The 56002-nt window shown below is 73.0% G+C and carries 53 protein-coding genes and 1 riboswitch (2 of these 54 cut by a window edge); of the genes, 23 read left to right on the forward strand and 30 right to left on the reverse strand.

The window, feature by feature from the left end:
- Window positions 1–462: the final stretch of a catalase/peroxidase HPI gene (katG, locus tag ACFC1T_RS05150; protein WP_375883742.1), read on the forward strand. It extends 1755 nt beyond the left edge of the window; 462 of the gene's 2217 nt are visible here — the last part of the coding sequence; its start codon lies off the left edge, out of view; its stop codon occupies window positions 460–462.
- Between the two features lie 103 nt (window positions 463–565).
- Here the strand turns inward: katG and ACFC1T_RS05155 are convergent, their stop codons facing one another.
- The 3 genes from ACFC1T_RS05155 to ACFC1T_RS05165 form a co-directional block, all read right to left on the reverse strand.
- Window positions 566–1267 (reverse strand): response regulator, encoded by a 702-nt coding sequence (locus ACFC1T_RS05155; protein ID WP_375883744.1) that lies wholly within the window; start codon window positions 1265–1267, stop codon window positions 566–568.
- A gap of 3 nt (window positions 1268–1270) precedes the next feature.
- The gene (locus ACFC1T_RS05160; protein WP_375883746.1) at window positions 1271–2521 is read right to left on the reverse strand and encodes a sensor histidine kinase; all 1251 of its coding nucleotides are present in this window, start codon (window positions 2519–2521) and stop codon (window positions 1271–1273) included.
- A gap of 178 nt (window positions 2522–2699) precedes the next feature.
- Window positions 2700–3245 carry a histidine kinase gene (locus tag ACFC1T_RS05165; RefSeq protein ID WP_375883747.1) on the reverse strand — a complete coding sequence of 182 codons (546 nt, stop codon included), beginning with the start codon at window positions 3243–3245 and terminating at the stop codon, window positions 2700–2702.
- A gap of 415 nt (window positions 3246–3660) precedes the next feature.
- Here ACFC1T_RS05165 and ACFC1T_RS05170 point away from each other — a divergent pair, with 415 nt between their 5' ends.
- Window positions 3661–5643, forward strand: a complete 1983-nt coding sequence (locus tag ACFC1T_RS05170; RefSeq protein ID WP_375883750.1) for an ATP-binding cassette domain-containing protein — start codon at window positions 3661–3663, stop codon at window positions 5641–5643.
- A 118-nt stretch (window positions 5644–5761) separates the two neighbouring features.
- Window positions 5762–6250 (forward strand): hypothetical protein, encoded by a 489-nt coding sequence (locus ACFC1T_RS05175; RefSeq protein WP_375883752.1) that lies wholly within the window; start codon window positions 5762–5764, stop codon window positions 6248–6250.
- Between the two features lie 39 nt (window positions 6251–6289).
- Here the strand turns inward: ACFC1T_RS05175 and ACFC1T_RS05180 are convergent, their stop codons facing one another.
- From ACFC1T_RS05180 to tsaD, 5 genes are all read right to left on the reverse strand, one after another.
- Complete coding sequence (locus ACFC1T_RS05180; protein ID WP_375883754.1) at window positions 6290–7279, reverse strand: JmjC domain-containing protein; 990 nt, start codon at window positions 7277–7279, stop codon at window positions 6290–6292.
- Between the two features lie 34 nt (window positions 7280–7313).
- A complete protein-coding gene (locus ACFC1T_RS05185) occupies window positions 7314–8396 on the reverse strand; it encodes a cytochrome P450 (RefSeq protein ID WP_375883757.1) in 1083 nt (360 codons plus the stop codon).
- A 94-nt stretch (window positions 8397–8490) separates the two neighbouring features.
- Window positions 8491–8670: a hypothetical protein gene (locus tag ACFC1T_RS05190; protein ID WP_375883760.1), complete on the reverse strand. Its 180-nt coding sequence runs from the start codon at window positions 8668–8670 to the stop codon at window positions 8491–8493.
- A gap of 147 nt (window positions 8671–8817) precedes the next feature.
- Complete coding sequence (locus ACFC1T_RS05195; protein WP_375883762.1) at window positions 8818–11109, reverse strand: M9 family metallopeptidase; 2292 nt, start codon at window positions 11107–11109, stop codon at window positions 8818–8820.
- A gap of 179 nt (window positions 11110–11288) precedes the next feature.
- Window positions 11289–12362: a tRNA (adenosine(37)-N6)-threonylcarbamoyltransferase complex transferase subunit TsaD gene (gene tsaD, locus ACFC1T_RS05200; RefSeq protein WP_375883765.1), complete on the reverse strand. Its 1074-nt coding sequence runs from the start codon at window positions 12360–12362 to the stop codon at window positions 11289–11291.
- A gap of 157 nt (window positions 12363–12519) precedes the next feature.
- Between tsaD and ACFC1T_RS05205 the strand changes: the two genes are divergently transcribed.
- Together ACFC1T_RS05205 and ACFC1T_RS05210 are read left to right on the forward strand one after the other, a co-directional pair.
- Window positions 12520–13122 carry a superoxide dismutase gene (locus ACFC1T_RS05205; protein WP_375883767.1) on the forward strand — a complete coding sequence of 201 codons (603 nt, stop codon included), beginning with the start codon at window positions 12520–12522 and terminating at the stop codon, window positions 13120–13122.
- Window positions 13123–13391: 269 nt separating this feature from the next.
- Window positions 13392–14435, forward strand: coding sequence for a glycosyltransferase family 2 protein (locus tag ACFC1T_RS05210; RefSeq protein WP_375883770.1), 1044 nt, complete (start codon window positions 13392–13394; stop codon window positions 14433–14435).
- Between the two features lie 26 nt (window positions 14436–14461).
- Here ACFC1T_RS05210 and ACFC1T_RS05215 read toward each other — a convergent pair whose 3' ends face one another.
- Window positions 14462–15058 carry a TetR family transcriptional regulator gene (locus ACFC1T_RS05215; RefSeq protein ID WP_375883773.1) on the reverse strand — a complete coding sequence of 199 codons (597 nt, stop codon included), beginning with the start codon at window positions 15056–15058 and terminating at the stop codon, window positions 14462–14464.
- 122 nt (window positions 15059–15180) lie between these two features.
- Between ACFC1T_RS05215 and ACFC1T_RS05220 the strand changes: the two genes are divergently transcribed.
- Both ACFC1T_RS05220 and ACFC1T_RS05225 read left to right on the forward strand, forming a co-directional pair.
- A complete protein-coding gene (locus tag ACFC1T_RS05220) occupies window positions 15181–15483 on the forward strand; it encodes a hypothetical protein (RefSeq protein ID WP_375883776.1) in 303 nt (100 codons plus the stop codon).
- Window positions 15484–15696: 213 nt separating this feature from the next.
- Entirely contained in the window at window positions 15697–16194 is a 498-nt protein-coding gene (locus ACFC1T_RS05225; protein ID WP_375883777.1) for a ricin-type beta-trefoil lectin domain protein, read from the forward strand.
- A 94-nt stretch (window positions 16195–16288) separates the two neighbouring features.
- Here the strand turns inward: ACFC1T_RS05225 and ACFC1T_RS05230 are convergent, their stop codons facing one another.
- The 4 genes from ACFC1T_RS05230 to ACFC1T_RS05245 form a co-directional block, all read right to left on the reverse strand.
- The gene (locus ACFC1T_RS05230; RefSeq protein WP_375883779.1) at window positions 16289–17149 is read right to left on the reverse strand and encodes a biotin-dependent carboxyltransferase family protein; all 861 of its coding nucleotides are present in this window, start codon (window positions 17147–17149) and stop codon (window positions 16289–16291) included.
- 68 nt (window positions 17150–17217) lie between these two features.
- Window positions 17218–17841, reverse strand: coding sequence for an allophanate hydrolase subunit 1 (locus ACFC1T_RS05235; RefSeq protein ID WP_375884021.1), 624 nt, complete (start codon window positions 17839–17841; stop codon window positions 17218–17220).
- A 5-nt stretch (window positions 17842–17846) separates the two neighbouring features.
- On the reverse strand, window positions 17847–18695 hold the full coding sequence (locus tag ACFC1T_RS05240; RefSeq protein WP_375883782.1) for a LamB/YcsF family protein: 849 nt from the start codon (window positions 18693–18695) through the stop codon (window positions 17847–17849).
- Window positions 18692–19381: a GntR family transcriptional regulator gene (locus ACFC1T_RS05245; RefSeq protein WP_375883785.1), complete on the reverse strand. Its 690-nt coding sequence runs from the start codon at window positions 19379–19381 to the stop codon at window positions 18692–18694. The genes ACFC1T_RS05240 and ACFC1T_RS05245 overlap by 4 nt, the downstream gene beginning before the upstream one ends.
- A 157-nt stretch (window positions 19382–19538) precedes the next feature.
- On the opposite strand from ACFC1T_RS05245, the gene ACFC1T_RS05250 reads away from it, so the two are divergent.
- From ACFC1T_RS05250 to pcp, 3 genes are read left to right on the forward strand one after another with little or no spacing between them, the layout of a single operon-like run.
- A complete protein-coding gene (locus ACFC1T_RS05250; protein WP_375883787.1) occupies window positions 19539–20300 on the forward strand; it encodes a DUF969 domain-containing protein in 762 nt (253 codons plus the stop codon).
- A complete protein-coding gene (locus ACFC1T_RS05255) occupies window positions 20297–21265 on the forward strand; it encodes a DUF979 domain-containing protein (protein WP_375883790.1) in 969 nt (322 codons plus the stop codon). The genes ACFC1T_RS05250 and ACFC1T_RS05255 overlap by 4 nt, the downstream gene beginning before the upstream one ends.
- Before the next feature lie 23 nt (window positions 21266–21288).
- Entirely contained in the window at window positions 21289–21933 is a 645-nt protein-coding gene (pcp, locus tag ACFC1T_RS05260) for a pyroglutamyl-peptidase I (protein WP_375883792.1), read from the forward strand.
- Between the two features lie 65 nt (window positions 21934–21998).
- Here the strand turns inward: pcp and ACFC1T_RS05265 are convergent, their stop codons facing one another.
- The 5 genes from ACFC1T_RS05265 to ACFC1T_RS05285 form a co-directional block, all read right to left on the reverse strand.
- Window positions 21999–22496 carry a phosphoribosyltransferase gene (locus ACFC1T_RS05265; RefSeq protein ID WP_360238628.1) on the reverse strand — a complete coding sequence of 166 codons (498 nt, stop codon included), beginning with the start codon at window positions 22494–22496 and terminating at the stop codon, window positions 21999–22001.
- Between the two features lie 96 nt (window positions 22497–22592).
- The gene (locus tag ACFC1T_RS05270; protein ID WP_375883794.1) at window positions 22593–23720 is read right to left on the reverse strand and encodes a transcriptional regulator; all 1128 of its coding nucleotides are present in this window, start codon (window positions 23718–23720) and stop codon (window positions 22593–22595) included.
- A gap of 29 nt (window positions 23721–23749) precedes the next feature.
- Window positions 23750–24940, reverse strand: a complete 1191-nt coding sequence (locus ACFC1T_RS05275) for a methyltransferase domain-containing protein (RefSeq protein WP_375883796.1) — start codon at window positions 24938–24940, stop codon at window positions 23750–23752.
- Window positions 24941–24980: 40 nt separating this feature from the next.
- A complete protein-coding gene (locus ACFC1T_RS05280) occupies window positions 24981–25454 on the reverse strand; it encodes a hypothetical protein (protein ID WP_375883797.1) in 474 nt (157 codons plus the stop codon).
- Window positions 25455–25463: 9 nt separating this feature from the next.
- Window positions 25464–26720 carry a helix-turn-helix domain-containing protein gene (locus tag ACFC1T_RS05285; RefSeq protein ID WP_375883799.1) on the reverse strand — a complete coding sequence of 419 codons (1257 nt, stop codon included), beginning with the start codon at window positions 26718–26720 and terminating at the stop codon, window positions 25464–25466.
- A gap of 254 nt (window positions 26721–26974) precedes the next feature.
- Here ACFC1T_RS05285 and ACFC1T_RS05290 point away from each other — a divergent pair, with 254 nt between their 5' ends.
- From ACFC1T_RS05290 to ACFC1T_RS05310, 5 genes are all read left to right on the forward strand, one after another.
- Complete coding sequence (locus ACFC1T_RS05290) at window positions 26975–27379, forward strand: ATP-binding protein (protein ID WP_375884023.1); 405 nt, start codon at window positions 26975–26977, stop codon at window positions 27377–27379.
- A 190-nt stretch (window positions 27380–27569) separates the two neighbouring features.
- A complete protein-coding gene (locus tag ACFC1T_RS05295) occupies window positions 27570–28886 on the forward strand; it encodes a transcriptional regulator (RefSeq protein ID WP_375883801.1) in 1317 nt (438 codons plus the stop codon).
- 87 nt (window positions 28887–28973) lie between these two features.
- Window positions 28974–29201, forward strand: coding sequence for a hypothetical protein (locus tag ACFC1T_RS05300; RefSeq protein WP_375883804.1), 228 nt, complete (start codon window positions 28974–28976; stop codon window positions 29199–29201).
- 3 nt (window positions 29202–29204) lie between these two features.
- Entirely contained in the window at window positions 29205–30179 is a 975-nt protein-coding gene (tgmB, locus tag ACFC1T_RS05305) for an ATP-grasp ribosomal peptide maturase (RefSeq protein WP_375883805.1), read from the forward strand.
- Window positions 30176–31267: a methyltransferase domain-containing protein gene (locus tag ACFC1T_RS05310; RefSeq protein ID WP_375883807.1), complete on the forward strand. Its 1092-nt coding sequence runs from the start codon at window positions 30176–30178 to the stop codon at window positions 31265–31267. The genes tgmB and ACFC1T_RS05310 overlap by 4 nt, the downstream gene beginning before the upstream one ends.
- Before the next feature lie 13 nt (window positions 31268–31280).
- Here the strand turns inward: ACFC1T_RS05310 and ACFC1T_RS05315 are convergent, their stop codons facing one another.
- From ACFC1T_RS05315 to ACFC1T_RS05330, 4 genes are read right to left on the reverse strand one after another with little or no spacing between them, the layout of a single operon-like run.
- Complete coding sequence (locus ACFC1T_RS05315) at window positions 31281–31694, reverse strand: SRPBCC family protein (protein ID WP_375883810.1); 414 nt, start codon at window positions 31692–31694, stop codon at window positions 31281–31283.
- Between the two features lie 5 nt (window positions 31695–31699).
- Window positions 31700–32692 carry a methylmalonyl Co-A mutase-associated GTPase MeaB gene (meaB, locus tag ACFC1T_RS05320; RefSeq protein ID WP_375883813.1) on the reverse strand — a complete coding sequence of 331 codons (993 nt, stop codon included), beginning with the start codon at window positions 32690–32692 and terminating at the stop codon, window positions 31700–31702.
- Window positions 32693–32705: 13 nt separating this feature from the next.
- A complete protein-coding gene (gene scpA, locus ACFC1T_RS05325) occupies window positions 32706–34958 on the reverse strand; it encodes a methylmalonyl-CoA mutase (protein ID WP_375883815.1) in 2253 nt (750 codons plus the stop codon).
- Window positions 34955–36823 carry a methylmalonyl-CoA mutase family protein gene (locus ACFC1T_RS05330; RefSeq protein ID WP_375883818.1) on the reverse strand — a complete coding sequence of 623 codons (1869 nt, stop codon included), beginning with the start codon at window positions 36821–36823 and terminating at the stop codon, window positions 34955–34957. Before ACFC1T_RS05330 ends, scpA begins: the two co-directional genes overlap by 4 nt.
- A gap of 425 nt (window positions 36824–37248) precedes the next feature.
- On the opposite strand from ACFC1T_RS05330, the gene ACFC1T_RS05335 reads away from it, so the two are divergent.
- Complete coding sequence (locus ACFC1T_RS05335) at window positions 37249–38328, forward strand: NlpC/P60 family protein (protein ID WP_375883821.1); 1080 nt, start codon at window positions 37249–37251, stop codon at window positions 38326–38328.
- Window positions 38329–38435: 107 nt separating this feature from the next.
- Here ACFC1T_RS05335 and ACFC1T_RS05340 read toward each other — a convergent pair whose 3' ends face one another.
- On the reverse strand, window positions 38436–39527 hold the full coding sequence (locus tag ACFC1T_RS05340; protein WP_375883824.1) for a hypothetical protein: 1092 nt from the start codon (window positions 39525–39527) through the stop codon (window positions 38436–38438).
- Window positions 39528–39682: 155 nt separating this feature from the next.
- Between ACFC1T_RS05340 and ACFC1T_RS05345 the strand changes: the two genes are divergently transcribed.
- Window positions 39683–40705, forward strand: coding sequence for an acetamidase/formamidase family protein (locus ACFC1T_RS05345; protein ID WP_375883826.1), 1023 nt, complete (start codon window positions 39683–39685; stop codon window positions 40703–40705).
- A gap of 21 nt (window positions 40706–40726) precedes the next feature.
- On the opposite strand, the gene ACFC1T_RS05350 is transcribed toward ACFC1T_RS05345, so the two are convergent.
- The 4 genes from ACFC1T_RS05350 to ACFC1T_RS05365 form a co-directional block, all read right to left on the reverse strand.
- A complete protein-coding gene (locus ACFC1T_RS05350) occupies window positions 40727–41632 on the reverse strand; it encodes a M56 family metallopeptidase (RefSeq protein WP_375883828.1) in 906 nt (301 codons plus the stop codon).
- Window positions 41629–41964, reverse strand: a complete 336-nt coding sequence (locus tag ACFC1T_RS05355; protein ID WP_375884025.1) for a BlaI/MecI/CopY family transcriptional regulator — start codon at window positions 41962–41964, stop codon at window positions 41629–41631. Before ACFC1T_RS05355 ends, ACFC1T_RS05350 begins: the two co-directional genes overlap by 4 nt.
- Before the next feature lie 243 nt (window positions 41965–42207).
- Window positions 42208–44949: an FtsX-like permease family protein gene (locus ACFC1T_RS05360; protein WP_375883830.1), complete on the reverse strand. Its 2742-nt coding sequence runs from the start codon at window positions 44947–44949 to the stop codon at window positions 42208–42210.
- A complete protein-coding gene (locus ACFC1T_RS05365; protein WP_375883836.1) occupies window positions 44946–45740 on the reverse strand; it encodes an ABC transporter ATP-binding protein in 795 nt (264 codons plus the stop codon). Before ACFC1T_RS05365 ends, ACFC1T_RS05360 begins: the two co-directional genes overlap by 4 nt.
- Before the next feature lie 168 nt (window positions 45741–45908).
- A riboswitch (M-box (ykoK) riboswitch) is annotated at window positions 45909–46085 on the forward strand.
- Between the two features lie 365 nt (window positions 46086–46450).
- Between ACFC1T_RS05365 and ACFC1T_RS05370 the strand changes: the two genes are divergently transcribed.
- The 3 genes from ACFC1T_RS05370 (at window position 46451) to ACFC1T_RS05380 (ending at window position 49817) form a co-directional block, all read left to right on the forward strand.
- On the forward strand, window positions 46451–48136 hold the full coding sequence (locus tag ACFC1T_RS05370; protein ID WP_375883839.1) for an NRAMP family divalent metal transporter: 1686 nt from the start codon (window positions 46451–46453) through the stop codon (window positions 48134–48136).
- Window positions 48137–48307: 171 nt separating this feature from the next.
- A complete protein-coding gene (locus tag ACFC1T_RS05375; RefSeq protein WP_375883840.1) occupies window positions 48308–49042 on the forward strand; it encodes an MgtC/SapB family protein in 735 nt (244 codons plus the stop codon).
- Window positions 49043–49139: 97 nt separating this feature from the next.
- Window positions 49140–49817: a YoaK family protein gene (locus ACFC1T_RS05380; protein ID WP_375883842.1), complete on the forward strand. Its 678-nt coding sequence runs from the start codon at window positions 49140–49142 to the stop codon at window positions 49815–49817.
- Window positions 49818–49969: 152 nt separating this feature from the next.
- On the opposite strand, the gene ACFC1T_RS05385 is transcribed toward ACFC1T_RS05380, so the two are convergent.
- Window positions 49970–50626, reverse strand: coding sequence for a hypothetical protein (locus ACFC1T_RS05385; protein ID WP_375883845.1), 657 nt, complete (start codon window positions 50624–50626; stop codon window positions 49970–49972).
- 390 nt (window positions 50627–51016) lie between these two features.
- On the opposite strand from ACFC1T_RS05385, the gene ACFC1T_RS05390 reads away from it, so the two are divergent.
- The 3 genes from ACFC1T_RS05390 to ACFC1T_RS05400 are packed head-to-tail and all read left to right on the forward strand — an operon-like array spanning window position 51017 to window position 54455.
- On the forward strand, window positions 51017–51541 hold the full coding sequence (locus ACFC1T_RS05390) for a helix-turn-helix transcriptional regulator (RefSeq protein ID WP_375883847.1): 525 nt from the start codon (window positions 51017–51019) through the stop codon (window positions 51539–51541).
- Window positions 51538–52224, forward strand: a complete 687-nt coding sequence (locus tag ACFC1T_RS05395; RefSeq protein ID WP_375883850.1) for an ABC transporter ATP-binding protein — start codon at window positions 51538–51540, stop codon at window positions 52222–52224. Before ACFC1T_RS05390 ends, ACFC1T_RS05395 begins: the two co-directional genes overlap by 4 nt.
- Window positions 52221–54455 carry an FtsX-like permease family protein gene (locus ACFC1T_RS05400; protein ID WP_375883853.1) on the forward strand — a complete coding sequence of 745 codons (2235 nt, stop codon included), beginning with the start codon at window positions 52221–52223 and terminating at the stop codon, window positions 54453–54455. The genes ACFC1T_RS05395 and ACFC1T_RS05400 overlap by 4 nt, the downstream gene beginning before the upstream one ends.
- A 66-nt stretch (window positions 54456–54521) precedes the next feature.
- On the opposite strand, the gene ACFC1T_RS05405 is transcribed toward ACFC1T_RS05400, so the two are convergent.
- Both ACFC1T_RS05405 and ACFC1T_RS05410 read right to left on the reverse strand, forming a co-directional pair.
- Window positions 54522–55010, reverse strand: coding sequence for an NUDIX hydrolase (locus ACFC1T_RS05405; RefSeq protein WP_375883855.1), 489 nt, complete (start codon window positions 55008–55010; stop codon window positions 54522–54524).
- 82 nt (window positions 55011–55092) lie between these two features.
- On the reverse strand, window positions 55093–56002 hold the 3' portion of the coding sequence (locus tag ACFC1T_RS05410; protein WP_375884028.1) for an SDR family NAD(P)-dependent oxidoreductase. The gene runs 575 nt beyond the window's last position; the window shows 910 of its 1485 coding nt (coding positions 576–1485); its start codon lies beyond the right edge, outside the window; its stop codon occupies window positions 55093–55095.

Below are 56002 nucleotides of genomic sequence, written 5' to 3' on the forward strand. Positions count from 1 at the left end.
GAGCCCAAGGCGGACGGCTTCCGCAACTGGGTCGGCAAGGGCAACCGGCTGCCGGCCGAGTTCCTGCTGCTGGACAAGGCGAACCTGCTGGGCCTGAGCGCGCCCGAACTGACCGTGCTGGTCGGCGGTCTGCGCGTGCTGGGCGCCAACCACCAGCAGTCCGCGCACGGTGTGCTGACCGAGACCCCGGGCGTGCTGACGAACGACTTCTTCGTCAACCTGCTGGACCTGGGCACCAGTTGGTCCTCCGCCTCGGGGGACGCCCACACCTTCGAGGGCCGGGACGCCTCCGGTGCGGTCAAGTGGACCGGCACCCGCGCCGACCTGGTGTTCGGCTCGAACTCCGAACTGCGCGCCGTCGCCGAGGTGTACGCGGCCGACGACGCCAAGGAGAAGTTCGTGGAGGACTTCGTCGCGGCCTGGGTCAAGGTCATGAACGCGGACCGCTTCGACCTGGTGTGACGCGGTAGCCGATGACGGCGGGAGCCCGGGGGTTGTCAACCAACCCCCGGGCTCCCGTACGTCGTTGCGGCGCGTTCCCCTCCGCCCTTCCGCCCTTCCGGCCTTACGGCGCGCCCGCGCTGACCAGCCCGGTCTCGTACGCCGCGACCACCACCTGGGCCCGGTCCCGCAGCCCCAACTTGCCCAGGATCCGCGCCACATGGGTCTTCACCGTCGCCTCGGAGAGCTGGAGCCGGCCGGCCAGCTCGGCGTTGCTGAGGCCGCGGGCCAGCAGCCCCATCACCTCCAGCTCGCGCGGGGTGAGGGTGGCCAGTTCACGGTGCGGGGCGGCGGCCTCGGGGGCGGCCGGGCGGGCGAAGCGCTCGACCAGCCGGCGGGTGATCGCCGGGGCGAGCAGGGCGTCCCCGGTGCGGACCAGCCGGACGGCGGCGGCCAGGTGCTCCGGGGTGACGTCCTTGAGCAGGAAGCCGCTGGCCCCGGCGGCCATCGCGGCGTAGACGTAGTGGTCCAGGTCGAAGGTGGTCAGCATGATGATCCGGGGCGCGTCGGCGGCGCGGTCCGCCGGCCGGCCGGCCAGGATCCGCCGGGTGGCCTCCAGGCCGTCCAGGCCGGGCATCCGGATGTCCATCAGCACCACGTCCGGCCGGGTGCGGCGGACGGCGGCGACGGCCTGCTCGCCGTCCTCGGCCTCGGCGGCCACCTCGATCCCCTCGGACTCCAGGATCAGCCGGAAGCCGATCCGGACCAGGGCCTGGTCGTCGGCGACCACCACGCGGATCGGGTGCTGCTCCACGGCGTCAGTCAACTCTCAACTCTCCAGCGGTATCGAGGCCTTGACGCGGTAGCCACCGCGCGGCCGGGGGCCGGTGTGCAGGGTGCCGCCGTAGACGGCGAGGCGTTCGCGCAGACCGAGCAGGCCGCGCCCGTTGCCGGTGGCGGCGGCGCCGGTGGGGCGGCCGCCGGTGTCGGTGACCTCCACCGTGAGGTGGTCGGCGGCGTAGTCGACGGTCACCGCGGCGGCGGCGCCGCCCGCGTGCTTGACGGTGTTGGTGAGCGCCTCCTGGACGACCCGGTAGGCGGCCAGTTCGACCCCGGGCGGGACGGTCCGGCGCTCCCCGCGCACCGTCAGCTCCACCGGCAGGCCGGCCCGGCGCACGCCCTCCACCAGGGAGTCGAGCCGGCCGAGGCCGGGCTGCGGGCTGAGGTCGGCGGTGGCCGCGGGATCGCCGCCGGTCTCCGAGTCGATGGTCAACAGGCCCATCACCTGGCGTAGTTCGGTCATCGCCGCGCGCCCGCCGGCCTCCACCGCGGCCATCGCCTCGCGGGCCCTGTCCGGAGCGGTGTCCAGGATCTTGCGGGCGGCCCCGGCCTGGATCGTCATCATGCTCACGTTGTGGGTGACCACGTCGTGCAACTCCCGGGCGATGCGGGCCCGTTCCAGGTCCACCGCGCGGTCCAGCGCGGTCAGCTGCTCGCGCTCCAGGGCGGTCAGCCGCTCCCGGCCCTCCTCCACCCGGCGCCGCCACATCCGCAGTTCGTAGGCGACGGCCAGCACCGGCACCAGCACCAGCACGGCGATCACCCAGTTCTGGAAGTGCGGCAGCAGGGCGTGGTCGAAGAGCACCACCAGGGCCGCGGTGGCGGCCGCCAGGCCGAGCAGCACGGCCTTCGGGCGGCGCCCGTAGGCGGCCGCGCCGTAAGCGGCGACGATCACCACCACGCCCGCCCAGAACGCGATGTCCTCGTGCTGCGACCGCACCAGCAGGGCGGCCGCCAGCACCGTCCACAGCACCGCCAGCGGGTGGCGCCGGCGCAGCACCAGCGGCAGCGGGACGACGGGGACCAGTAGCAGCATCCCGTGCCAGGGCGATCCGTGCCCGCCCGGACCGTACTGGCCGTGCGCGTGGGCCGCGACGACGGCGTAGCGGCCGCAGACGGAGGCCAGGAACAGGGCCAGGGCCAGGTCGAAGGCCTGGCCGCGCCGGGTGGGCCGGGGCGGGGGCGGCGCGTCGTCGGCGCCGCCGTCCAGCAGCCGTCGCACGGTGGGGTGGTTGATCACCGGGTCATTGTGGCGGTCGGCCGCCGTCGGGGACAGCCCCGCGAGCGGCGGCAGCCGCTGCACCTGACGACTACCCCGCAAGGATGACGCCGCAGCCCGTACGCCCGGCGCGGTACGGAAGTTGCGGCGGGCGGCGGACGCGCTGCGGGCGGAGTGAGCCCCCGGGCGGGCCGGGGGCTCAGGACTCCTCGTCCGCCCGGCCCTCCTCGTCCGCCCGGCCCTCCTCGGCCTTCCGGCTCTCCTCGGCCTTCCGCTCCGCGGCCCGGACCTGCTCGGTGAAGGCGTGCTCGTCGATCCGCTCGACGCTCGCCCCGTGCTTCGCGGCCAGCTCGTCCGCCGGGCCGGGCGAGGCCTCCCGCACCTCCACGGCGACCAGCGCCCCGCCGTCCGGCACCCGGGGCGACAGCACGATCAGCGCGGCGCCGCCCTCCGAGGCCGCGCGCTCCTCGGCCGCGTTGCCGAGCGCCGCGCCCGCCGCGAAGCCGAGCAGCACGCCCACGGGCCCGCCGAGCAGCCCCACCAGGCCGCCCAGCACCCCCGACCCGACCGTGGCCACCCCGGCTCCCCGGGTGAAGGTGTCCTTGATCTCCAGCAGGCCGTCGGCACTGCGCTCCATCGCCGCCGCGTACCGCAGCCCCGGCAGGTGCTGCGCCTCGTCGAACGCGGGACGCCAGGCGCCGCCGTCGGGAAAGGTCAGCAGGACGACGTTGTGCTGCTCGCTCATCGCACTCCGATCGGGCTGGGGGCGGCTCGGGCCTCCATCGTGACCTTCGGCGCGCCACCCGGCCACAGGAAGCGTCCCGTCGACCCGGAGCGGGTGGGGTGGCCGTCCGATGAGCGGATGAGCCGCCGCCGGTCCGCCCGGGCCCGCCGCGAATCGAACATCGCGGAGCGTCCCGGTGATCGACATCCACCAACTCGCCGTCGCCGACACGGAATCGCCCGGATCGGGTGAGAGCGGGCGGGACACGCCGGACGGGCCCGTCGGCCGCTGCCAGGATCGGGGTCCGCACCGGCAGCCCGACCTCCGCAGAGTGCCCTCCGGCACCGCTGCCGACCCACCGCGCCCACCCCGCGGTGAGGGCTGCCCGCGTGCGGGACCGCTGCGGCCGTCGGCCGCCGTACCTGGGAGGAACACCGTGTCGAAACAGGTCGTGAAGCCCACGAAGCCCCTGGCCGAGAAGTCCCCGGCCGGGGCCGAGCACGACGAGGAGCTGCACCTGCGCTTCCCCGGCGACCGCCGCGCCGAGGCGGGCGCGTCGATGTCCACCGGCGCGATGCTGCGCCGCCTGCCGCACCTGGTCCGCCGGGCGCTGGCGCTGGCCTGGGCGGCGGACCGCACGTCCACCGTGCTGCTGCTGGTCTGCCAGGCGCTGGCCGGGGTGGCGGGGGCGCTCGCGCTGTACGCCACCACCGGCACCCTGGGCGCCCTGCTCGTGCCCGGGCCGGTGGCCGAGCACCTGCGCACCGCCACGCCCTCCCTGCTCCTGCTGACCGCCTCGGCCGGGCTGCGGGCCGTCCTGGGCATCGCGGTGGTGGGCCTGTCCGGCCGGGTGTCGCCCCGGATCACCCGGGAGGCGGAGCTGGCGCTGATCGCCGCCGGGTGCGCCGCCGAGCTGGAGGCGTACGACGAACCCGCCTACAACGAGCAGTGGGAGGCCGCCGACCGGGGCGCCTCGACCACGCCCGACCTGCTCTCCAACGCCCAGGACGTGATCGCCTCCACCGTCTCGCTGGCCGCCGCGGCGGGCGTACTGGCGACGCTGCACCCCTGGCTGGTGCCGCTGCTGCTGCTCGGCTCGGTGCCGACCGCCGTCGCCGCCGTGCGCACCGCCCGGATCCACTACCTGGCCGCGGTGGTCACCAACGAGGACCGCGGCGCGCTGCGCGTCTACCGCTGGTTCCTGATCGACAAGACCCGCGCCGACCAGGTCCGTTCGGACCAGGTCACGCCCTTCCTGATGGCCAAGTACCGCCGTGCCGAGGCCAAGATCGTCGCCGCCACCGACCGGGCCACCCGGCAGGCGGCCAAGGTCTCGCTGCTGGCCGCGCTCGGCACCGGGGCCGGCAGCGCGCTGATCTGGGGCACCCTGCTCTACCTGGTGGCCTCCGGCCGGATCGACCTGGCCGCCGCCGGCACCGCCACCTTCGCGCTGCGCACCGCCTCCTCCGGGCTGCAGGGCCTGGTCGGCAACGGCGCCCGGCTGTACCGGATGGGCCTCTACCTGGACGACTACTTCACCTTCCTGGACGAGGCCGGCGGCCACCGCATCGACCGCGGCGAACTGGTGCCGGGAGCACCGCAGTTGGTCGAGGTGACCGGGCTGAGCCACGCCTACCCGGGCGAGCAGCAGGAGCCCGCCCTGCGCGGGGTCAGCCTGACCCTGCGGGCCGGCGAGGTGGTGGCCGTGATCGGGCAGAACGGCAGCGGCAAGTCGACCCTGCTCAAGCTGCTCTCCGGCCTCTACCTGCCGCAGTCCGGCCGGATCACCTGGGACGGCGTGCCGGTGGAGGAGTTGGACGCGGACGGCATGTGGTCCCGGGTCGCCCGGGTGCCGCAGGAGTTCGCCCGCTGGCCGCTCGGCGCCGCCGAGAACGTCCACCTGGGCCACCTCACCGAGCGGTGGATGGCGGACGTGGTGGAGGCCGCGGCCCGGACCGGCTTCGACGAGACGGTCGGCCGGCTGCGTTCGGGCTGGCGCACCCTGCTCGCCCAGGGGTGGTGGGGCGGCGCCGAGCTGTCCGGCGGCGGCTGGCAGCGCGCGGCCGTCGCCCGGGCCCTGTACCGCACGGTGCGCAGCCCCGGGCTGCTGATCCTGGACGAGCCCACCTCGGACCTCGACCCGCGCGCCGAGCACCGCATCCTGCACGCCCTGCGCGGCCTCGCCGAGGGCCGGATCACCCTGCTGGTGACCCACAACATCGCCAACGCGGCGGTCGCCGACCGGGTGATCGTGATGGACCAGGGCAGCATCGTCCAGACCGGCACCTGGGCCGAACTCGCCGCCCGCCCGGACGGCCTGTTCCGCGAGCTGCTGGACCTCCAGCGCGACCGCGCCGTCCCCGCCCAGCGGTCGGCGGCGGACCGGCCCCGGCCGGCCGGGGGCCGAGCCGGGGCGTGACCCCGGGACCGCGCCGGGGCCCGACCCGGTGACCCCGTCGGGCGGGCGGCTGCCCACCGCCCGCCCGGCGGGCCGGAATTCGGGCGACGGACGGGCCCGGATGCACGACGATGACGGCATGCTGAACAACGGGGAACCCGAACCGGACGCGACGGACGAGGACGAGCTGCTGCAGCTCCTGGTCGGCGAAGTGTGGGTGAACGTCTACCGGTTCGGCGGCATGGGCGTCGTCGACTTCGGCGGGACGGTCTCCTGGCCGCGGGGCGACGGCGGGGAGGTGTCGACGGGCAGCCGGTACGCCGTGCACGCCCAGTGCCCGTTCCGGATCGTCCAGTGCGGGGAGGTGTACCTCGGCTCCGACGACCTGGTGCCGGCCGGGGGCGGCGACCGCCTCGCCTACGACGCCGGGGCCGACGCGCTGCGGGAGTTCCTGGAGCGGCGCTCGCCCCGGGTGCTGGCGGTGGAGCGGGCGCCGGAGGGCGACCTGCGGATCACCCTGGAGCACGAGCTCAGGATCGACGTCCTGCCGACGAGTGCGAAGGTCGAGGAGTGCTGGCGGTTCCTGGTCCGGGACGGGGAGCACTTCGTCTTCCCGCCCGTCGACTGACCTGCCGGGCCACCACAGCGCGGCAGGTCGGCCGACGGCTCAGCGCCCGCTGCGGGCCACGGCCCGCAGCCGCCGCCAGGTGCGCCCGGCCGGCCCGCCCGCGGGGGCGTCGTCCGCCCAGTCCCGGGCCGTCCCGGCGAAGGTGTCGGTGCCCGTCGCGGCCGGTGGCCGGGCCCGGCCCGTCCGGGCGGCGCGCAGCAGCTGCTCCGAGGTGATGCCGCCGAGCCGGGCCCGGGCGTGCTCCAGCAGGGTGGCGCCGGCGGCGGCGATCGCGGGCTCGCCCAGCGGGCGGGTCGGCAGCGCCAGCCCTTCGGCGAGCAGCTGGTCCAGGGCCGTGCGCAGGTCCGGGACGGAGAGGTCGCGGACGGTCAGCGACAGGTGGCCGGACAGTCCCTCGGCGCCCACCGCACGGTGGGCGAAGGCGCGCGGGACGTAGAGCACGTCGCCGGGCCCGAGGACGGTGTGCAGGCGCTGCGCCGAGCGTTCGTCGTCGGGGAGTTCGCCCAGCGACCACTCGGCGGCGGCCGGCGCGTCGTGGACGTACCAGGTCTTGCGGCCGGCGACCTGGAGGACGAACACGTCGGCGTCGTCGCGGTGCACCGCGAGGCCCTGGCCGCCGACCGGGGTGAGGAAGAAGAACGCCTCCACCCGCCGGTCCAGCTCCTCGGAGAGCCGGGCCACCAGGTCCCCGGTCGGGCCGTGCCACTGGTCGACGCAGCGCAGCAGCAGCGTCGCCCCGGTGCGCAGCAGGGCGAGCACCTTGGCGCGGTCGGCGAAGCCGTGGTGGGTGGTGCCGTTGACGGTGCGGGAGGTGGTGAAGGCCTCGGCCGGGAGGACCACCTTGTCGGAGCGGACCATCTCCAGGTACGGGGTGCGCAGCAGCCCGCTGTCGAAGGCGGCGTCCAGCGCTTCGAGGTCGAACGGCGAGGCGGGCCGGGCGGGGGAGAAGACGGCGGGTTCGCGCTGCCACCGGTGGTCGGCGAAGCCTGCGAGGTCGCCGACCCAGTCGGCGAGCGTGGGCGATTCCATGGTGTGTCCAGTGCTGTCGGGAGGGCCGGCCGGTTCAGCTGCCGACGGAGGCCTCGAACCGTACGGAGAGCAGGGAGCGCAGCGGGACGGGCGCGTCCTGCCGGGGACCGCGGATGGTGAGGCCGTGGTCGAGGGCGACGGTGAGCAGGCGTTCGGCCAGCGGGACGACCAGGTGCTTGGCCCAGCAGCGGGCGCCGTCGAAGCCGAACGGCATGAACCCGGGGGTCTTCTCCGGGTCGGCGACCGCCTCCCACCGCTGCGGCCGGAACTCCAGCGGGTCGGCCCAGTAGTCCGGGTGGCGGTGCATCAGCAGGGGGAGCAGCGCGACGTTGTCCTCGGGGCGGATCTCCGGGTGCAGTCCGGCGTAGGCGTCCCCGCCGTTGCGGTAGAGCATCCACGCGGGCGGGAGCAGGCGCAGGGTCTCCCACAGGACGGTGGTGAGGTCCTGGTGCGGTTCGGGCGCCGTCCGCATCAGCCACAGGGCGTTGCCGGCCAGGGCGGCCACGCCGTCGCAGAGGGTGGCGGAGGCGCGCCGGTACATGGCGACGGCCTGCTTGCGTTCCAGCGGGTCGTCGGCGCCGCGGATCAGTCCGGCCATGGCGGTGGGCGTTCCGGGACCGTTCCCGTTCCCGTTCCCGTTCCGGTCCCCGTTCCCGTTCCCGCCCGCGCCGCCCGGCCAGGTGGTGACGGCCCGGTCGACGAGCCGGGAGAGGGTGTCGGAGCGGGTGATGCCGCGCTTGGCCAGCAGGGAGACCGGCAGCGGGTCGGATCCGAACAGCCACCGGCGCAGGTAGGAGGTGGGCGCGTACGGCCAGGCGCCGTTCAGCCCGCGGGCCGGGGGCGGTGGCGTGCGGATGCCCGCCATGACGTCCTGCCCGAGGGCGCGGATCGTCCGGGTCGCGCTGTCGTGGGGGATGTCGGCGCCCGCGGCGGGCTTGTAGACGGAGCGCTCGGTCTGGAGCACCGGGCGGGCCGCCACGATCTCGGCCATCAGGCGGGCGTCGGAGACGCCGACGGTGCGGGCGTCGACGCGGAACACCTTCGCGTCCCGGGCCAATAGGTCCTGAATTCGCGGGGCGTAGACGACGGAATGTTCGCGGACCGTTTCCGGCGCCATTTCTTGCACGAGGATCCCGCCTCCGTGGGAATACCGATGAAATACGGCGCCGGTGGGGCGGCGGTACCGCCGCCGCCCCACCGGCCGTGGTGCGTCAGATGACGTGCAGCACCCACGCGTGGTTGGCGAGGTCCTCGTCACGCTTGAACTTCTTCACGATCGCCTTGATCATCTTCATGGTTTTCCCCTTTCCGGGAATACGGGTGCGACGAATAGGTGTGGCCGCACCGGTGATGAGGTCCGGCATTCCGGTCCGGAAGGCCGAACTGCTCAACTGACTCAGGACCTTAACCGAACGACGGCGATCATGACACCCCTTCGACAACCGGAGTTCGATTTCTACGGGGTATTGACAGCCCATTCGAATGCCGAATCGTTATAACCTTTTCCGGTGGGGGCATTCGCTCCCGCATTCGGCCGGTCAGTTGTACGTGGTGGTGACGGTCACGCCGCCGAAGCCCTGCTGGGCGTACAGGCTGAAGTACACCCAGCCGGACGGCGGGTCGGCGATGGTCAGGGTCTCGCCGTTCCCGGCGGCGGTGGACTTCGCCCGGTACGACGAAGTGGTCGCCCAGGAAGGGCCGTTGTAGTACAGGTCGGCGTTGCCGGTGCCGCCGGCGGTGGTGATGGTCAGCTGCTTCACCCCGGCCGGCAGGTACAGGAAGCTGTAGCCGTAGTTGCCGGTGGTGGCGGCCACGCCGTCGCGGCGGCAGTTCCGGTCGTACTGCCGGGTGTCGGCGGCCGCGCACAGCGGGGCCCGGTCGGCGGGCAGGCTGCCGCAGTCGTCGGCGGCGCAGGCCTTGAGCCAGGTCGCGAAGTCGGCGTCGTAGCGGGTGCCGATGGTGGTCTTGAGCAGGGTGCGGGCGCCGTTCCAGTCACCGGTGCGGTACGCGGCGAGCAGGGCGTCGACGTCCTGGGGGTGCGACTGGAGCATGTAACGCACCGCCAGGTAGCCCCAGTTGTAGACCCGGGTGGAGTCGGCGTTGTCGTAGGTGGTGTCGAAGAGCGTGCTCAGCGGGTAGCTGCCCTTGCCGGCCTGGGTGACGGCGTCGTCGTAGTGGACGCCCCGGTAGCCGTACGAGACGTACTCGGCCAGGCCCTCGACCCACCAGACGGTCGGGGTGGTCATGCCCGCCTCGAAGTCGCCGTACATGTCGTAGCGGCCGTCGAGGTAGTGGGTGTACTCGTGGTTGAGGTTCCAGATCTGGAAGCTCGGGCGCAGCCAGTCGGCCTGGTGGGCGATGAAGCGGGCCTGGTTGCCGGGGGTGGCCGGGTTGCCCTCCTCGTACATGCCGCCGTTGTCGACGGCGATGTGGTACATCTCCCAGGCGTAGAGGCTGTAGTTGTAGTAGTCGTCGAAGACGACGACCTCCAGGCCGGTGTTGTGGTCGTCGGCGACCGGGCCGTTGTCCTTGGCCACCCGGTGGAAGTACGCGTCCTGGCCGACCAGGCTGGTGCAGGTGTCGGCGTTCTGCCGGTCGGTCATGCTCTGGGAGCGGATCCGCAGGTTCGGGTTGCAGGCGTGGTCGCTCCTGAGCACCAGCGGGACGAGCTTGGCGGGCACGTCGCAGGTGCCGTAGTAGGAGCAGTTGCCGGCGTCCTTCTGCTCCGCGAACCAGAGCAGGTTCATGGTGAGCGGGGCGGTGGAGCCGACCAGCGGGTAGCGGTTGACCAGGTCCTTGACGATCGGCCGGCCCTGCGCCCGGAGGCCGTCGACGGCGACCAGGTTGCCGATCTGGATGCCGATCCGGGTCACCGGGTCGGAGCCGGTGAGCTGGGCGCTGTTGCGGGTGACGAAGGAGGCCATGGTGGTGGCGAAGGACGGGTCGGCCTGGAGGGCGGCGGTGAACTCGGGGAGCTCGAAGCCGCGTTCGACGACGGTCCCGGTGTTGCCGACGGCGGCGGCCATCGAGCCGGTCCACCCGCCGGTGTAACCGTCGAGCAGGCGCTTGACCACGCCGGTGTAGCGGGCGTTCTCCCGGGCGCTGTCGATCAGCGTGACGGCCTCGGCCAGGGTGGCGCCGTTGGCCTCGGTGACGTCCTTGCTGTGCGGGGCGGCGAAGAAGGCGTCCAGCGCGCCGCGGATCGCGGTCCGCAGGCCGTCGCCGTACGGGCCGACGGCGTCGGGGTGGTACCACTGCACGTAGTAGCCGGCGCGCAGGAACAGCACCAACTGCCCGGCGGAGGTGGAGTTGTCGCCCGGGTAGCCGGCGGCGGCGGTGTCGCGCAGGGCGTCGGCGACGGTCACCATCTTGGCCTCGGCGAAGGCGCCCTTGGCGTCGGTGCCGGTGAGGGTGAACAGCGTGTTGACGCAGTCGAGGCCGGCCGCCTTGACCCGCTGGACCAGCGCGGCGCCGGACGTGCCGGTGAACGCCGCGGTGTCGCAGGCGGTCAGCTGCCGCGCCGTCCGGCCGGTGCCGACGGCACCGGCCGCGGTCGGGGCGGTGGGCCTGCCGTGGCTCTCGGCGGCGAGCGGGCGGGGGTCCTGGGGCGTGTCGGGCGACTTCGGCACCGGGATCGCGCGCGGGGCGACGGGTGCGGCGACGCGTGGGGCGGCCGGGTGGGCGGCCGGTGCGGCAGCCGGTGCGGTGGGCGTCGGGGTGCGGTCGGCCGCGTGCGCCTGCGGGGTGAACAGGCCGGCTGCGAGGAGGAAGGCGACGCCGAGCGCAGGCAGTCTGCGCGCGTTCGCCTTCGATATCCGGAAGGGACGCATGGGGTGGGGGCCTCCGGGACCGTGAGGGGGCCGTGCGGTGGGGGCGCACGGACGGAGTCTGATGTGTGACATGTAAAATGGCACACTCATTCAGGTAAAGGGAAGACCCGGGAGCCGGGGTTCCGGTCGACGAGACCGAACCGTGCCCTTCCGCGCGCCGCGCCTCGCCTGACGGTCCGTCAGACCAGCGACCGTGCCCGGGGGGTGAGCGCCGCGAACTCCAGCGGCGCCGACGGGTCCACCGACACGTCCGCCGGGGCCGGCTCGGCCCCGGCCCGGACGAGGAGGTCGCCGACGGCCGCGACCATCGCGCCGTTGTCCGTGCACAGCCGCAGCGGCGGCACCCGCAGGGCGATCCCGGCCTCGGCGCACCGCTGCTCGGCGAGCGCCCGCACCCGCGAGTTGGCGGCGACCCCGCCGACCACCACCAGGGTGTCGATCCCGTGGTCGGTGCAGGCCCGCACCGCCTTGCGGGTGAGCACGTCCGCGATCGCCTCCTGGAGGGCGGCCGCCGCGTCCGGGACGTGCGGCTCGCCGCCGGCCGTGCGCCGTGCCTCGACCCAGCGGGCGGCGGCGGTCTTGAGGCCGGAGAAGGAGAAGGCGTACGGGTCGTCCCGCGGCCCGGTCAGCGGGCGCGGCAGCCGTACCGCCGCCGGGTCCCCGTCGCGCGCGGCGCGGTCGACGGCCGGCCCGCCGGGGTAGGGCAGGCCCAGGATCCGGGCGACCTTGTCGAAGCACTCGCCGGCCGCGTCGTCCAGGGTGTCGCCGAGGTGGACGATCCGGCCCCGGGCGAGGTCGCGGACCAGCAGCAGCGAGGTGTGCCCGCCGGAGACGATCAGCACGATGCACGGGTCGGGCAGCGGCCCGCCGTCCAGGGTCGCGGCGGCGACGTGCCCGGCGAGGTGGTGCACCCCGTACAGCGGGACGCCGAGCGAGAAGGCGTACCCCTTGGCGGCGGCGACCCCGACCTGGAGGGCGCCGGACAGGCCGGGGCCGGTGGTGACGGCGACGGCCCCCACGTCCCGCAGCGTCAGCCCGGCGCGGTCCAGGGCCTCCTGCACCACCGGGGCCATCGCGTGGACGTGGGCCCGGGCGGCGATCTCCGGCACCACCCCGCCGTAGCGGGCGTGCTCGTCCATCGAGGAGGCCACCGCCTGCCCGAGCAGCACGCCGTCCCGGACCAGACCGGCACCGGTCTCGTCGCAGGAGGACTCGATGCCCAGCACGACCACCGGCGACCCTGTCACAGTCACTCACCCTCTTCACTCATTACACGTGCGGGTGACCATTGTGCCCGATGTGAACGGTGGAATAAGCAGGAGCCCATGCTTCGTTCCTGCAACTCATACGCAATAGTGTTGTCCCGGCACGATCGTCATCGCTCAACCCGCCGAAAGGGGCCGTGTCCTGATGGGCACCTACTCGCTTCCCGACCTGCCGTACGACTACTCCGCGCTCGAGCGGGCCATGTCCGCCGAGATCCTGGAGCTGCACCACTCCAAGCACCACGCCGCCTACGTGAAGGGGGCGAACGACACCCTGGAGCAGCTCGCCGAGGCGCGCGACAAGGAGCAGTTCGGCGGCCTGGTCGGCCTGCAGAAGACCTTCGCCTTCCACCTCTCCGGCCACGTGCTGCACTCGCTGTTCTGGCAGAACCTGTCCCCGGAGGGCGGCGACCGCCCCGAGGGCGAGCTGGCCGACGCCATCACCGAGCACTTCGGCAGCTTCGAGGCCTTCAAGAAGCAGCTCACCACCGCCACCACCGGCGTCCAGGGCTCCGGTTGGGGCATCCTGTCCTGGGAGCCGCTCGGGCAGCGCCTGATCGTCGAGCAGGTCTACGACCACCACGGCAACGTCGGGCAGAACACCACCCCGCTGCTGGCCTTCGACGCCTGGGAGCACGCCTACTACCTGCAGTACCGCAACGTCCGCCCCGACTACGTCACCCGTCTGTGGGACGTCGTCAACTGGCAGGACGTCTCCTCCCGCTTCGCCGCCGTCAAGGGCGCCTGAGCACCGAGCGAGCAGGAGGGCCCCGGACCGGTCGGGCGGTCCGGGGCCCTCCCCCTGTTCTTCCCCCGTGTTCCCCCTGTTCCCGCCGTGGTTCCCCGCCACGGCCGTCGACCCCCGTCACGTCAGTCACACCGAACCGAACGCCCTCCGCCACCCGTTGTTCGCCCGTGAACGGCGCGCGGTCGCTACGCTCGGGACACCGCCGGTCACCGGCGGTCGGCGGCCGACCGGCCGACCGGCCCGTCCGCTCCTGAGCGAAAGGCCGTCCGATGGCCCCTCGTCTGTCCGTCGTCGTCCCGATCTACAACGTCGAGCGCTACCTCGCGGAGTGCCTGGACTCGATCGCGGCCCAGACCTTCACGGACTTCGAGTGCGTGCTGGTCGACGACGGCTCGACCGACGACGGCCCGGTGATCGCCAAGGAGTACGCCGCCCGGGACCGGCGCTTCCGGCTGGTCCAGCAGGAGAACAAGGGCCTCGGCGCCGCCCGCAACACCGGCTGGCGCCACCTCGCCCCCGGCACCCAGTACCTGACCTTCGTCGACAGCGACGACACCCTGCCGCCGCACGCCTACCAGTTGATGATCAGCACGCTCGACCAGACCGGTTCCGACTTCGCCACCGGCAACGCGATGCGCCTGCGCACCACCGGCCTCACCCCCTCGCACGCCCACCGCCGCCCCTTCCGCGAGACCCGGCTGCGCACCCACGTCAGCGAACTGCCCGCCCTGGTCACCGACCGCACCGCCTGGAACAAGGTCTACCGGCGCACCTTCTTCGACGCCGCGGGCATCCGCTACCCCGAGGGCATCCTGTACGAGGACGCCCCGGTCAGCGTCCCCCACCACTTCCTCGCCGAACGGGTCGACGTGCTCTCCGAGCCGATCTACCACTGGCGGGTCCGCGAGGACGGCAACCTCTCCATCACCCAGAAGAAGACCGACCCGCGCGGACTGATCGACCGGGTCCGCTCGATGGAACTCGTCCGGGAGTGGCTGCTCGCCCGCCCCGAAGCCCTCTTCGCCGAGCAGTACCTGCGCGCCTACGACCGGAACTGCCTGGCCGAGGAGATCCCGATGTTCTTCTGGTCCATCCCGGACGGCGACCGCAACTACTGGGAGGTCTACCAGCGGCACGTCAGCCGCCTGCTGCAGGCCATCGGCCCCGAGCGGATCGCCGGCCTCAACGGCCAGCTGCGGCTCAAGTACCGCCTCACCCAGGCCGACGCGATGAACCGCTTCATCGCCGTCCAGCGCGTCCACCGCACCGTCCGGCGCGCCCGCCAGGCCGCCCAGGCCGTGCGCCGGGGCTGACCGGGGGTCGGCGGCGGCGGGCGCCGTCAGCCGACCGCAGGCGCCGTCAGCCGGCGGACCAGGGTGACCAGGGCCGCCCGGTCCGTCGTCCGGTCCGCCGTACCGGCGAGCAGCAGGCGGACCATCTGCGGCAGCGTGAACCACGCGTTCACCAGGCCGATCACCGCGAACATCAGCCGCGCCGGATCCACCTCCCCGGCCACCCCGCCGCTGCGCTGCGCGGCGGCGACGGCGGCGACCTTCTCCGCGTAGTGCGCGGTGCGCTCCGGCCCGGCCGCCAACTCCTCGGCGTCCGAACCGCGTTGCAGTCCCTCCCAGGCCAGCAGCCGGGAGAGGTGCGGGTGGGCCGAGTGGTAGTCGAAGACCCGGCCGGCGTAGTCGCCGAGGTCCAGTTCCGCCTCCGGGGCGAGAGGTACCGCCTCGGCGAGTTTGCCGAGCTCGGACGTCAGCACGGCGGAGAAGAGCTGCTCCTTGTTGCCGAAGTACTGGTAGATCCGCTCCTTGTTCACCCCGGCCCGGGTCGCCACCCGGGCGATCCGGGCCCCGTCCGGGCCGAACTCGGCGAACTCCTCGACCGCGGCGTCGAGGAGGAGCTGCTGCGTGCGTGCGGTGTCCCAGGCCATGGCCCAAGGGTATCCCAAATTTCCAACCCAATGGTTGGACTTCCGCGTCCGCGCGTGCCAAACTCCAACCGAAGGGTTGGAGATGAGGTCTCCGCCCGATCACCAAGGGGAGGACCCGCGCCATGACCACCGACACCATCACCCCAGCAGCCCCCGCCACCGTTCGGGCCACCGTCGCCCCGGCCACCCCCGCGGCCCCCTCGGTCCCGTCGGTCCACCGCCGCGCCGTGCTCACCTGGCTCGCCGTCTACCCGACCATCACCACCGCCTTCCTCCTCCTCGGCCCCCACCTCGGCAGCCTCCCCGTACCGCTGCGCACCCTGGTGATGACCGCCCTCGTCGTCCCCGTCGTCGTCTACGCCCTGATGCCGCTCCTCCTCAAGGCGGAGACCAGGCTCGCCCGCCGGGCCGACGGCCGGAGGTAGCGGGCGACCCGGCTCCGGCCCTCCGTCGGCCGGGCGGAACATACCGTCGGATCGAACTCTTAACGTAGATAGGGCGGTTGGGATGATTCTCCCCAACGCGAAAGCGCTTCCGGGCAACGGTTCTTGTACGTCTCAACTCCAGCTGCTTCCATCGCGCATGCGGCTGTCGAAGGGCCGTGAAGTCCAGGGAGAAGCCCGCAGGAGGAGAAGACCTTGTTCAACACCAGAGTCGCCGTCGCCGCAGCTGCCGTAGCGCTGGCCCTCGTGGGCGCGACGGCCTCCACGGGGCAGGCGGCGGCCAGCGGCCACCGGCAGTTGTCCCAGAACGTCCGGTTCTACAACGCGGCGGTGGACGGGAACCTGGACGGCAACGCCAACGGGACGTATCCCATCACCTACCCGTCCAACGGCAGCCCCGTTCAGACCTGGACCCTGACCCCGACCGGCCAGGGGTCGTTCCTGATCGCGAACGTCTACAAGACCCTCTGCCTCCAGGCGCCGGCCAAAGCCGGGGACCCGATCGCCCTGCTCCGGTGCAATTCCACCAACCCGGCCCAGTGGTGGAACCTCGACGAGAGTGACAACAAGGTCGTCATCACCGAGTACCTCGACGGGGACTACGCGATCCAGTCCAACGGGAACTACACCACCGTGCTGAAGGCGTTCTCCGACCACAACGAGCTCCAGGAATGGGACGTACTGCCCGCCTAGCGGAGCAGGCCCGTCGAGCCCCTGCCGCCCCCTCGGGCCGCAGGGGCTCGACGGGTCCGGCGTCCTGCCGGTGCGGGCCCCGCCGGCACCGAACTCACCGCCGCCGCATCGGGGTGAAGCGGACCGGGGAGCCCGGGGCGGCCTGGGCGGCGGCGGCCAGCGCGGCGGCGGGGACGACGCCGATGACGGGGTAGCCGCCGGTGGTGGGGTGGTCAGCGAGGAAGACCACCGGGCGGCCGTCCGGCGGGACCTGGACGGAGCCCAGGACCATGCCCTCGCTGGGGAGTTCGCCCTCGCGGGCGCGCTCCAGGGGCGGGCCGTCCAGGCGCAGGCCGATCCGGTTGCTGGTGGGGGAGACGCGGTAGCCGGAAGCGGTCAGGACGGCGAGCGAGCCGGCCGTGAACCAGTCGTCGCGCGGGCCGAACAGCACCGGCAGGAGCAGCGGATCGGGCGGCGCCGGCGTCGGCACCACGTCCGCCCGGGCGGCCGGGCCGACCGGTTCGCCGAGTGGCAGGGCGTCACCCGGTGCCAGCGGAGCGGGGCCCAGCCCCGACAGCAGATCGGTCGAGCGGCTGCCGAGGACCGGGGCGGCGGCGACCCCGCCCGCGAAGGCCAGGTAGCTGCGCACGCCCCGCGTCGCGGGGCCCACGTCCAGCAGCGCCCCGGCGGGCAGCCGCACCGGGGCGCCCCAGGCGGCGGGCCGCCCGTCGACCCGTACGGCGCACGGTGCTCCGGTCACGGCGACCGTCACCGCGCGGTCCACGCGCAGCGCGCAGCCGAGCACGGTGGTCTCCAGGGTGGCCGCCGTCGGGGGGTTGCCGACCAGCCGGTTGGCCAGCCGGTGGGCGGGCTGGTCCAGCGCGCCGGACCGCGGCACGCCCAGGTGCGCGTGCCCGGGGCGGCCCAGGTCCTGGACGGTCGTCAGCAGGCCGGAGCGGGTGATGGTGACGGTCATGTTTCCTCGCTCTCCTTGCTCTCCTTGCTTCTCTCGCCCTTCTCGCCGATATCGCTCATTTTCCCCGCTCATGCTTCCTCGATCACGAAGCGGACCCGGGCACCCGGGCTGAGCAGGGCCGCCGGTTCGCGGGACGGGTCCCACAGCACGGCGTCGGTGTGCCCGATCAGCTGCCAGCCGCCGGGGGAGGAACGCGGGTAGGCGCCGGTGTAGCGGCCGGCGAGGGCGATCGCCCCGGGCGGGACGGCGGGACGCGGCGCGGCCCGCCGCGGCACCCGGTACCGCTCGGGCAGGCCGGTCAGGTAGCCGAAGCCGGGGGAGAAGCCGCTGAACGCGACCCGGAACTCGGTCGCGGAGTGGATCCGCGCGACCTCCCGCTCGGCGACGCCCCACAGCGCGGCGACCTCCGCCACGTCGGCGCCGTCGTAGCGCACCGGGACGGTCACGGTCGCGTCGGCGCTCGTCCGCAGCGGCGGGACGCGCCAGCCGGGCAGTTCGGCGGCCAGGGCGTCCGGATCGGCCACGCCGTCGAGCAGGACGGTGCGTTCGGCCGGCACGACCTCCGTGACGGACGGGAACCCGGACGCCGCGCGGCGGCGCTGGAGTTCGGCGTGGAAGGCGAACGTCGCGTCGGCGCCGTCGAGTTCGACCAGCAGCGCGTCCGGGCCGACCCGTAGGACTCGCAGGTTCATCCCGTTCATCCCGTACCTCTCCCCGCCCGCTCCGGTACGGGCACGAACGCCTCGACCCGGACCCCGGCCCGCCACAGCGCGGTCCGCACCCGCTGGGCCAGCTCGGCGGCCCCCGGGGTGTCGCCGTGCACGCACAGCGAGCGGGCCCGCAGCCGGATTCGCTCGCCGGTGCGGGCGGTGACCTCGCCGTCCCGGGCGATGGCGACCGAGCGGTCGACGACCGCGTCGGGATCGTGGACGACGGCGTCGGGTTCGCGGCGCGGCACGAGCGTGCCGTGCGCGGTGTAGGCGCGGTCGGCGAACGCCTCGGCGACCGCGGGCAGTCCGGCCCGCCGGGCCGCCTCGTGCAGCCGTGAACCGGGCAGCCCGAGCACGGGCAGGTCCTGCTCCCGGGTGGCGAGGCGGACGCCCCGGACGACCGCCTCCGCCTGCTCCTCGTCGTGCACCGTCCGGTTGTACAGCGCGCCGTGCGGTTTGACGTACGCCACGTCCGCTCCGGCCGCCCGGGCGAACACCTGCAACGCCCCGATCTGGTAGGCGACTTCGTGGGCCAGCTCGTCGGGCGGGACGTCCATCGCCCGGCGGCCGAACCCGGCGAGGTCCCGGTAGGAGACCTGGGCGCCGATCCGTACGCCCCGGGCCGCGGCCAGCTCGCAGACCCGCTGCATGGTGCTCGGGTCCCCGGCGTGGAAGCCGCAGGCGACGTTGGCGCTGGTGACCACGGACAGCAGGGCGTCGTCGTCGGTGAGCGTCCAGCGGCCGAAGCCCTCGCCGAGGTCGGCGTTGAGGTCGACGACCGTCGTGGGGGCGCCCTCGGTGGCTGCGGTGCCTGCGGTGCTTCCGGGCGGTGTCACGCCGCGCCGTCCGTCATCGCGCGGACGATCACCGCGCGCGCGTCGTTCAGGTACCTGGTCAGTTCCACCTCGGCGTCGTCGATCTCGCCTGCCTCCAGCAGCCCGGCGAGCGTCTGGTTGCGGCGCAGGAACGGCTCGTGGAGCCCGCTGGCCGAGGGGACGGCGGCGAAGGCCAGGCGCAGCTCGGCCATCAGCCGGGCCATGCACTCGTCGATCCGCCGGCTGCCGGCGAGCCCCGCGATGGCCTGGTGGAAGTGCAGGTCGGCGGTGCCGACGGTGACCCAGTCGCCGAACGCCTCGGCGTCCTCCGCGCGGGCCAGCGCGGTCCGCACCGCGGCCAGGCGTTCGGGCGTCGCGGCGCGCAGGGCCCGTACCCCGGCCGTCTCCAGCGCGAGGCGCAGGGTGTAGATGTCGGCGACGTCGGCCGGTTCGAGGATGCGGACGAACACGCCGCGGTTGAGCTCGTGCACGACCAGCCGCTGGTCGGCCAGCAGCCGGAACGCCTCGCGGAGCGTGTTGCGCGAGACGGTGAGCGCCTCGCCGAGCGCCTCCTCGGAGAGCCGGGTGCCCGGGGCGAGCCGGCCCTCGGTGATGTGCTCGCGCAGCACCTCGGCCACGCGTTGGGCGGCGCTGGCGCGTTCGATGCGACCCCGGTCGGCCGCGAGCGCGTCGAAAACTCCGGTCACGTTCCACCTCCTGAACTCTTGTCGGATTGTTCCACAATCCCCTAGCCTCTCGGCAACCCCCGAACGGTCGCGGTCCACCCAATCGCGACCGCCTCGGCCCCGGGGTGCCCAGGCGGCCACCCGTAGGGCGGAGGTCCTCTGAAAGGCGGTCAGGAACATGATCGTTCTTGTCGGCATCCTCGTCGTGGTGGCCGGGTTCGCCACCCGGCGCAATCCACTCCTCGTCGTCGGCGCCGCCGGCATCCTCACCGGACTGCTGGGCGGGATGAGCCCGCTGAAGGTCCTGGAGGCCTTCGGCACCGGCTTCGCCTCCAGCCGCTCGGTGACCCTCTTCGCGATCACCCTGCCGGTGATCGGCCTGCTGGAGCGCCACGGCCTCCAGGAGCAGGCCCGCACCCTGATGAACAAGCTCGCCAAGGCCAGTGCCGGACGCGTCCTCGCCGTCTACCTGGTGGTCCGCCAGCTCACCGCCGCCTTCGGCCTCACCGGACTAGGCGGACCGGCCCAGGCGGTGCGCCCGATGGTCGCGCCGATGGCCGAGGCCGCCGCCGAACGCCGCCACGGCACCCTGACCGACAAGGCCCGCGAACGCCTGCGCTCCTTCGCCGCCAGCGCCGACAACGTCGGCCTGTTCTTCGGCGAGGACTGCTTCCTCGCCGTCGGCTCGATCCTCCTGATCACCGGCTTCGTCGACGCGACCTACCACACCGACCTGGAGCCGGTGCAGCTCGCGCTCTGGGCCATCCCCACCGCGGTCTGCGCCACCCTCATCCACGGCGCGCGCCTGCTGCGCCTGGACCGCACCCTCGCCCGGGACCTGCCCGCCGGGCCCTCCGCCGCGGCCGCCGCTATCACCGAGCCCGCCGCTACCACCGCGCCCGCCACCACCGCCGACCGCACCGAGGAGACGACCAAGTGATCAAGGTCGAGTGGCTGTACTGGCTGGTCGGAGCCGTCTTCCTCGCGATGGCCGCGCAGATGGCCGCGGACCGCGGCAACCCCAAGCGCTACGGCAGCGCCGCCTTCTGGGGCCTGCTCGGTGCGAGCTTCGTCTACGGCTCCTGGGTCGCCGACAAGTCCGCCCCCGCCGCGCCGCTGGGCGTCGCCGTCCTGGCGATGATCTGCCTGGCCGGCTTCGGCTTCACCGGCCGCGGCACCCCCACGGCCGCCGCCCCCGAGCAGCGGGCCGCCTCCGCCGCGCGCCTGGGCAACCGGCTGTTCATCCCGGCGCTGGCGCTCCCGCTGGTCGCGCTGGCCTGCGGCACGCTGCTCAAGGGCGTGCACCTGGGCGGCGGGGTGCTGCTGCAGACCGGCAGCGAGACGCTCCTCGGGCTCGGCATCGCCTCGCTCGCCGCCCTGGGCCTCGCCCTGCTGCTCACCCGCGAACGCAACCCCGCCGTCGCCCTGCGCTCGGGCCGCGGGCTGCTGGAGGCCATGGGCTGGGCCCTGCTGCTGCCCCAACTCCTCGCCGTCCTGGGCTCGATCTTCCAGAGCGCCGGCGTCGGCACCCAGGTGGGCAGGATCACCACCCACTTCCTCCCGGACGGCAGCAAGTACGCGGCGGTGGCGGTCTACTGCCTGGGCATGGCCCTGTTCACGATCATCATGGGCAACGCCTTCGCCGCCTTCCCGGTGATGACCGCGGCGATCGGCTGGCCGGTCCTGATCACCCAACTGCACGGCAGCCCGGGCGTCGTCCTGGCCGTCGGCATGCTGGCCGGCTTCTGCGGCACCCTGGTCACCCCGATGGCGGCCAACTTCAACCTCGTCCCGGCGGCCCTGCTCGAACTCAAGGACCAGTACGGGCCGATCAAGGCCCAACTCCCCACCGCAGGGGCGCTGTTGGTCTGCAACATCGCCATCATGTCGCTCTTCGCGTTCTGACCCCTCCCGGAAAGGCAGCCCCCGTGACCAGAGTCCTGCTCACCGGCTTCGAACCGTTCGACGGCGCCGACGTCAACCCCTCCTGGGAGGTCGCCCGCCTCGTCGCCGACAACCCGCCCGACGGGCTCCTGGTCACCGCCACGCGGCTGAGCTGCGTCTTCGGGCGGGCGGCCGAGGAACTGCGCACAGCGATCGCGGACTGCGCCCCCGACCTGGTCGTCTGCCTCGGCCAGGCGATCGGCCGACCGGACGTCACCGTCGAGCGCGTCGCCGTCAACGTGGACGACGCCCGCATCCCCGACAACGCCGGCCGGCAGCCGGTCGACCGGCCCGTCGTCCCCGGCGGCCCCGCGGCCTACTTCGCCACCCTGCCCGTCAAGGCCTGCGTGGCCGCCGTCCGGGAGGCGGGCGCGCCCGCCTCCCTCTCCCACACCGCGGGGACCTTCGTCTGCAACCACGTCTTCTACGCCCTGATGCACACGCTCGCCACCGAACACCCCACCGCCAGCGGCGGGTTCGTGCACATCCCGGCCCTGCCCGAGCAGGTCCTCGACGGCTCCGCCCCCGCCCTGCCGGCCGACCTCGTCGCCCACGCCCTGCGCGCCCTGCTCACCACGGCCGCCACCCGTACGGTGGACCTCCGCGTCCCGGAGGGGGCGACCCACTGAGGCCGCCCGGCCCCGCTGCGCCCCGCCCCGCTCCGGCGGACCGGCGGTGACGGCGGGCCGGCGACTCAGGCGTCGAGCACCTGACCGGGGCGCTTGACCACCGGGTCCTGCGCCGACCACGGGAACTCGATCCAGTCGTCGGTCCGCTTCCACACGTACTCGCACTTCACCAGGGAGTGCGACTTCTCGTAGATCACCGCGGACCGGACCTCGGCGACGTGGTCGAGGCAGAAGTCGTGCACCAGCTTCAAGGTCTTGCCGGTGTCGGCGACGTCGTCGGCGATCAGCACCTTCTTGTCGGTGAAGTCGATCGCGGCGGGGACGGGTGCCAGCATCACGGGCATGTCGAGGGTGGTGCCCACGCCCGTGTAGAACTCGACGTTCACCAGGTGGATGTTCTTGCAGTCCAGCGCATACGCCAGCCCACCCGCCACGAACACGCCGCCCCGGGCGATGCTCAGGACGAGGTCGGGCTCGAACCCGTCGTCGGCGATCGTCTGCGCCAGCTCGCGCACCGCCCGGCCGAAGGTCTGGTAGTCCAGGATCTCTCGCACATCAGTCACGCTGTTCAGTTTCCTCGACACTCGGTCGGGCGGCGAATCCGGCCCCCTGGGCAGCCCACCGCGCGCACGGCGCCCACGGTCGGCCGTCACGCCCGCTCAGCGGCGCAGCAGCGCCTCCCGGTGACCCCAGGCAAGCCGGAGCAGCGCCGCACCGGCGGGTTGCATCGGCTCGGTGGTGGTGAGGCGGTCCACCTGCTCGGCGGTGAACGGGATGCCGACCGAGCGGCCGGTCGCGTCGTCCAGGCCGACGCGGCGGCCCTCGTCGTTGGTGGAGACGATCCGCCGGAAGACCTCGTCGAACAGCTCGGCGTCGAAGACGGCCACCGTGAGCAGGTCGGTGACGTAGGTCAGCGGGTCCATCCCGAGGCCCAGCCAGAACATCCGCAGACTGCCGTCCTGCCGCGCTGCTCCGAGCGTCCGGTGCAGCGGCCAGGCCTCGTAGTCGATGGGTGCCTTGCTGCTCCCGTACTCCTCACTGCCGCCGAGGAGCTCCTCGCTCAGCTCCCGCAGGACAGCCCGCCAGAGGTCGAAGTCGTTGGCCTCGTTCCAGGGCGCGTCGTGGGAGGCCTGGAACATCCCCACCGGCATCACCTGGAAGAGCCCGCCGCCGGTGGCCACCTTCGCGGGGTCGCGCCAGTGCAGCAGGAACTCGGCGTCGCCGGTGCGGCGATCGTGCCGGACGGTCAGCGTGGTGACGGCCGCCATGACCGGGCGGCGGGAGAGGTCGGTCGGATCGCCGACGGCGTCCCGGAACGGCGTGCGCCCGTCCGGGCCCGCCAGGACGGAGGCGGCGTACTCGTGGGCCGCCGCCTCGCAGATGTTGATCACGTCGAAGTACCGCCCGCGCCCGAAGGTCAACGTCGGGCCGTCCGCCGCCACCTCCAACAGCCGGTAGCAGCTCCGGTCCTCGAACAGCCGGGGCCTGGCGAGCTCGCCGACCGCATCGGAGTAGTACCGGAACGCGGTGCCGTCCTCCCGCCGCGCCCGGACGTGATCGAGCTCGGGCTCCCCGCCGTCCAGCGCGGCCGGGGGCGTGTCCGCCTGCCACCGCAACCGGACCCGCTCCAGCGGCACCGGCTGCCCCGGAATCCAGTGCGGACGGGCCAACAGGGGCAACCCCGGGACCAGCCGCCCGGATGCGCCTTCGGCCAGCAGCTGCCCGGTCAACGCGAAGCGATGGTCATTCAGGAACGTCCGGACCCGCCGCCACTGCTCATCTGCCACCGGTTCACCCTAACGCCGCGCCCTCCGGCTCATCCCGAGGACCACGAGTTCGAGGGATCGTCGAGCCAGGCCCACTGGCCCTCGGGCGTCACGGTGAGGCCGAGGCGGTCCGGCCCGGGGCTGTCGTTGTCGAGCCACCACCGGTGGGCGGCCTCGACCTCGGCCCAGAGCCGACGGGGGCCGTGCTGCCACACGGTGTAGTGGTCGGCGCTGTCATTGCCGTCCCAGTCGACGGCGGCCCAGGAGCCGCCATCGGCCGTGGCCACCCAGAGGCGGGTGTCCACACCCTCGACGCCGGGGTCGTGGTCCCACGCGTACCAGAGGTCGCCGAGCCGGTGGCCCAGGGCGAACTGGGTCTCGATCGGGGAGTCGGCGACGGTCCACGGGTCGAGGGCGGTGGTGGACTCGGCCGGGACGTGGTCGTCCATGACCACGTCCCTGAACAACCGCAGATCCCGGCGCTGGGTACGCATGAGCATGAAGGCGCTGTCGGCCGAGAAGCGGCCAGAGGCTGTTCCGTCCTCCCCGACGGTGAGGCGAAGCAGCCCGCAGTGGGTCCAGTCGTCGCACCAGGGAGTGAGGATGACGCCGCCGGGCCTCGACTGTTCGACCCAGGCGTAGGGAACCTGCCTCACCGCGCAGGTGGCCACCACCCGGTCGTACGGCGCCTGGGCGCCCCAGCCGAGGGCTCCGTCGCCGCAGACGACAGTGGGGGAGTAGCCCGTGGCCTTGAGGGCGTCGCGGGCGAGCTCGGCCACCGCGGGGTCGATCTCGATCGTGGTCACGTTGACGTCGCCCAGCCGGTGTGAGAGGAGTGCGGCGTTGTACCCGGTGCCCGCGCCGATCTCCAGGACACGCATTCCCGGTGCGAGGTCCAGGAGTTCGAGCATCCGGAAGACGATGGAGGGCGCGGAGGCGGAGGAGGACGGCAAGGCCTCGGAGAGGTCCGCCGGCTCCTGCCCGTCATTGACCTGAGTCACGACCGGTACGTCGCTGTAGGCCGCGGCGAACCACCGCTCGGGCTCACACTCGCGGTCGCAGGCTGCCAGGACCTCGTCGTCACCGGACAGCCAGGCCCGGTCCGGAAGGAACCGGTGGCGCGGCGCCGCCTCGGCGGCCCCGCGCCACTCGGGGGCCACGTCATGGCCGAGGTACTGGGAGACGGTTTGGAGCAGACCGTCCACGGCGCTCTGCTCCAAGCCGGTCTGGTGAGTTGTCACTTGTCTCTCCTCTGTACGAGGGGGTGATTCACATGCCCTCTTATCGACGCGCTCCCTGAGGCCAGAGCACTTCGACCGGTACGCCTCGCCGTCGCGCGTAGGCGACGACGTCGGCGGTCCCGCCGTAGCCCCGGGCCGGTAGGCCGTCCCAGACGGCGAGGAGCTTGTCGACCTGCTGGACCAGGAGTTCACTGCCTGCCATGTGGGCGGCCGAGTCAGACTCCGTGAGGCCGGTGCGGTGAACGGCGGCGGCGCTGCCCAACAGCCGGTCGTAGAGCGGGTGATGCCAATCCGGCAGCCCGTCCCGGTATCCATCGGCGGGGATGACGGCTTCCAACAGCCCGCCGTGCTCGAGCGCGATCTCCGCCATCCAGGAATCCGGCCCGTCCGCTATGCATGACACGACGGTGAGCGCGCGTGGATCCTCCTCCGAGGCAATGTCGATGAGAAGCTGTCGGACCTTTGCTTCCACCTCGGGATTCAGTCCTCGGTGCCCTGTGATCCCGATCCGCATCGCTTCCTCCTACAGATAGACGTCGTGAAGGCGCTCATCGAACTCCCTTACGACCTTGGGAGGTGAGGAAGTGTTGAGCGACCGCCGAAGTGTGCGGCCTCGCTCGATGATTCGCCCTGAACGGTACTGGAGACCGACCTCCAGGGCTTGACTTGCAAGCGTGAACGCCGCCTCGATCCGGCCGGCGGCCAGGTGGCCTGTTGCTAGGTCCATCACCAGCAACGCGCGTTGCTTCGCGTGACCGGTGGCGAGGACGGCGCCTGCGCCATCTGACACCCATGCTTCAAGCCCTAGCTTGGCGCCACAGGTCGCTCTGGAGGCAGCGACTTTGGACTCGTCGAAGGTGAATACCCATGGCCATGGGGGCGGCTCGTCTCCCGTAGTTGTGCGGGCGGCAGCTCGGCTGCGTGTCAGCGCGCGATCCGAGCTTCGCTGGTCGCCGGCAGATGCGTGTCCGAGGGCCTCTACAGATGCGAGCCATGCGTCTGCGATGGCTGGTCGCCCAGGTTCAAGGAGGCTGCGTGCCTTCTTCACCAGGTTGAGTGCCTGGATTGGGTTTCCAGTGTGGGCTTCGAACTGTGCAAGACTTCCTGCTTGGTAGGCGGCGAGTAGGGGGTTCGCGCCAGATCGGGCTGCCTTGATTGCGGCGCCGTAGAACGATCGAGCAGACCCGTGATCTCCCATGTCCCACGCCAGCCAGGCGGCCAGGCTTGCCGCCTCGCTCGCGACGGCGGCGAGCCTGATTCGGTGGGTATCTGTTGGCGCCGCGCTGACCAGTCCCTGAATCAGACGAAGGTGAGAGTGGACGACATCGGTCAGCTCTCGTGAGGGAGTTGCCCCGTCCAGCCGCCGGTATGACGTGGTTGCAAGCCGAAGTGCGGCAGCCTGTTGCTCGGCCTCATCGGCAGGCCCAGCAACGGTGGAGAGGACTGGTGCTGCCACGATCGCCGCAGCTGCACTGAGAAGTTGGCGTCTATGCACGTCCTCAGTTCCAAATCGTGCTCGCATCGCCGTATCGGCGAGGCCTAGCAATCCGGCCGGGATGCTGAGGTGTTGCGACACTCTCGTTAGCACATCCATGGCATAGGGGCCGTTCCCTCGCTTCTCCAAGCGCGAGATAGCGGATTGCGACAACCCGCAGGCCTCGCCCAGCTGTACCTGGGTCATGCGCTGCTCGGTTCGGGCCAGTTCGATGATCTTCCCGTAGTTCGCTGCCCGGGAAGCCTCCCGGACCACTGGCGAATTCCAGTTCAACAGGCCATCCAAACGCTACGACCTCAGCCAAGCTGGCGAGGCAGTCCAATGCGGCCCGCGCATATCCGTATGCGGGTACCGCATTGCCAATGGTCTCACGACCGTGACGGATCGTTCACTGAGTGTGAGAGCCCGCCGACGCCGGGTCTCGTCTCGGCACTCTCATCGTCTGCCTGGTTTGGAGGCTGTTCGTGATTGTCAGCCCACTGAGTAACGCTCGATTCCCGGTGCCTCTGGAGTGGGGTGTGCCGCCGGGGGCCGAGGCCGTGCCGGCGGCTCGGCGGCTGGTGGGAGCGATCCTGCGGGAGTGGGGGGTGCCGTTGACCGAAGACGGGCTCCAGGAGGTGGAGTTGTGTGCGAGCGAGGTCATCGCGAATGCGCTCCTGCACACGGGGGAGCGGTGTGTCGTGTCCGTCCACCGGCGTAGTGGGCGGGTGCGGGTGGAGGTTGCCGATCGAGGTCCAGAGCTTCCGTATCGCGAGCGGGGTCCCGAAGCGACCACCGGGCGGGGGTTGTTGCTCGTCCAGGCTCTCGCCCACGCGTGGGGGTGGCGCCCGGCGGAGCGGGGCAAGGTGGTCTGGTTCGAGTACCAGGCGGATGCCGAAGCGCCGTGCCCCACGCATGGGTGGGGCACGGCGAACAACCTCCGCTCGCTCCGCGAGGTGGCGTGATGCCCGGGCGCTTCTGTGTGGTGCGCCTCGTGTGGTGGTTGCTCTTCTCTGTCGTCATCGTGGCAGGGTTCGCGACGGGCCGCGGCCGGTGATCATCGACTCGGGGCGCTTGGGCCACAACCCCGCTGGCGCTTTTGATAGTTGTAAGGCAGATGCAATCGGGCATGCCGGGAGAGGGTGGGACGGCGAGATGGCCGAGCACAGTGGGGAGGAGCGTATCGGCGACCTGATCACCGCCCGCCGCAAGGTTCTCGGATTGTCCGAGGAGGACGTGGCGCGCAAGCTGGCTGCTGCCTCCGGCTGCACCCCCACGCGCACGGACGTGTGGCGGTGGGAGACGGAGTACGAGGGTCGAACGCCGGGTCCTCAGTACCTTCCCTTCCTGGCCGAGGTGCTGGAGCTGGAGGAATCCCGTCTACGCCGGGCACGTGCCGCGACCAAGGCGATCCGCAGGTTCAAGGTCACCGCGCCCGTCCCGTCCGGTGAGGTGATCGCCCGGTTGTTGCCCGCCGATACCGCCCTGTCCCCACTCGGGACCAGTACTGGTAACGCCGTCGGCGTGGCAGACGCCGAGGGCCTGCTCCGGAGGGTTCACGGTTTGCGTCTGGCGGACGACGTGCTGGCTGGGGGAGACCTGGTGGAAGCCGTGGTCCGGGAGCTGCGTTCGGCTGTGCGACTGTTCAACGGCACGAGCCACACCGAGGCTGTCGGTCGGCGGCTGCTGAGCGGGGTGGGCGAACTCGCGCAACTGGCAGGTTGGGTCGCCACCGATTCGGGGGGCAAGGCTGATCCGGTGCCGCTGTTCCGCCTCGGCGTCGCTGCCGCGAGACAGGCTGAGGACGGCCCACTCGCCGCTCACCTCCTGGGGTCCTGGGGGTATTGGGAGGCCAATCGGGGCAACCTCCAGCGCGGCATCGAGCTCGTGAGCGCTGCCGAACAGGAGGTGGGTTGTGGTTCTGTGCGCGCGTACTCGCTGACCGCTGCTCGCAAGGCTTGGGTCGCGACCCTTGCAGGCGACCAGCGCACGGCTTTGTCCGCGATCGACATCGCACTGGACCAGATCGACGCCGCCGATGAGGAGATGGAGGCGACGGCTGATCCGCGATTGTGGCTGTACTGGGTGAACCGGGATGAGCAGGAGATCATGCAGGCCCGGGTCTACACCCAGCTGCGCCGCCCCCTCCGGGCCGCGCCACTGTTGCGAAAGGTGCTCGCCACCTATGACGCGAGCCATGCCCGTGAGTTCTCCCTCTATGCTTCCTGGCTCGCCGTCGCTCTGGCCGATGCCAATGAGCCGGAGGAGGCTGCGGAGACTGCGCACCGGATGTTCCAGGTACTGGCCGGCGTCCCGTCGTCGCGTGCTCAGGATCGTTCCAAGGTCGTCGTCGCGGCGTTGCGCCGGTATCGGAAGGTCCCCGAGGTTGCTGAGGTCTTTGCTCAGTGGGGGCCTGACATCACTTCCGGAAGACGGAATGGAAGACGCTCCGGCACTGTGGCGATCGATTGACGGTGCGTAACTTCGATGTCTGATGCGGGATGTCATCACATCTCGCACCAGGCACCGGACAGCACTACGACACCCATGGAGGTCACCATGACGACCGCGATCGATGCCCCGGTCATCCCCTTCGGGGCCCGCGCCGAGCGGACCCCCTACACCGTCGACGTGGACGGCTCCACCTTCCGCTTCGACCCGGAGCGGCAGGTGAACATCACCACCGCCGGCGGCTTGCTCGCCCGCACCGCGATGGCGGGGTCCTGCACCAACACGAACTGGGACAGCAAGAACGACGACACCGCCGACCCGTACGTCGTCGGCTGATCCATGCGGATTCTCGACAGCGGCGCGGTGCTGGTCGTCGCGAAGGAGATGGATCCGACTGCCGATCTCGTCGTGGACGAGCTGACGCAGCGCGGGGCGCCGGTGATGCGGTTCGACATGGGCGACTTCCCGCAGCGGATGACGCTCACCGTCGAGCACGATGCGGCCCCGTGGTCCGGCATCCTCGCTGACGATCACCGCTCCGTGCCGCTGGAGGGGGTGAGGGCCGTCTACTACAGGCGGCCCTGCCTCCCCTCCGTAAGCACTGCCATCGTGGAGCCGCACCACACGTGGGCGAAGGATCAGGCCCTCGCTGGTCTCCTCGGCCTCCTCTACGGCTTGCCGGTGCTGTGGGTGAACCGTCCGGACGTGGACGGGATCGCCTCCCACAAGCCCGGGCAGCTTCCCGTGGCCACCGCCCAGGGTCTGTCCACTCCCCGTTCCCTGATCACCACCGACCCGGAGGCTGCCCGCCGGTTCTGTCGACGAATCGATGGGCCGGTGATCTGCAAGCCGCTGATGGGAGGCCCTCTGCGCTATGACGACGGCCGCCGGAACGGCGTGCCGACGCACCTCATCGACCCCGGTGCCATCGATGAGACGGTGGCGTTGACAGCGCACCTGTTCCAGGAGTGGATCCCCAAGCGGCACGAGGTGCGACTCACCGTGGTCGGTACCAGGATGTTCGCCGCCGAGATCCACGCCGGGAGCGATGCGTCCCACGTCGACTGGCGCTCCGATTACGATGCCCTCACCTACGAAGTCACCGAGGTGCCAGACCGCGTCCGGAAGGGTGTGCTGGCCTGGCTGGCTCACTTCCGGCTGAACTTCGGGGCGTTCGACTTCGCCGTCACACCTGCGGGCGAGTGGGTGCTGTTCGAGTGCAATCCCTCCGGGGAGTGGTCTTGGATTCAAAACCGGACCGGTCTCCCGATCGCCCCGGCAATCGCCGACCTTCTTGCGGGAGGAACACCTTGACCGTCACGGACACCGACCGGGCCGCCGAGCTGCGGCGTCGGCTCGCTCGCCGAATCGCCGCCGCGGGGCACCTTCCGGATCCGCGCTGGCGTGAGGTCTTCGAACGCGTGCCCCGCCATGTGTTCGTCCCCGCGTTCTGGCAGGGCCCCGATCGTCGGATCACCCCCGCCGACCGGGACTGGCTCGACCTCGTCTACGCCGACGACGTCCTGGTCACTCAACTCACCGGCGGGGCAGCCACCTCGTCCTCCACCGCGCCCGCCCTGATGCTCGACATGCTGCACGCGCTGGATGTGCACGACGGCAACCGGGTGTTCGAGGTCGCGGCAGGAACGGGCTACAACCTCGCACTGCTCGCCGAGCGCCTCGGCCCCCGAAACGTCTCGGGGATCGAGGTGGACCGCTCCCTGGCCGGACTCGCCAGGGAGCGGTTGGAGGAGTGCGGCTACCCCGTCACCGTGTACGCGGGGGACGGCAGGGCCGGTCACCCTGGCGGGGAGATGTGTGACCGGTTGATCGCCACCTGTGGGTTCGCGTCCATCCCGGCGGCGTGGCTGCGACAGGTCCGGCCCGGCGGGGTCATCGTCGCGCCGATCGGATGGGGAACCGTCCGCCTGGTCGTCGGCGAGGGTGGGGGCGCCTCGGGTCGGTTCCTGCCGTTCGCCTCGTACTTCATGACGGTTCGCGCGGAGGGCGCCAGAGGCATTCCCGTTTACCCCGGAACTCCGGCCGGCACCACCGGCCGGGCGACCGATGTGGATCCGGGCGCCATCGGGGACGACTCGTTCCGGCACCTGTTGTCGATCGTTCTCCCGGGCTTGGGGCAGTCCACCGAGTGCGACGGCCACCAGCACGTCACCGCATGCCAGTTGTGGGCCGACGACGGCTCCTGGGCCCGTGTCGAGGCGGGCACGGTCCGGCAGTGCGGCCCGCGACGGCTGTGGGACACGGTGGAAGAGGCCTACGCGGTCTGGGTCGAGCAGGGCCGACCGGGCCGCGACCGGTACGGCATCACCGTGACGCCGGACGGCCAGCGGGTCTGGATCGGCGACCCGGGCGGGCCGAGCTGGCTCCTGCCCGCTGCGTAGCCGGGCGAGACCGTCAGCCGGCTTCCAGGGTCGCCTTCATGACCTGGGCGCCCCGGCTGACGCGCAGGCGGACCTGGTCGGCCATCTCGTGAGGGAGCACGTCCGTCGTCCACACCAGGCGGCACCGTCCCTCGGCCACCGGGAGCACCTGGAAGGAGGCGTGGTGGTGGGTCAGCGGGAGCTTGAAGCCCTCGACGGCCGAGTACGCCAACCGTCGCAACTCCTCGTCCACGCTGACGATCAGCTCCCGGATCACCGCACCGCCGGGCACGGTGAGGTACCGGACGTCGCCGTCCATCCGGGTGTCGAGGACGTAGCCGGGGATGAGGCGCCGGTGCACGGCGCCGACGTCCCGTACGGCGTCCCACACGGACGCCGTGTCGGCCTCGATCAGCACGTCCTCGACAACTGTGGCGATGGTCCCCAACTCCCTCAGGCAGTACCGAAGAAGCTGTCCAGGATCCGTTGCGCGGCCAGCCCCGCCGGCAGCGTACCGGCCCGTACCTGGGCCTCCAGGTCCGGGGTGAGCCGCCGTACCTCCGGGTGTTCGTGCAGCCGCGCGTACAGCTGGTCGTGGACCATCGACCACGTCCACTCGACCTGCTGCTCCCGCCGCTTCGCGGCCAGCCCGCCCGTCGCGTCCAGTATCTTGCGGTGCTGCTGCAACCGCTCCCACAGCACGTCCAGGCCCGCCCCGTCGAGCCCGCTGCACGTCAGCACCGGCGGCGTCCACGCCGCGTCCGGTGCCTGCAACAGCCGCAGTGCGCCCGCGAGTTCGCGCGCAGCGGCGCGGGCGTCGCGCTCGTGCGGTCCGTCCGCCTTGTTGACGGCGATGACGTCCGCGAGCTCCAGCACGCCCTTCTTGATGCCCTGGAGCTGGTCGCCGGTCCGGGCCAGCGACAGCAGCAGGAAGGTGTCCACCATCCCGGCCACCGTCGTCTCCGACTGCCCGACCCCCACCGTCTCGATGAGGACGACGTCGTAGCCCGCCGCCTCCATCACGACCATCGACTCCCGGGTGGCCTTGGCGACGCCGCCCAGCGTTCCCGAGGTCGGCGACGGCCGCACGAAGGCGGCCGGGTCCACCGCCAGCCGCTCCATCCGGGTCTTGTCGCCCAGGATGGACCCGCCGGTGCGGCTCGACGTCGGGTCGACGGCGAGCACGGCGACCCGGTGGCCGAGCCCGGTGAGCATCGTCCCGAAGGAGTCGATGAAGGTCGATTTGCCGACACCGGGCACCCCGGTGATGCCGACCCGCACCGCCCCGCCCGCGTGCGGCAGCAGCCGCTGGAGCAGCTGCTGCGCGAGCGCGCGGTGGTCGGGGCGGGTGGATTCGACGAGGGTGACGGCGCGCGCGATCCAGGCGCGCGAGCCGTCCAGGACGCCCGTCACGTAGGCGTCGAGGTCGATCGTCCTCGGTGGCATCGGACTCAGCGGCTCACAGCTCGTGGCCGAGTTCGACGGCCAGGGCGGTCAGCAGGTCGAAGGCCGCGTCCGGGATCACCGTGCCCGGGCCGAAGACCGCCGCCGCGCCCGCCTCGTACAGGGCCTGGAAGTCCTGCGGCGGGATGACGCCGCCGACCACGATGGTGATGTCCTCCCGCCCGGCCGCGGCCAGTTCGGCGCGCAGCGCGGGCACCAGGGTGAGGTGCCCGGCGGCCAGCGAGGAGACGCCGACGATGTGGACGTCCGCCTCGACGGCCTGGCGGGCGACCTCGGCCGGGGTCTGGAACAGTGGGCCGACGTCGACGGTGAAGCCGAGGTCGGCGAAGGCGGTGGCGATCACCTTCTGGCCGCGGTCGTGGCCGTCCTGGCCCATCTTGGCGACCAGGATGCGCGGGCGACGGCCTTCGGCCTGCTCGAACCGCTCGACCAGGTCGCGGGTGCGTTGGAGGGGCGCCGACGGGCCCGCTTCGTCTCGGTACACACCGGAGATGGTACGGATCTGGCCGGAGTGGCGGCCGTACACCTTCTCCAGGGCGTCGGAGATCTCGCCGACCGTCGCCTTCGCCCGGGCCGCGTTGACGGCCAGGTGCAGCAGGTTGCCGTCCAGCGAGCCGCCGCGCTGCGGGCCGGCCTCGGCGGCCGCCGTCAGCGCGCGCAGGGCGTCCTGGCACTGCGCCTCGTCGCGCTCCTCGCGCAGCCGGCGCAGCTTCTCGATCTGCCGGGCCCGCACCGCCGAGTTGTCGACCTTGAGGACGTCGATCTGCTCGTCGTTCTCGACCCGGTACTTGTTGACGCCGATCACCGGCTGGCGGCCGGAGTCGATCCGGGCCTGGGTGCGGGCGGCGGCCTCCTCGACGCGCATCTTGGGGATGCCCGCGTCGATGGCCTTGGCCATGCCGCCGGCCGCCTCGACCTCCTGGATGTGCTGCCAGGCCCGGGCGGCGAGGTCCTGCGTCAGCTTCTCGACGTACGCGGAGCCGCCCCACGGGTCGATGACCCGGCAGGTGCCGGACTCCTGCTGGAGCAGCAGCTGGGTGTTGCGGGCGATCCGGGCGGAGAAGTCCGTCGGCAGGGCGAGCGCCTCGTCGAGGGCGTTGGTGTGCAGCGACTGGGTGTGGCCCTGGGTGGCGGCCATCGCCTCGACGCACGTGCGGGTCACGTTGTTGAAGACGTCCTGGGCGGTCAGCGACCAGCCGGAGGTCTGCGAATGGGTGCGCAGCGAGAGGGACTTGGGGTTCTTCGGGTCGAACTGCTTGACCAGCTTGGCCCACAGCAGCCGGGCCGCGCGCAGCTTGGCGACCTCCATGAAGAAGTTCATGCCGATCGCCCAGAAGAACGACAGCCGCGGCGCGAAGGCGTCCACGTCCAGGCCCACGTCCAGGCCCGCGCGCAGGTACTCGACTCCGTCGGCCAGGGTGTAGGCGAGCTCCAGGTCGGCGGTGGCCCCGGCCTCCTGGATGTGGTAGCCGGAGATGGAGATCGAGTTGTACCGGGGCATCTTCTGCGAGGTGTACGCGAAGATGTCCGAGATGATCCGCATCGACGGCTGCGGCGGGTAGATGTAGGTGTTGCGGACCATGAACTCCTTGAGGATGTCGTTCTGGATGGTCCCGGCGAGCTTCTCCGGCGGCACCCCCTGCTCCTCGGCCGCGACGATGTACAGCGCGAGGACGGGCAGCACCGCGCCGTTCATGGTCATCGACACCGACATCTTGTCCAGCGGGATGCCGTCGAACAGCTGGCGCATGTCGTAGATCGAGTCGATGGCGACGCCCGCCATGCCGACGTCGCCGGTGACGCGCGGGTGGTCGCTGTCGTAGCCGCGGTGGGTCGGCAGGTCGAAGGCGACCGAGAGGCCCTTCTGGCCGGCCGCGAGGTTGCGGCGGTAGAAGGCGTTGGACTCCTCGGCGGTGGAGAAGCCCGCGTACTGGCGGACGGTCCACGGCTGGTTGACGTACATGGTCGGGTACGGCCCGCGCAGGTACGGGGCGATGCCGGGGTACGTCTCCAGGAAGTCCAGGCCGTCGAGGTCGGCCGCGGTGTACAGCGGTTTGACGCCGATGCCCTCGGGGGTGTCCCAGACCAGCTCGTCGGGGGCCTTGCCGGTGGACCGCTGCCAGGCGGCCTGCCACTGGGCGTCGGTGACCTCTCCGGCAGCCGAGCCGGCAGAGGAACCGGCGGAGGAACCGGCAGAGGAACCGGCGGAGGAGTCGTCCAGCCCGATTCCGGTGAAGTCGGGGATCATCGCGCCACTCCAATGAGGTCCAGCAGGGAGGTGAGGACGGCGATCGCGTCCCCGCCCGCGTAGATGAACTCGTCCACTCCGGCGGGTACTTCGGCCGGGCGGCCGGCCAGCAGCACGCGCTGGGCGCCCGCCTCCTTCAAGGCTACGGCGACGGCCGCGGCGTGCTCGCCGTACAGGGCGTCGCTGGAGCACAGGCAGGCGACGGCCGCACCGGACTCGCGGAACGCCGCGGCGAACGCGGCCGGGTCGACGCCCTCGGTGGACGCCGTCGCGATGCCGCCGGCCTGGAACAGGTTGGCGGCGAAGGTGGTGCGCCCGGTGTGCGCGGAGGCGGTGCCGATCGAGGCCAGGAACAGCGCCGGGCGGGCGCCGGTGGCCGCCAGGTGGGCGTCCGAGCGGTCCCGCAGCGCCTCGTACGCCTCGGCGCGGCGCACCCGCGGCAGGCCGCCGGTGTGCCCGGCCGGAGCCGGTTCGCGGACCAGCGGCTGCTCGTCCAGGTGCGGGAACTCGCTGACACCGGTGACGGGTTCGCGCCGCTTGGCGAGCTTCGCGGACCGCTCCGCCCAGGTCGCGGCGATCCGGTCGCCGACCAGCCCGGACGCCAGCGCGGCCTGCTGGCCGCCGGCCCGCTCGATCTCCTGGAACCAGGCCCAGGCGGCCTGCGCCAGCTCCTCGCCGAGCTGCTCGACGTACCAGGAGCCGCCGGCCGGGTCGATCACCCGGGACAGGTGGGATTCCTCCAGCAGGATCGACTGGGTGTTGCGGGCGATCCGGCGGGCGAAGGCGTCGGGCAGGCCGAGGGCGCTGTCGAAGGGCAGCACGGTGACGGCGTCGGCGCCGCCGACCCCGGCGGCCAGGCAGGCCACGGTGGTGCGCAGCATGTTCACCCACGGGTCGCGGGCGGTCATCATCACCCGGGAGGTGACGGCGTGCTGGCGCTGCGCCGAGGCCTCGGCGGAGCCGCCGGACACCTCGGCGACGCGGGCCCAGAGGCGGCGCGCGGCGCGGAACTTGGCGATGGTCAGGAACTGGTCGGCGTCGGCGGCGTAGCGGAACTCCAGCTGGCCGAGCGCGGCGTCGACGGAGAGGCCGGCCGCGGTCAGCGCGCGCAGGTAGGCGACGCCGGTGGCGAGCGCGCAGCCCAGCTCCTGGGCGGGGGAGGCGCCGGCCTCGTGGTACGGCAGGGCGTCCACGGTGAGGGCCCTGACGTTCGGGTAGCCCTCGGCGCAGCGGGCGGCGAGCGCGGCGGCCTCGGCGAGCAGGGCGTCGGTGCGGCCGGCGGAGCCGGTGCGGGCCTGGAGGCCGAGCGGGTCGGCGCCGAGGTTGCCGGCGGCGGAGGCGGGGGAGACCTCGCGCTCCTCGTACAGCCCGAACAGCCGCTCGGCGGCCTCGGTGAAGTCCGGTCCCGCGTCGAGGGCGACGGCGGCGAGGTCCAGGTACACCCCGTCGAGCGCCTCGGGCAGGGCGGCGACGGGCAGGCCCGCGTCGCCGAGCTCCAGCCAGAGCGAGCCGACGCCGTGCTCCAGGTCGGCCAGGACGGCCTCGTTGGCGCGCCGGCGGTCCGGGTCGGCGTGCCGCTGCCGTACGTCCCACCCGGCGACGGCGGAGCCCTGCGGCCGGCCGCCGCGGACGAACGGCGGGAAGCCGGGGTAGCCGGGCTCGACCGAGGTGTTCTCGGCGGTGTACAGCGGGCGGGCGCGCAGCCCGTCCTGGAGCGCGGTGGTGAGCGCCTGCTCGGCGGCGGCGCCGTCCTCGGGCCGGGCACCGGACTTGCGCAGCACGCCCTCGACGAGCTGCTGCCACTGCTCACGGTGCGCGGCCGGGAACTCGGCGGCGAGGGGGAGCCTTTCGGGCGGGACCTTCATGTCCGCAGGTTAGCGCCCGTTAGCGGAGCGGAAGGAGGGTCGTTAAGTGTGACCTTGTTCTCGATTTGGCGCGCTTTCGGCCCGTGGCCAGCACTCCGTCCGGCGGGGAGTGCCACGAGGCGGGGGCCGGGGCCCGGCGGAGGGTCGGCGGGCCGCCCGGAAGTGCCCTGGATCAGGGGGATTGCGGAACCCCGCCCCTCATCTATTAAGTTACTTCGAAGAAGGCGGGTGGGGACGGCATCCCCCGTACGGCCCCGCCCGTCCTTCGCCGTCCCCTGCGCGTCCCCCGGCGCGCCCTGCGGGTGTCCCGGCCGGTCGTCCCCCCGATCGGCCGAATGAACGTGCGAATGCCACTCGGACGTTCCTCCAGTGTCACCGCACGTCACCGCACCTCCCCGCCCGTCCCCCGAAGGAGTGCCACCTCGATGGGAAAGCGCCGTAAGCCCAGCCCCCCGAGCCGGGCCCGCATGGCGGTCCTCACCACGGCGATGGCCGGCGGTGCGGTGCTCGCCGCCGGCACCGCCCACGCCGAGCCGACCCCGAGCCTGGCCTCCGTCAAGGAGCAGGTGGACAAGCTCAACGAGGAGGCCGAGCAGTCCGTCGAGCAGTACAACGGCTTCCAGGAGAAGCAGCAGAAGCTCCAGGGCGAGGCCAACCGGATCCAGGAGAAGGTCGCCCGCGGCCAGGAGTCGATGAACGAGCTGCGCACCCGGCTCGGTGCCGTCGCCGCCGACCAGTACCGCAACGGCGGCATCGACCCCTCCGTCCAGCTGATGTTCGACTCCGACCCGGCCGGCTACCTGGAGCGCGCCTCGGCGCAGAACCAGGCCGCCGGCACCCAGACGGCCCTGCTCAAGCAGGCCCAGGACGAGCAGCGCAAGCTCGACCAGGACCGCGCCGAGGCCACCGCCACGCTCGCCCAGCTCGACTCGGTCGGCACCGAACTGACGGCGAAGAAGCAGCAGATCCAGACCAAGCTGGCCCAGGCCCAGGCCACCCTCAACAAGCTGAGCGCCGAGGACCGCGCCAAGGTCAACGCCCAGCAGGCCGCCGACAAGGCCAAGGCCGAGGCCCAGCAGGCGGCCGCCGCCGACCGGGCCTCCCGCTCGGCCGCGCGCCCGGACATGAACACCCCGGCCCCGCCGCCGGCGGCCGCCAGCGGCCGGGCCGCGGCGATCGTCCAGTTCGCCTACGCCCAGCTCGGCAAGCCGTACCAGTGGAGCTCCACCGGCCCCAACAGCTTCGACTGCTCCGGCCTCACCGGCGCCGCCTACCGCGCGGCGAACGTCAAGCTCTCCCGGATCTCCCAGGACCAGTGGAACGACGGCCCGCGGGTAGCCCGCTCCGATCTCCAGCCCGGCGACCTGGTCTTCTTCTACCCGGACATCCACCACGTCGGGATCTACATCGGCGACGGCAAGATGATCCACGCCCCGCGCACCGGCAAGAACGTCGAGGTCCTGCCGATCTCCGCGATGCCCTACATGGGTGCTGTCCGCCCGTAACGGCCTCCGCCCGTAACGGCCTCCGCGCGCCGCACGCCTTCGGACGGGTCGCCGACGACCCGTCCGGAGGCGTTCCGGTAGCTCGTCCGGAGGCGCCCCGCGGCCCGTCAGAGGCCGAGGACCTCCAGCTGGGCGTCGGTGTCGTTGGTGCCGCCGACGTACAGGGTGTGGCCGTCGGGGCCGACGGCGAGGCCGTCGAGCGCCGACTCCTGGGGGGTGAGGGAGTCGGCGGTGTCGACGGTGGCGGTCGCGGTGTCGACGGAGATGACCGCCGTGGTGCCGGAGGAGTCCTGCTGGAGCAGGTAGAACCGGCTGCTGTCGGCGCTCAGCCGGGGCGGGACGTCGCTGCGGACGGGGACGGTGCGGATGCTCCGGAGCAGGGTGTCCGTGGCGGGGTCGATCAGGTCGAGCGTGCCGCCCGAGTTGGGGCCGGTCGCGAAGAGCCGGCCGCCGTCCCGGGTGAAGGCGAGCCCGTTGTCGCCGTTGGTGGCCGTCCCGGGCACCGTCCGGACGAAGGTCAGCGTGCCGCCGGCCGCACTCACGTGGTACAGCCCGGCGCCGCCCCCGATGTACAGGTCCCGGCCGTTCGGGTGGAGCGCCGGGGCGCCGGTGTTCAGGGCGGGCAGCCCCACGGTGGGGCCGAACTGCCGCTGCGCGGTGCCGAAGGCGAGCACCCGGGCCTGCCCGCCCTGCCGCCAGGCCGACGGGCCTTGCTGGACGAGGTACACCTCGGAGCCGTCCGGGCCGGCGACGAGGCCGCTGACCAGGCCCTGGGACCAGCCCGTCGGGCGCGGCTGGTCCGGCAGCGGGACGGTGGCGAGCACGGTCGGGCCGCCGGTGGCGACGACGCTGAGTTGCAGGCCGTTCACCACGTACAGGCGCGAGCCGTCCGGGCTGAGCGCCGACTGCGGGGAGCCCTGGGCGGCGCCGAGCGGGGCCGTGCCGGTCACCTGGCCGGACCGGGTGTCCACCGCCCGCACCACGAGGTTGCCGTCGGAGTCGGTCGTGACGACGTAGGCCGTGGCGCCGTCCGGGCTGACGGAGGGCAGCGCCTGGCCCGAGCCGACGGTGACGACGCCGGGGGTGCCGGACACCGGAGCGGACGCGGCCCGGGCGCTGCCGCCGGCGAGGACGAGGGCGGTGGTGGCGGCGAGCAGAGTGACCCGGCGGAGGGCCTTCGCGCGCTGACTGGCTGACATCAAGTCCCCTTGTTCGTCCGTGTGTTGAGATGGCGATGGGCAGGCTAGCGGACTACGGTGGACGGGTGGTGGACAGTCAGGGGGCGAATCTTCCACCTGAGCTGTGGCGCCCGCGCCCCGGCGCCCGCTCCGGAAACCACTCCCGAGGAGAGCACGTGAGCCTGCCCGAGACCGTCGTGCGACTGGACCCGAAGCCCGAGGACCACGCCTACACCTTCGGCGGCCGAGCTCCGCTGGTGACCGTCCGGCCCGGCACCGTCGTCGAACTGGCCACCGAGGACTGCTTCGGCGGCAAGGTCCGCGGCACCGGCGACCTGCCCAGCCAGGTCTGCGTCTTCCCGTACCTCAACCCCGTCACCGGCCCGATCGCGGTGGCCGGCGCCGAACCCGGCGACCTGCTCGCGGTGCACTTCGTCGAGATCACCCCGGCCCGGGGCCACGGCGTCTCCAGCACCTTCCCGCACTTCGGCGCGCTGACCGCCACCCACAGCACGGCGATGCTGCACGCCCCGCTGGAGGAGCGGGTCTGGGTCTACGACCTGGACGTCGCGGCCGGCCTCTGCCGCTTCCGGGCCCGCACCGGCGAGTTCACGGTCGACCTGCCGCTGGACCCGATGCACGGCACGGTCGGTGTCGCCCCCGCGGCCGGTGAGGTGCTGGCCTCGATCACCCCGGGCGCCCACGGCGGCAACCTGGACACCCCCGAGATGCGGGCCGGCACCACCGCCTACTTCGGCGTCAACGTCGAGGGCGGCCTGCTCGCCATCGGGGACGGCCACGCCCGGCAGGGCGAGGGCGAGGTGTGCGGCACGGCCGTCGAGGTGGCGATGCGCACCACCGTGATCGTCGACCTGGTCAAGGGCGGCGGCCCGGCCTGGCCCCGGCTGGAGAACGACGACTTCCTGATCAGCACCGGCTCCGCCCGCCCGTTGGAGGACGCCTTCCGGATCAGCCAGCACGACCTGGTCGGCTGGACCGGCGGACTGCTCGGACTGGACCGACTCGACGCCTACCAGCTGGTCAGCCAGGCCGGCCTGGCCCCGGCCGCGAACGTCTGCGACACCAACTACACGATGGTCGCCAAGCTGCCGAAGCGCGTCCTGGGCCGCGCCCGCGCCTACGACGGCCTGCACGACCGGCTCCGGGAGGCCGCGGCGGCGTACCTGCGGCACCGGTGAGGCGGCCGCGCGCCGCACCTCTTACGGGTGCGGCGCGCAGGCCAACAGGTACGGCAGGGCCGGCACCGCTGGAAGCGTCAACACCCCGAGTCGACACGCCAGTTGGCGCCGCCGACCGCTGCCGGGCCGGGCCAGCCGGCGGACCCGGGCCAGCACGCCGGTGGAGGCGACTCCCCAGGTGCCACCGGGAGTTGTCCCCGAGACCGCCAACGCGCAGAGCGCCGAGGCCAGTTCGCTCCGGGACACCTCGGCCAGCGCCGCGTCGTCGGCTGCCATCTCCAGCAGCAGCGCCACCTCCGAGCGCCCCAGCCGGGCCAGCGGCAGGGGGCCCAGCAGCAGCGCGAAGGTGTCGACGGGCAGGCGGAAGAGGTGGTGGCGGCCGCGGATGTGCCCGTGCTCGTGGGCGACGGCCGCGGCCAACTGCCGCTCGTCCAGCAGCCGCAGCGCGCCGCGGGACAGCACCACCCGGGAGCGCCGGCCGGGCAGGCAGTAGATGGTCGGGTGGGCGTGCTCCAGGACCAGCGCGCCCCAGTGCCGGTCCCGTACGGCGACCACGTCCAGCACCGCCCGGTGCCGCCGCCGGGCCCGTCCGGTCCGGGCGCCGACGGCGGCCAGCAGCCCGGTGAGCAGGGCCCCGGCAGTGGCGAGCAGCCACCAGTCGTGGGTGTGCGGCAGCACCGGACCGGTCGGTTCGAGGTGCGGGAACAGGCCGATCAGCCCGGCCGGCTCGTGCGCGGCGGGCTCGAAGGCGTGGTGCGCCGCGAGTACCAGGGCGACCGTGAAGGAGGCCATCAGCGCCAGCCACAGCGCGACCCCGAGCAGGGGGCGGGTCTGGAGCCGGGCCTGGAGCCGGGCCGAGCCGGCCAGTCGGCGGGGGAGCAGCACGCCGGTCGCGGCCAGGTAGAGGCCGAGCAGGGCGAGCGTCACTCGGCGTCCCGGGCCTTCACCTGTTCGAGGGCGGCGAGCAGGGCGGACGCCTCGTCCCCGCTCATCCGGTCGACGAAGTGCAGCAGGGCGCCGGCCCGGTCCGTGGTGGTCTCCAGCGCCTGGTGCATCAGCTGGGCGGTGTACGCCTCCCGGGTGCAGGTCGGCTCGTACACCCACGCGCGGCCGACCTTGTCCCGGCGCAACCAGCCCTTGGTGTGCAGGATGTCGGCGACGGTGGTCACGGTGGTGTACGCGACCGGGCGCTGCTGCTGGAGGTCGTCGACCACCTCGCGCACCGTGGCCGGGCGCTCCCAGTCCCACAGCCGGTCCATGATCTCGGCCTCGAGATCGCCGAAACCCCGTAGCACCGCCCTCGTCTCCCTCGCCGCACCGACCGCCGGCGCCCTTCGCCCGCTGGAACGCGGCCCATGCTACGGAACGCACCGGGCGCCCGCCCCCGGGTGAGGGGGGCGGGCGCCCACGGATTCCGGGCGGTGCCCGGGGGGTGCTCAGGTCGTGCTCGGCCGGTGGTCGAAAGGTGCCCGGCGTGCCCGAGCAGGAGAGAGCGGGACGGCTCAGGACAGCCGCCGCCCCAGCGGCACCTTGGAGCGGGTGAACAGCGCCGCGAGCAGCCCGGCCACCACCGGCAGCACCAGGACCACCAGCAGCAGCTCCCCCCAGGGCGCGGCGAGCAGCATCCCCTTCGAGCCGAACCCGCTGGCCCGGGACTTCAACAGCCCCACCGCCGGGACGAAGCCGTTCACCGCCCCGAGCAGCGCCCCGAGCAGGGCGATCAGCGCGCACTGCAGTCCCGCCATGGTCCGGCGGATCCGCGGCGGTGCGCCGACCGCGGCCAGGGTGGCCTGGTCCTGCCGGGAGTCGGCGGCCGCGAGCCCGGTGGCGATCCCGGCCGCGCCGAGCACGACCAGCCCGGCGAAGCCGCTGAGCGCGAGGGTGAGCGCGTCGCCCTTGGGCTGGTAGCCGCGCTCGACGTCCAGCTCGGCGTAGTGGTCCAGTCGGGCCGCGGCGGCCGCGGCCCGCTGCTGCGCCTTGCGATCGGGCGGGGTGGCCGGGCGCCAGACCGCGCCCTGGGGCGCCGAGGCGAGGCCGAGCCTGCTCAGTGCGGCGGTCGACAGCAGCCCCTGGGCGTAGCGGGCGGCGTCCGGGTTGTCGACCAGCACCGCGTCCACCGGGACCTCCTGGAGGTCGGGCTTGGGGACCTGCCCGGGCTGCAGCGGGGCGCCGCCGCCTCCGCGCAGCAGCAGTACGGCCTTGCCGTCGGCGCCGATCAGCGACCGGTCGAAGACCAGCAGCTTCCCGGCGGCCAGCGCCTGTTCGGCCGTGCGGTCCCGCACGTCGAAGAGGTTGTGCAGCAGGGTGGCGTCCCCGGTGGCGAGGTGGGGGATGGCCGCGAGGTGGCGCATCTCCACCGGGCCCTTGAGGGTGACGGTGCTGGAGCAGTTGTCGCAGAACTTGTAGACGGCCTGGCCGACGTCGGCGCGCGGGCCGAGCCCGGACAGCTGCTTCTCCACCTCGGCCGGCAGCTGGGCGGCCTGCGGGCCCTCCCGGTGGCTGAGCAGTTGGACGGCGCCGTACGGGGCCTCTGGCCGGTAGTCGCGCCGGTTCTCGGCGTCGGTGCTGGTGCTGTACACCCCGATCGCGACGGCCCCGGCCACGGCGGCCATCACCGCGGCGACGGCCGGTGCGGTGCGGGAGCGGTTGCGGGCGGAGTCGCGCAGGGCCAGCCGGGGGCCGAGCGGCAGCCGCCCGGCGAACCGGCCGAACAGGGCGACCAGCAGGGGGGTGCAGGCGAGCAGTCCGAGTTCGGCGAAGACCGAGCCGAGCAGCACGGTGAGGGTGCGGGCGTCGTAGGTGCTGACCACGGGCGCGCCGTGCTGGACGGCGCCCGCGCCGTACATCGCGATCGCGCCGCCGCCGAGGAGCAGCGCCACGCCGAGCACGGTGACCAGGCGGTTGGGCGCCCGGACGGTGTCCCGGCCGGTGAGGCCGGCGGTGACGCTGCGCCGGGCGGCCTGCCAGGCCGGCAGCGCGGCCGCGAGCAGGGCGGTGATCACACCGATCCCGGCGATGGCCAGCAGGTCCACCGGGGGGAGGGCGAAGTGGCCGAAGCGGGCACCGCCGACCTCCTCGATCACCGACCGAAGCGCGGCGACCAGCCCGGTGCCGACGGTCACCCCGAGGACCGCCCCGGCCAGGCCGAGCACCAGGCCGCCGCCGAGCACCACCGCGCCGATGTGGGTGCGCCGGCCGCCCGCGGCGCCGAGCAGCGCGAGCTGGCGGCGGGAGCGGCGGGCGCCGACCGCGAAGGCGGGCCCGGCGAGCAGGGCGACCTCCAGCAGCCCCATGCCGGTGACGGTGGCGACCACGACCTTGGTGCTGTTGCCGCCGGCGGGGTCGCGGTAGACGGTGGAGTCCCGGTAGTAGGGGACGGCGCCGTACGGCGGCGGGTCGAGCGCGACGGCCCGCGCGGTGAGGGTGTAGCCGTGGGCGTTGAACGACTGGACCGTGGCCCAGTCGAGGGCGGCCCCGCCCGGGAGGTGCACCAGCCAGGAGCCGCGGTTGGTGCGGCCCTGCCCGGGGGCGGGCTGCCCGGGTTCCGCGGCGGCGGCCAGCTGGTCGAGCAACTCGCCCGGGCGGGCGATGAGTTCGACCCGCTTGAGGTCGTCCGGGTGCTCCACCAGGCCGGTGATGCGGAAGGTGGTCCGCTCCAGTCCCTGGACGGTGGTGTCGCTGCCGATCCGGAGTCCGGAGTTGTCCAGGAAGGCCTGGGTGACGGCGACTTCGTGCGGCGCGCCGGGCGCGCGGCCCTCGACCAGGTCGGCCCGGCCGCGCCAGACCGGGTCGCCCAGGTCTGCCTCGGCGGTGAGGGTGCGGACCAGGCCCTCGGGCGAGCTCGCACCGGTCTCCGGTCCGGTCCGGACGGGGGTGAGCGCGCTGCCGGGCGGGAGCAGCGAGCCGACCAGGACGGTCGGGTCGGTGCTCGCGCCCTTGAGCTGCTCGGGCGTGGGCTGTTGGCCGGGCCGCGGTTGGACGGCGAACGCGCCGTCCTCGGCGACCGGGGCCTGTTCGACGGCCTGGCCCGGGCTGAGCGCGGTGACCAGCGCGTCCGCGCCGCCCACCACCCGCTCGACCCGTTCGGCGGGGGACAGCTGGCCGCTGCGGTGGACCACGTCGGCGCCGGTGACGCCGAGCACGGGCAGGGCGATCATGGCCACGATCAGGGCGCTGCGCCCCTTGGCCCGCAGGGCGTCGCGCCGGGCCATCCGCAGCGCGACCTTCCACGCTCCGAACCTCATCGGGCCACCTCGCCGAAGGAGTTGGCGGTGGAGTCGTCGAGGGGCTGGGAGCGGTGGACGGCGGCCCGGCTGTTGCCGGAGCGGCGTCCGACGCTCTCGGAGGCGACCGAGCCGTCCCGCAGGTGGACCACCCGGTCGGCCCAACTGGCGTGTGAGGCCTCGTGGGTGACCATCATGGCGGCCGCCCCGGCGTCGCAGCGGGCGCGCAGTACGGCGAGCACGGCGTCGCCGGTGGCGGAGTCGAGCGCCCCCGTGGGTTCGTCGGCGAGGACGAGCCGGCGCTCGCCGATCAGGGCGCGGGCGATGGCGACGCGCTGCTGCTGTCCGCCGGACATGTCGTCGGGGAAGCGGTCGGCGAGCTCGCCGATGCCCAGTTCCTCCAGGGCGGCGAGGGCCTCCCGGCGGGCGGTGCGTCCGGAGACGCCGTCGAGCTCGCGCGGCAGGGCGATGTTCTCGGCGGCGGTGAGCGCCGGGATCAGGTTGTAGTCCTGGAAGACGTAGCCGACGGAGCGCCGCCGCAGGTCGGCGAGCTTGCCCCGGCCGAGGCCACCGAGGGTGACGCCCTCGACCAGCACCTCGCCGCCGCTGGGCAGGTCCAGCCCGCCGGCCAGGGTGAGCAGGGTCGACTTGCCCGAGCCGGAGGGCCCCATCACGGCGACGAACTCGCCGGCGTGGACGGTCAGGTCGACCTCGCGCAGGGCGTGCACCTCGGCGGCGCCGCGGCCGTGCACCCGGGAGACCCCGGCCAGCTGCAGGACGGGCGCGGGTCGGCTCGGATCGATGTGGGACATGGTTCCCCCTCGTGAGCTGTTCAGCTGCATATGTCGGTGAACTATATATGCCGGTGGAGGAAGAGCAAGTCGCGGCGGATTTGGTCAAGGTTCTACAAAGCTGTCGAAGATCGGCCGAAAAGGTGACTCGGGGTCGCCGCGCCGGGTCTATGCTTTGGGAGGTTTGAAAAGGCACCTCGTTCGGTGAGGCGTCTTCACGGACACAGGCCACTGACCCGACGACGTCGAGAGACGCCCAGGTTCAGGACAGGTCTTCCCGAGTTAAGGGTTGACCCCAAGTGGCTTCCGGCCGATCCGGCTGGACACGCCGTGGAGTGCCAAAGCTCTGACGAGTTGGGGTGTACCGGTCCTCGAAGACCGGTGTGCTCCTTGCCGTGTCGTGATGCGGCGCACAGACGGTGCGCCCCCGACCGGGAGGAGGCGAGAGACATGGACTGCGATAGTCCGGGCCACAGTAGCCCCTACCCCCGCATGCTCTCGAACACCTCCGGCACGCGGTAACAACCTTCCCTGCGCGTTCACCCGAAGCTTCGTCCTGCGCTCAACCATGCCCGGACGCAAGCCGATTGACGCGTCGTCAGCATCATCGTGCCCGCACGGCCGCCGCCGCTCAGCGTCGCCGTACGGCGTGGATGCCGTGCGCCCGCAGGGAGGTCCGCCGCTGCGTGCCCCCTGACGCCCCCTCAAGGTAGGGGGAGGGAGGCCCCGCCATGACCAACGTGATGCTGGACCCGAAGATCCCCACGGTCCCCACCGCTCCCGCCGCCACCGCTGCGACCGCCGCCGCCAGGTCCGCCGTCCTGGACGACGCCCACGTCGGCGACATCAAGGGTGCGCTCGGCACCATCCGGCTCGACGACACCACCCCCCGCCACGGACTCTCCGCCCGGCTCAAGACCCTGCTGGCGATCGTCGGCCCCGGCCTGATCGTGATGGTCGGCGACAACGACGCGGGCGCCTTCTCCACCTACGGCCAGGCCGGCCAGAACTACGGCACCCAGCTGCTGTGGACGCTGCTCCTGCTCGTCCCGGTGCTGTACGTCAACCAGGAGATGGTGCTGCGCCTGGGCGCGGTCACCGGTGTCGGCCACGCCCGGCTGATCCTGGAGCGCTTCGGCAAGTTCTGGGGCGCGTTCAGCGTCATCGACCTCTTCCTGCTCAACGCCCTCACCCTGGTCACCGAGTTCATCGGCGTCACCATGGCGGCCGGGTACCTGGGCCTGCCCAAGGTGCTCTCCGTGGTGCTGGCGGCGGCGATCATCATCGCCTCGGCCTTCACCGGCTCCTTCCAGCGCTTCGAGCGGGTCGCCATCACGCTCTGCGTCGGCTCGCTGCTGCTGGTGCCGATCTACTTCATGGTCCACCCGAAGACCTCACAGATGGCCCACGACTTCGTGACGCCGCAGATGCCCGGCGGCGCCGGCCAGCTCGCGGCCGTCATGATGGTCATCATCTCGATCGTCGGCACCACCGTCGCCCCCTGGCAGCTGTTCTTCCAGCAGTCGTACGTCATCGACAAGCGGATCACCCCGCGTTTCATGAAGTACGAGAAGGTCGACCTGTGGATCGGCATCGCGATCGTGATCATCGGCGCGGCCGCGCTGATCGGCCTCACGGCGGCGGCGTTCGCGGGCACCGACGGCTTCGGCCAGTTCTCCGACACGGCCGCCGTCGCCAAGGGCATCGAGGACAAGGCCGGCCACCTGGCGGGCGTGCTGTTCGCCATCGCCCTGCTGGACGCCTCGATCATCGGCGCCTTCGCCGTCTCGCTCTCCACCGCCTACGCCATCGGCGACGTCTTCGGCATCAAGCACTCGCTGCACCGCGGGGTCAAGGGCGCCAAGGGCTTCTACGCCGTGTACGCCGGACTGGTGGCCGTCGCCGCGACGATCACCCTGCTGTCCAACGGCTACACCCAGGGCCTGATCACCCAGTTCGTCCAGGTGCTGGCCGGGGTGCTGCTGCCCTCCGCCACCGTCTTCCTGCTGCTGCTCTGCAACGACAAGGCCGTGCTCGGCCCCTGGGCCAACGGGCCCCGGACCAACGCCTTCACCTCCACGGTGGTCGGCGTGCTGGTGATGCTCTCGCTGATCCTGACCGCCTCGGTGGTCTGGCCGGACATCAGCTCGGACGCGATCCTGTGGATCATGGGCGGCTGCGGCGTGATCGGGGTCCTGGTCGCGGGCTACTTCTTCACGGCCGGCCGCACCGGCACCAAGGAGGACCCGATCGACCGCACCGGCCGGGAGGACTGGCGGATGCCCCCGCTGGAGACCCTGGGCCGGCCGGTGATGTCCACCGCCCGCAAGGTCGGCATGGGCGCCCTGCGCGCCTACCTGCTGATCGCGATGGTCATGGTCATCATCAAGGTCGTCCAGACCGCGCTCAACCACTGAGCCGCCGAGCGGAGCCCGTACGGACGGGTGGCGGGCAGCGGCTCGCCACCCGTCCGTTCCTTTGCCCGCGATCCCCCGGCCCGCGTTGCCCGTGTTCCCCGTGTTCCCCGTGTGCTCCGTACTACCCGTGTTGCCCCGTTTCCCCGTGAATCCTCCGGAGGAGGTGCCGTCGTGCACACCCTGACCACCGTCGAGTTCCTGGTCCGGCTCGCCACCGGCGTCGCCTGCGGCGCGCTGATCGGCATCGAGCGCCAGTGGCGGGCCCGGATGGCCGGCCTGCGGACCAACGCCCTGGTCGCCGCCGGTGCCACCCTGTTCGTCCTGTACAGCGAGGCGGTCGGCGACACCGGCAGCCCCACCCGGGTCGCCTCCTACGTGGTCTCAGGCATCGGTTTCCTCGGCGGTGGCGTGATCCTGCGCGACGGGGCCGGCGTCCGCGGCCTCAACACCGCCGCCACGCTGTGGTGTTCGGCCGCGGTCGGGGTGCTGGCGGCCTCCGGCAAGCTGGAGCTGGCCGCGCTCGGCACCTTCGCGGTGCTCGCCGTCCACCTGGTGCTGCGCCCGGCCGGCCGACTGCTCGACCGGTCCCCGCAGTCCGGCAGCGACCCGGACTCCACCACCCGGGCCACCGTCCACGTGGAGTGCGACCGCAAGTCCGAGACCCACATCCGGGCCCTGCTGCTCCAGGCCCTGACCGCCTCCGGCCTGGCCCCGACCGGCCTGCGCGCCCGCCGCACCGAGCAGGGCGACGCCACCAGCCTGCGGGCCACCGTGGCGATCACGGGCCAGGTGGCCCCCGCGCTGGAGCAGGTCGTCAGCCGGCTCTCGCTGGAGCCGGGCGTCCGGGACCTGCACTGGCACCTGGACGACGAGTCGGACGAACCGGGCAGCCCCGCGCTCGCCTGAGCACGCCTGAGCATGTCCGCGCTCGCCTGAGCGCGCCGGGGGAGCCGAGGTAGTAGAACGGGAGGACCGTCACGCGTACCCTCCGGGAGGCCGTCCGATGCTGAGAGCCGACCCCGAGCACGGGCCGTTGGTGCCGATGCTGCTGGTGCTGACCCTCGTCACCGGGGTGGTGGACGCGGTCAGCTACCTGGAGCTCGGACACGTCTTCGTCGCCAACATGACCGGCAACGTGGTGTTCCTCGGCTTCGCCCTGGCCGGCGCCCCCGGTCTGTCCGCCACCGCCTCGCTGGCCGCCCTGGCCGCCTTCGTGCTCGGCGCCCTGGCCGGCGGCCACCTGGCCCGCCGCCTGCCCGGCCACCGGGGGCACCTGCTGACCGCCGCCGTCGCCGGCCAGGCGGTGCTCGTCGCCGCGAGCACCGTCCTGGCGGCCGTGCTCGGCCACGGCTCCGAGCCCGCCCGTTACACCCTGATCGGGCTGCTCGCCCTCGCCATGGGCGGCCAGAACGCGGTGGTCCGCTCGCTCAAGGTCCCCGACCTCACCACCACCGTGCTCACCATGACCATCACCGCCCTCGCCGCGGACCGCACCGGCCCGCGCCGGCTCGCCTCGACGGTGTGGATGTTCGCCGGAGCCCTCCTCGGCGCCGTCCTGGTCCTGCACGCCGCCGTCCCGGTCGCCCTGGGCCTGGCGCTCGCCCTGCTGGTCGCGGTCGCCGCCCTCACCCACCACGCCGCCGGGCCCGTCCCGGCCCCGGCCTGGACGGCGCGCCGCTGAGGCGGCGGCAGCTCCCCCGGTCTGCCTGCCGCCGGACCGGTCCGGCCGTTCCCGTCCGGATCCTGCTGCCCACCTCCCCGGGCGGACGGACAGACGGACAGACGGACAGACGGACAGACGGACGGACGGTCGCGTTCGAGGCCGGGCCCCTTTCACTCCTCCCGGCGGTGCCCGGCGCGGCCGCTCCAGAGCGGCTCCAGCCGGGCCCACTCGGCGGTCCAGCCGGTCTCGGCCCGGCGGTTGAGCGCGCTCAGGCGCAGCCGCAGCGCGAAGGCGATCAGGGCGGACAGGGCGAGCAGTGCACCGGCGCCGGTGCAGGCCGCGGAGACGGCGAGGGCGGTGCGGTCGAGCGGCGGATCGGTGGCGTTGCCGGCCGGATCGACCCAGACCTGGACGACGCCGCCGACGGTGGGTGGGCCGGAGGCCTCGACGGTGCCGGTGTGCGGGGTGGCCCCGGGGTAGGTCCAGGCGGCCTCGACCTCGATCCGGTTGCCGTAGCCGCCGGAGAACCGGCTGGTGGGAGCCGTGCCGCGGTTGGGTTCGGCGGTTACCACGGCGTCGATCCGGTGCAGCCGGGTCAGGTCGGTGTCGGCCTGCGGGGCGGTGGCGCGGAAGAGCAGCAGTGCGCCGCCGACGGAGAGGGCGGTGGCCAGCAGCCCGCCGACGACGGTGAGCAGCCAGGCGCGGGCGCGGGACCGGTCGAGCGGGCGGGCCAACGGTTCGTGCCGGGCACCGAAGGCCCGCCGCAGCTGACGGCCGGTTCGCTGTGGGAGCGACGCCGACCTGGCCGGGCGGGGTGTGCTGGACACGCGGGATCTCCTCAAGGACGCGGGCGCGTACGGGGTTTCGTTACCCAATCTCCACCCGACCGCCCCCCTCGCACAAGACCGGGGTTCGCTCGTGGTGCCGGCCGTCCCGGTTCGACCCGATTCGCCCTGGCCGGGCCCGGTCCACCCGGGACGTTCGGCCCTCGGCAGCGACCGCCGGGCCGGGCAGGCTGGAGTCCGGCCGCGCCCTCCGTGCCTGGGTGCGGCCCCGGTCCGGTGACCGTGGGGGTGCCGGGCCGTGGTGCGGCGCAGGGGGCGGTCGTGGGGCCGCCTCCTGCCCGCCCCTGTCGAGGAGTTGACGTTCCGCCAGGTCAGCGGCTTGTTCTCGCCGGATATACACTCGGTGTATATCCGGGGTGTATGGTCCTCCGCATGAGTGTTCCTTTGACCCTCCTCGGGCTGCTGGAGCGGGAGCCGAGCCACGGCTACGACCTCAAGCGCGACTACGACTCCTTCTTCGGCCGGGGCAAGCCCCTCCCGTACGGCCAGGTCTATGCGACCCTCGGCCGACTGGCCCGCGACGGCAAGGTGATGGCCGGTGAGGCCGAGCCGGGCGACGGGCCCGAGCGCAAGCGCTACGTCATCACCGAGACCGGGGCGACCGAGTTCGAGACCTGGCTCCAGGAGCCGGTCGCCCCCGAACCCACCCTGCAGTCCGTGCTGTTCACCAAGGTGGTGCTGGCCCTGCTGCTCGGCCGCGACGCCGAGCTGTACCTGGACACCCAGCGCAGCGCCCACCTGCGCCGGATGCGCGAGCTCACCGAACTGCGGCGCACCGGCGCCCTGGTGGACGCCCTGCTCGCCGACCACGGCCTGTTCCACCTGGAGGCCGACCTGCGCTGGATCGACCTCACCGCCGCCCGGCTGGACGCGCTCGCCGCGGAGGTGCGCGGATGACCGCGGTCATCGAGGCCCGCGACCTCGCCCTCGCCTTCGGTGAGACGCCCGCCCTGCGCGGGGCGAGCCTGTCCGTCGGGGCCGGCGAGGTGCTCGCCGTCATGGGCCCCAGCGGCTCGGGCAAGTCGACGTTACTCCACTGCCTGGCCGGCATCCTGGTGCCCGACGCCGGCGAGGTGCTGTTCGAGGGGCAGCGCCTGGACCGCATGAACGAGGCACAGCGCAGTGCCCTGCGCCGCGACACGTTCGGCTTCGTCTTCCAGTTCGGCCAGCTGGTACCGGAGTTGACGGCCGAGGAGAACGTGGCCCTGCCGCTGCTGCTGAACGGCGTCCGCCGGGGCGCGGCGCTGGCCCAGGCCCGCCCCTGGTTCGCCCGGCTCGGCCTGGACGGCCTGGAGCAGCGCCGCTCCGGTGAGCTCTCCGGCGGCCAGGCCCAACGCGTGGCGCTGGCCCGGGGGTTGGTGGCCCGGCCGCGGGTGCTGTTCGCCGACGAGCCGACCGGCGCGCTGGACTCGCTGACCGGCGAGCAGGTGATGGAACTGATGGTCGGCGCGGCCCGCGAGCAGGGCACCACCGTCATCCTGGTCACCCACGAACCGCGGGTCGCCGCCTACGCCGACCGCGAGGCGATCGTCCGCGACGGCCAGGCCCGTACGCTCTCCGCCGGGCCGGTGGCCCCGTGATCCGCTTCGCGCTCCGACTGGCCGTCAGCGGCGGCCGGGAGGCCGTGGCCCGGCTGCTGATGATCGCGGCGGCGGTGGCGATCGGGGTCGGGCTGCTGCTGTCGGTGCTCTCCAGCATCAACGCGATCGACCGCACCAACGCCCGGCAGACCTGGATGAACACGGGTGCCAAGGGGGCGACCGCGGCAGCCCCGGCGGACCCGCTCTGGTGGCACGCGCGGATGGACTACTACCGGGGCGCGAGCGTCTTCCGGGCCGAACTCGCCCCGACCGGTCCCCACCCGCCGCTGGTGCCCGGACTGAGTCGGCTTCCCGCGCCGGGCGAGTACTACGCCTCCCCGGCGCTCGCGAAGCTGCTGCGCGAGACCCCGGCCGTCGAACTGGGCGACCGCTTCCCGGGCCGCCAGGTCGGCACCCTCGGCGAGGACGCGCTGCCCTCCCCGGACACCCTCGCGGTGGTCATCGGCCGCACCGCCGACGAGGTCCGGGCGATGCCCCGGGCCACCACCGTCACCAGCATCGCCACCGCGCTGCCCACCGACTGCGAGTACGACTGCTACGGCGCGGGCGTGCACGGCGACGCACTCGTCCTGGTGCTCACCGTGGTGGCCGCCGCGCTGATCTTCCCGGTGCTGATCTTCATCGGCACCGCCACCCGGCTGTCCGCCGCCACCCGCGAGCAGCGCTACGCCGCGATGCGGCTGGTGGGGGCCACGCCGGGCCAGGTGTCGGTGATCTCGGCGGTGGAGTCCGCGGTGGCGGCGGCGGCCGGTACGGTGCTCGGCTTCGGCCTGTACTTCGCGTTGAAGCCGCTGGTGGCCGACGTGCCGTTCACCGGTGACCGGTTCTTCGCCACCGATCTCTCCCTGAGCCTGCCGCAGGCCGTCGGTGCGGCGGTGGGTGTGCCGCTGGCGGCCGCGCTCGCCGCCCGGTTCGCCCTGCGCCGGGTCACCGTCTCGCCGCTCGGGGTCTCCCGCCGGGTCACCCCGAAGCCGCCGAGCCCGTGGCGACTGGCACCGCTGGTGGCCGGTCTCGCCGAGCTGGGCTACTTCGTCGGCGACCACCCGAAGACCACCGACGGCCAGTCGCTGGCGTACCTGAGCGGCTTCGTCCTGGTCATGCTCGGCCTGGTGATCGCCGGTCCCTGGCTCACCATGGCGACCGCCCGGGCGGTCGCCCGGCGGACGGGTCGGCCCGCCTCGCTGATCGCGATGCGCCGTCTGTCGGACGACCCGAGGGCGGGCTTCCGCTCGGTCGCCGGCCTGGTGCTGGCGCTGTTCGTGACCACCGCGACCCTGGGCATCATGAGCACCATCAACGTGAACCGGGGCTCGCTCGACGGCGCTCCCGAGGTCCGCAAGGCGGTCGTGGCCACCCCGCTGCTCGGCCCGGAGCGATCCGCCGCGCTCCCCTCGGTGCCCGACGGGGTGCTCGCGCGGGCCCGGGCCGTCCCGGGCTTCGAGGGGATGGCACTGCTGCACGACAACCCGGCCGGGATCGGCGCGTCGCAGTACGGCCGGGAACGGATCGTGCCGGTCCTGGTCCGCTGCTCGGAACTGGCGCAGATCCCCGCCGTCGGCCACTGCGCCCCCGGGGCCGTGGTCGCGGCCGTCGACCGGAACGGCGTGCTGGACCTCCAGGCGCACCCGGAGAAGGAGTGGCCGGCGGCGCCGCTGTCCGCCGAGGAGGCCGCCGCCCTCCCGGTGTTCATCGTCTACGCGACCACCGACGACTCCCCGGCGGCCAAGGAGCAGCTGCGGACCCTGTTCACCGAGGAGTTCCCGGCCTACGTGACCAGGATGGCCGACGACTTCTCCGCCGAAGGGCAGAAGAAGCTCCAGGGCTGGCGGCAGCTGGCGAACGTGGTGCTGCTGACCACCCTGCCGGTCGCCGGGTGCAGCCTCGCGGTGAGCGTGGTCGCCGGACTGTCCGACCGCAGAAGGCCGTTCGCGATGCTCCGGCTGACCGGCGCGCCGCTGCGGCTGCTGCGCCGGGTGGTCGGACTGGAGAGCGCGCTGCCGCTGCTGGTGGTCTCGGCGCTCGCGATCGGGACGGGCTTCGCGGCGGCGGCGATGTTCCTCAAGTCCCAGATGGACTACGCCCTGGTCTCGCCGGGCCTGACGTACTACGGACTCACCGGCTTCGGCCTGGCCGCCTCGCTGGGCATCATCGCCTCGACCCTGCCGCTGCTGCGGCGGATCACCGGACCGGAGGCCGCCCGCAACGGCTGAGCGCCGTCGGCGAGTTGACCATCCCGCCGGTGGCCCTTCTGCCCGGTTGCCCCGTCGTCCGCGCTCTCAGCGGGCGACGGGGTAGCCGTGCGTCGCGGCCCGCACCGCCGGGGCGTACCGCGGCAGCCAGCTGCCGAGCACCAGCGCGGACGGGTAGAACATCGGCTCCGGCAGCGCGTCCACCGGGAAGCGCTCCCACCCGGCGCACGCGTGCGGCTCGGTGACCACGGCCTCGGCCAGGCTCGGCGGCGCCAGCACGGCGGCGGTCAGCCGGGGCCGGCCGAGCTCGTGGTCCAGGTGCACGGCGAGCACCCGCATGTGCTCGGCCGGCAGCACGATCCCGGTCTCCTCGGCCAGTTCGCGGGCCGCGGTCCGCTCGAAGGACTCGCCCGGGTCGACCTTGCCGCCGGGCAGGCTCCAGGTCGGCGGCTCACCGGCCGTGGTGCGGCGGCCGATCAGCACCCGGCCGTCGCCGGTGGGCACGATGACCCCGGCGCCCAGCATCGGTGCGACGGGTCCGGTGGGTACGACGGGTCCGGTGGGTGCGGTGGTCAACTCGCGTCCTCCCTCGTGGTGCCTGCCGATGTCGGGCCTGCCGGTGTCGGGCATGCCGTCGTGGTGCCCACCCGTGCGGGGCCTACCAGTTGCCGCGCTCGTAGTCCTTGAGGAAGCAGCCGTACAGGTCCTCGCCGGCCTCGCCGCGCACGATCGGGTCGTACACCCGGGCCGCGCCGTCGACCAGGTCGAGCGGGGCGTGGAAGCCCTCGTCCGCGAGGCGCATCTTGTCCGGGTGCGGCCGCTCGTCGGTGATCCAGCCGGTGTCGACGGCGGTCATCAGGATGCCGTCGGACTCGAACATCTCCTGGGCGCTGGTGCGGGTCAGCATGTTCAGCGCGGCCTTGGCCATGTTGGTGTGCGGGTGGCCGGCGCCCTTGTAGCCGCGCTGGAACACGCCCTCCATGGCGGAGACGTTGACGACGTACTTGCGGCGGGACGCGGAGGCGGCCATCGCCGGGCGCAGTCGGCTGATCAGGATGAACGGCGCGGTGGAGTTGCAGAGCTGGACCTCCAGCAGCTCGACCGGGCCCACCTCGCTGACGGTCTGCACCCAGCTGTTGGTGGGCGCGAGGTCGGGCACCAGGCCGCCGGCGTCGATCGCCGTTCCGGCCTCGATCCGGGCCGGGGTGGCGGAGCCGGTGACCAGCGCGAGCGAGGTGACGTCCTCGGCGGCCAGCCGCTGCTCGCCGCCGCCCGCCTGCTGGGGGAGGGCGGGCAGGTCGACGCTGCCGCTGTTGAAGCGGCCGATCGTGGTGGCCTGCGGCAGTGCGCCGGCGGGCAGCGGCGCGGACTCGGCGTTGACCAGCTCGCGGTAGGACTCCGGCGGGCGGCGGACGGTCTGCGCGGCGTTGTTGATCAGGATGTCCAGCGGGCCGTCGGCGGCGACCTCGTCGGCCAGGGCCATCACCTGGGCGGGGTCGCGCAGGTCGATGCCGATGATCTTGAGCCGGTGGATCCAGTCGGCGCTGTCCGGCATCGCCGTGAAGCGG

Origin of the sequence: Kitasatospora sp. NPDC056076 (genome assembly GCF_042266305.1) — a bacterium.
Classification (GTDB): Bacteria; Actinomycetota; Actinomycetes; order Streptomycetales; family Streptomycetaceae; genus Kitasatospora.

Bases quoted from the DNA above. Each gene is read 5' to 3' on its own strand.
- ACFC1T_RS05165 (WP_375883747.1), bottom strand. From the start codon at position 3,245: ATGAGCGAGCAGCACAACGTCGTCCTGCTGACCTTTCCCGACGGCGGC.
- ACFC1T_RS05175 (WP_375883752.1), top strand. From the start codon at position 5,762: ATGCTGAACAACGGGGAACCCGAACCGGACGCGACGGACGAGGACGAG.
- ACFC1T_RS05180 (WP_375883754.1), bottom strand. From the start codon at position 7,279: ATGGAATCGCCCACGCTCGCCGACTGGGTCGGCGACCTCGCAGGCTTC.
- ACFC1T_RS05185 (WP_375883757.1), bottom strand. From the start codon at position 8,396: ATGGCGCCGGAAACGGTCCGCGAACATTCCGTCGTCTACGCCCCGCGA.
- ACFC1T_RS05195 (WP_375883762.1), bottom strand. From the start codon at position 11,109: ATGCGTCCCTTCCGGATATCGAAGGCGAACGCGCGCAGACTGCCTGCG.
- ACFC1T_RS05205 (WP_375883767.1), top strand. From the start codon at position 12,520: ATGGGCACCTACTCGCTTCCCGACCTGCCGTACGACTACTCCGCGCTC.
- ACFC1T_RS05210 (WP_375883770.1), top strand. From the start codon at position 13,392: ATGGCCCCTCGTCTGTCCGTCGTCGTCCCGATCTACAACGTCGAGCGC.
- ACFC1T_RS05215 (WP_375883773.1), bottom strand. From the start codon at position 15,058: ATGGCCTGGGACACCGCACGCACGCAGCAGCTCCTCCTCGACGCCGCG.
- ACFC1T_RS05220 (WP_375883776.1), top strand. From the start codon at position 15,181: ATGACCACCGACACCATCACCCCAGCAGCCCCCGCCACCGTTCGGGCC.
- ACFC1T_RS05230 (WP_375883779.1), bottom strand. From the start codon at position 17,149: ATGACCGTCACCATCACCCGCTCCGGCCTGCTGACGACCGTCCAGGAC.
- ACFC1T_RS05235 (WP_375884021.1), bottom strand. From the start codon at position 17,841: ATGAACCTGCGAGTCCTACGGGTCGGCCCGGACGCGCTGCTGGTCGAA.
- ACFC1T_RS05250 (WP_375883787.1), top strand. From the start codon at position 19,539: ATGATCGTTCTTGTCGGCATCCTCGTCGTGGTGGCCGGGTTCGCCACC.
- ACFC1T_RS05280 (WP_375883797.1), bottom strand. From the start codon at position 25,454: ATGCGGATCGGGATCACAGGGCACCGAGGACTGAATCCCGAGGTGGAA.
- ACFC1T_RS05295 (WP_375883801.1), top strand. From the start codon at position 27,570: ATGGCCGAGCACAGTGGGGAGGAGCGTATCGGCGACCTGATCACCGCC.
- ACFC1T_RS05300 (WP_375883804.1), top strand. From the start codon at position 28,974: ATGACGACCGCGATCGATGCCCCGGTCATCCCCTTCGGGGCCCGCGCC.
- tgmB (WP_375883805.1), top strand. From the start codon at position 29,205: ATGCGGATTCTCGACAGCGGCGCGGTGCTGGTCGTCGCGAAGGAGATG.
- meaB (WP_375883813.1), bottom strand. From the start codon at position 32,692: ATGCCACCGAGGACGATCGACCTCGACGCCTACGTGACGGGCGTCCTG.
- scpA (WP_375883815.1), bottom strand. From the start codon at position 34,958: ATGATCCCCGACTTCACCGGAATCGGGCTGGACGACTCCTCCGCCGGT.
- ACFC1T_RS05330 (WP_375883818.1), bottom strand. From the start codon at position 36,823: ATGAAGGTCCCGCCCGAAAGGCTCCCCCTCGCCGCCGAGTTCCCGGCC.
- ACFC1T_RS05335 (WP_375883821.1), top strand. From the start codon at position 37,249: ATGGGAAAGCGCCGTAAGCCCAGCCCCCCGAGCCGGGCCCGCATGGCG.
- ACFC1T_RS05340 (WP_375883824.1), bottom strand. From the start codon at position 39,527: ATGTCAGCCAGTCAGCGCGCGAAGGCCCTCCGCCGGGTCACTCTGCTC.
- ACFC1T_RS05355 (WP_375884025.1), bottom strand. From the start codon at position 41,964: ATGGACCGGCTGTGGGACTGGGAGCGCCCGGCCACGGTGCGCGAGGTG.
- ACFC1T_RS05360 (WP_375883830.1), bottom strand. From the start codon at position 44,949: ATGAGGTTCGGAGCGTGGAAGGTCGCGCTGCGGATGGCCCGGCGCGAC.
- ACFC1T_RS05365 (WP_375883836.1), bottom strand. From the start codon at position 45,740: ATGTCCCACATCGATCCGAGCCGACCCGCGCCCGTCCTGCAGCTGGCC.
- ACFC1T_RS05370 (WP_375883839.1), top strand. From the start codon at position 46,451: ATGACCAACGTGATGCTGGACCCGAAGATCCCCACGGTCCCCACCGCT.
- ACFC1T_RS05380 (WP_375883842.1), top strand. From the start codon at position 49,140: ATGCTGAGAGCCGACCCCGAGCACGGGCCGTTGGTGCCGATGCTGCTG.
- ACFC1T_RS05390 (WP_375883847.1), top strand. From the start codon at position 51,017: ATGAGTGTTCCTTTGACCCTCCTCGGGCTGCTGGAGCGGGAGCCGAGC.
- ACFC1T_RS05395 (WP_375883850.1), top strand. From the start codon at position 51,538: ATGACCGCGGTCATCGAGGCCCGCGACCTCGCCCTCGCCTTCGGTGAG.